The 54,619-nt window shown below is 70.0% G+C and carries 53 protein-coding genes and 1 riboswitch (2 of these 54 running past the window's edge); of the genes, 17 read left to right on the forward strand and 36 right to left on the reverse strand.

Translation table 11 applies throughout. The features are described from left to right. The 3 genes in view from ACWPN7_RS00795 to ACWPN7_RS00805 are tightly spaced (at most 5 nt apart) and all read right to left on the reverse strand, a layout consistent with a single transcriptional unit that may run on beyond the window. Nucleotides 1-738, reverse strand: partial view of a sensor histidine kinase gene (locus tag ACWPN7_RS00795; RefSeq protein ID WP_459197619.1) — the 5' portion only. Its footprint begins 624 nt before the window's first position; 738 of the gene's 1,362 nt are visible here — the first part of the coding sequence; the start codon lies at nt 736-738; its stop codon lies beyond the left edge, outside the window. Continuing rightward, nucleotides 735-1,394 (reverse strand): response regulator, encoded by a 660-nt coding sequence (locus ACWPN7_RS00800; RefSeq protein WP_145705734.1) that lies wholly within the window; start codon nt 1,392-1,394, stop codon nt 735-737. The genes ACWPN7_RS00795 and ACWPN7_RS00800 overlap by 4 nt, the downstream gene beginning before the upstream one ends. Nucleotides 1,395-1,399: 5 nt before the next feature. Continuing rightward, nucleotides 1,400-1,741, reverse strand: a complete 342-nt coding sequence (locus ACWPN7_RS00805) for a PepSY domain-containing protein (protein ID WP_145705736.1) — start codon at nt 1,739-1,741, stop codon at nt 1,400-1,402. Nucleotides 1,742-1,888: 147 nt separating this feature from the next. Between ACWPN7_RS00805 and ACWPN7_RS00810 the strand changes: the two genes are divergently transcribed. Next, nucleotides 1,889-2,095, forward strand: coding sequence for a DUF6494 family protein (locus ACWPN7_RS00810; protein ID WP_459197620.1), 207 nt, complete (start codon nt 1,889-1,891; stop codon nt 2,093-2,095). A gap of 121 nt (nt 2,096-2,216) precedes the next feature. On the opposite strand, the gene ACWPN7_RS00815 is transcribed toward ACWPN7_RS00810, so the two are convergent. From ACWPN7_RS00815 to ACWPN7_RS00890, 16 genes are all read right to left on the reverse strand, one after another. After that, on the reverse strand, nt 2,217-2,996 hold the full coding sequence (locus ACWPN7_RS00815; protein ID WP_459197621.1) for a 3-oxoacyl-ACP reductase: 780 nt from the start codon (nt 2,994-2,996) through the stop codon (nt 2,217-2,219). An 18-nt stretch (nt 2,997-3,014) separates the two neighbouring features. Further along, nucleotides 3,015-3,992, reverse strand: a complete 978-nt coding sequence (locus ACWPN7_RS00820; RefSeq protein ID WP_149651098.1) for an ABC transporter substrate-binding protein — start codon at nt 3,990-3,992, stop codon at nt 3,015-3,017. A gap of 7 nt (nt 3,993-3,999) precedes the next feature. Further along, entirely contained in the window at nt 4,000-4,746 is a 747-nt protein-coding gene (locus ACWPN7_RS00825; protein WP_456530861.1) for an ABC transporter permease, read from the reverse strand. Beyond that, nucleotides 4,746-5,519, reverse strand: coding sequence for an ABC transporter ATP-binding protein (locus ACWPN7_RS00830; RefSeq protein WP_459197622.1), 774 nt, complete (start codon nt 5,517-5,519; stop codon nt 4,746-4,748). Before ACWPN7_RS00830 ends, ACWPN7_RS00825 begins: the two co-directional genes overlap by 1 nt. An 11-nt stretch (nt 5,520-5,530) precedes the next feature. Next, the gene (locus tag ACWPN7_RS00835; protein ID WP_459197623.1) at nt 5,531-6,994 is read right to left on the reverse strand and encodes an acyl-CoA reductase; all 1,464 of its coding nucleotides are present in this window, start codon (nt 6,992-6,994) and stop codon (nt 5,531-5,533) included. After that, on the reverse strand, nt 6,979-8,070 hold the full coding sequence (locus ACWPN7_RS00840) for a LuxE/PaaK family acyltransferase (RefSeq protein ID WP_349620974.1): 1,092 nt from the start codon (nt 8,068-8,070) through the stop codon (nt 6,979-6,981). The genes ACWPN7_RS00835 and ACWPN7_RS00840 overlap by 16 nt, the downstream gene beginning before the upstream one ends. Nucleotides 8,071-8,146: 76 nt before the next feature. After that, a riboswitch (TPP riboswitch) is annotated at nt 8,147-8,276 on the reverse strand. 232 nt (nt 8,277-8,508) lie between these two features. Then, entirely contained in the window at nt 8,509-9,084 is a 576-nt protein-coding gene (locus ACWPN7_RS00845; protein WP_459197624.1) for a class I SAM-dependent methyltransferase, read from the reverse strand. 45 nt (nt 9,085-9,129) lie between these two features. After that, entirely contained in the window at nt 9,130-10,413 is a 1,284-nt protein-coding gene (locus tag ACWPN7_RS00850) for an acetylornithine deacetylase/succinyl-diaminopimelate desuccinylase family protein (protein ID WP_456526186.1), read from the reverse strand. A 74-nt stretch (nt 10,414-10,487) separates the two neighbouring features. Continuing rightward, nucleotides 10,488-11,492 (reverse strand): formate dehydrogenase subunit gamma, encoded by a 1,005-nt coding sequence (locus ACWPN7_RS00855; RefSeq protein WP_349620976.1) that lies wholly within the window; start codon nt 11,490-11,492, stop codon nt 10,488-10,490. 172 nt (nt 11,493-11,664) lie between these two features. Beyond that, nucleotides 11,665-12,300, reverse strand: a complete 636-nt coding sequence (fdh3B, locus tag ACWPN7_RS00860; RefSeq protein WP_040133893.1) for a formate dehydrogenase FDH3 subunit beta — start codon at nt 12,298-12,300, stop codon at nt 11,665-11,667. A 25-nt stretch (nt 12,301-12,325) separates the two neighbouring features. Further along, the gene (locus ACWPN7_RS00865) at nt 12,326-15,244 is read right to left on the reverse strand and encodes a formate dehydrogenase subunit alpha (RefSeq protein WP_456522826.1); all 2,919 of its coding nucleotides are present in this window, start codon (nt 15,242-15,244) and stop codon (nt 12,326-12,328) included. Nucleotides 15,245-15,272: 28 nt separating this feature from the next. Next, entirely contained in the window at nt 15,273-15,482 is a 210-nt protein-coding gene (locus ACWPN7_RS00870) for a twin-arginine translocation signal domain-containing protein (protein WP_014198021.1), read from the reverse strand. Continuing rightward, complete coding sequence (locus ACWPN7_RS00875) at nt 15,472-16,152, reverse strand: TorD/DmsD family molecular chaperone (RefSeq protein WP_459197625.1); 681 nt, start codon at nt 16,150-16,152, stop codon at nt 15,472-15,474. Before ACWPN7_RS00875 ends, ACWPN7_RS00870 begins: the two co-directional genes overlap by 11 nt. A 134-nt stretch (nt 16,153-16,286) precedes the next feature. Beyond that, nucleotides 16,287-16,865: a DUF3306 domain-containing protein gene (locus ACWPN7_RS00880; protein ID WP_459197626.1), complete on the reverse strand. Its 579-nt coding sequence runs from the start codon at nt 16,863-16,865 to the stop codon at nt 16,287-16,289. Continuing rightward, on the reverse strand, nt 16,858-17,382 hold the full coding sequence (locus ACWPN7_RS00885; RefSeq protein ID WP_200777066.1) for a DUF3305 domain-containing protein: 525 nt from the start codon (nt 17,380-17,382) through the stop codon (nt 16,858-16,860). The genes ACWPN7_RS00880 and ACWPN7_RS00885 overlap by 8 nt, the downstream gene beginning before the upstream one ends. Then, nucleotides 17,379-17,984 (reverse strand): biotin/lipoate--protein ligase family protein, encoded by a 606-nt coding sequence (locus tag ACWPN7_RS00890; protein WP_459197627.1) that lies wholly within the window; start codon nt 17,982-17,984, stop codon nt 17,379-17,381. Before ACWPN7_RS00890 ends, ACWPN7_RS00885 begins: the two co-directional genes overlap by 4 nt. A 95-nt stretch (nt 17,985-18,079) precedes the next feature. Between ACWPN7_RS00890 and ACWPN7_RS00895 the strand changes: the two genes are divergently transcribed. The 4 genes from ACWPN7_RS00895 (at nt 18,080) to nadC (ending at nt 22,149) form a co-directional block, all read left to right on the forward strand. Then, nucleotides 18,080-18,442 carry a hypothetical protein gene (locus tag ACWPN7_RS00895; RefSeq protein ID WP_200777064.1) on the forward strand — a complete coding sequence of 121 codons (363 nt, stop codon included), beginning with the start codon at nt 18,080-18,082 and terminating at the stop codon, nt 18,440-18,442. A gap of 101 nt (nt 18,443-18,543) precedes the next feature. Then, nucleotides 18,544-19,554, forward strand: coding sequence for a quinolinate synthase NadA (nadA, locus tag ACWPN7_RS00900; protein WP_103040710.1), 1,011 nt, complete (start codon nt 18,544-18,546; stop codon nt 19,552-19,554). A gap of 154 nt (nt 19,555-19,708) precedes the next feature. Continuing rightward, nucleotides 19,709-21,331, forward strand: a complete 1,623-nt coding sequence (locus tag ACWPN7_RS00905) for an L-aspartate oxidase (protein ID WP_459197628.1) — start codon at nt 19,709-19,711, stop codon at nt 21,329-21,331. After that, a complete protein-coding gene (gene nadC / locus ACWPN7_RS00910) occupies nt 21,316-22,149 on the forward strand; it encodes a carboxylating nicotinate-nucleotide diphosphorylase (protein WP_459197629.1) in 834 nt (277 codons plus the stop codon). The genes ACWPN7_RS00905 and nadC overlap by 16 nt, the downstream gene beginning before the upstream one ends. 51 nt (nt 22,150-22,200) lie before the next feature. On the opposite strand, the gene ACWPN7_RS00915 is transcribed toward nadC, so the two are convergent. The 6 genes from ACWPN7_RS00915 to uraD all read right to left on the reverse strand — a co-directional run bounded on the left by ACWPN7_RS00915 (nt 22,201) and on the right by uraD (nt 27,972). Further along, the gene (locus ACWPN7_RS00915; protein WP_174451769.1) at nt 22,201-22,368 is read right to left on the reverse strand and encodes a hypothetical protein; all 168 of its coding nucleotides are present in this window, start codon (nt 22,366-22,368) and stop codon (nt 22,201-22,203) included. After that, nucleotides 22,365-23,618: a UDP-galactopyranose mutase gene (gene glf, locus ACWPN7_RS00920; protein ID WP_459197630.1), complete on the reverse strand. Its 1,254-nt coding sequence runs from the start codon at nt 23,616-23,618 to the stop codon at nt 22,365-22,367. The genes ACWPN7_RS00915 and glf overlap by 4 nt, the downstream gene beginning before the upstream one ends. A gap of 157 nt (nt 23,619-23,775) precedes the next feature. Continuing rightward, nucleotides 23,776-24,819 carry a GMP reductase gene (locus ACWPN7_RS00925; protein WP_103041448.1) on the reverse strand — a complete coding sequence of 348 codons (1,044 nt, stop codon included), beginning with the start codon at nt 24,817-24,819 and terminating at the stop codon, nt 23,776-23,778. A 173-nt stretch (nt 24,820-24,992) separates the two neighbouring features. Beyond that, complete coding sequence (locus ACWPN7_RS00930; RefSeq protein WP_459197631.1) at nt 24,993-26,225, reverse strand: M20/M25/M40 family metallo-hydrolase; 1,233 nt, start codon at nt 26,223-26,225, stop codon at nt 24,993-24,995. Then, the gene (locus tag ACWPN7_RS00935) at nt 26,222-27,478 is read right to left on the reverse strand and encodes an allantoate amidohydrolase (RefSeq protein WP_459197632.1); all 1,257 of its coding nucleotides are present in this window, start codon (nt 27,476-27,478) and stop codon (nt 26,222-26,224) included. The genes ACWPN7_RS00930 and ACWPN7_RS00935 overlap by 4 nt, the downstream gene beginning before the upstream one ends. Beyond that, nucleotides 27,475-27,972 carry a 2-oxo-4-hydroxy-4-carboxy-5-ureidoimidazoline decarboxylase gene (uraD, locus tag ACWPN7_RS00940; RefSeq protein ID WP_040133904.1) on the reverse strand — a complete coding sequence of 166 codons (498 nt, stop codon included), beginning with the start codon at nt 27,970-27,972 and terminating at the stop codon, nt 27,475-27,477. The genes ACWPN7_RS00935 and uraD overlap by 4 nt, the downstream gene beginning before the upstream one ends. Before the next feature lie 190 nt (nt 27,973-28,162). Here uraD and uraH point away from each other — a divergent pair, with 190 nt between their 5' ends. After that, nucleotides 28,163-28,525: a hydroxyisourate hydrolase gene (gene uraH / locus ACWPN7_RS00945; RefSeq protein ID WP_114857922.1), complete on the forward strand. Its 363-nt coding sequence runs from the start codon at nt 28,163-28,165 to the stop codon at nt 28,523-28,525. Here the strand turns inward: uraH and ACWPN7_RS00950 are convergent. Next, nucleotides 28,510-29,697, reverse strand: a complete 1,188-nt coding sequence (locus tag ACWPN7_RS00950; RefSeq protein ID WP_459197633.1) for a urate hydroxylase PuuD — start codon at nt 29,695-29,697, stop codon at nt 28,510-28,512. The genes uraH and ACWPN7_RS00950 overlap by 16 nt on opposite strands. 127 nt (nt 29,698-29,824) lie before the next feature. Here ACWPN7_RS00950 and ACWPN7_RS00955 point away from each other — a divergent pair, with 127 nt between their 5' ends. The 4 genes from ACWPN7_RS00955 to ACWPN7_RS00970 all read left to right on the forward strand — a co-directional run bounded on the left by ACWPN7_RS00955 (nt 29,825) and on the right by ACWPN7_RS00970 (nt 34,293). Continuing rightward, on the forward strand, nt 29,825-30,778 hold the full coding sequence (locus ACWPN7_RS00955) for a LysR family transcriptional regulator (RefSeq protein WP_459197634.1): 954 nt from the start codon (nt 29,825-29,827) through the stop codon (nt 30,776-30,778). Nucleotides 30,779-30,865: 87 nt separating this feature from the next. Further along, entirely contained in the window at nt 30,866-31,990 is a 1,125-nt protein-coding gene (locus ACWPN7_RS00960; RefSeq protein WP_051140547.1) for a LacI family DNA-binding transcriptional regulator, read from the forward strand. A gap of 99 nt (nt 31,991-32,089) precedes the next feature. Then, a complete protein-coding gene (gene uvrC, locus ACWPN7_RS00965; RefSeq protein ID WP_459197635.1) occupies nt 32,090-33,934 on the forward strand; it encodes an excinuclease ABC subunit UvrC in 1,845 nt (614 codons plus the stop codon). Between the two features lie 128 nt (nt 33,935-34,062). Further along, the gene (locus ACWPN7_RS00970) at nt 34,063-34,293 is read left to right on the forward strand and encodes a hypothetical protein (RefSeq protein WP_236778257.1); all 231 of its coding nucleotides are present in this window, start codon (nt 34,063-34,065) and stop codon (nt 34,291-34,293) included. Nucleotides 34,294-34,394: 101 nt separating this feature from the next. On the opposite strand, the gene ACWPN7_RS00975 is transcribed toward ACWPN7_RS00970, so the two are convergent. From ACWPN7_RS00975 to ACWPN7_RS00985, 3 genes are all read right to left on the reverse strand, one after another. Further along, nucleotides 34,395-34,619, reverse strand: coding sequence for a hypothetical protein (locus tag ACWPN7_RS00975; protein WP_035677842.1), 225 nt, complete (start codon nt 34,617-34,619; stop codon nt 34,395-34,397). A gap of 47 nt (nt 34,620-34,666) precedes the next feature. Continuing rightward, the gene (locus ACWPN7_RS00980) at nt 34,667-34,942 is read right to left on the reverse strand and encodes a hypothetical protein (protein ID WP_459197636.1); all 276 of its coding nucleotides are present in this window, start codon (nt 34,940-34,942) and stop codon (nt 34,667-34,669) included. Between the two features lie 166 nt (nt 34,943-35,108). Next, nucleotides 35,109-35,660 carry a YcbK family protein gene (locus ACWPN7_RS00985; protein WP_459197637.1) on the reverse strand — a complete coding sequence of 184 codons (552 nt, stop codon included), beginning with the start codon at nt 35,658-35,660 and terminating at the stop codon, nt 35,109-35,111. A gap of 577 nt (nt 35,661-36,237) precedes the next feature. Between ACWPN7_RS00985 and ACWPN7_RS00990 the strand changes: the two genes are divergently transcribed. Further along, nucleotides 36,238-38,028 (forward strand): hypothetical protein, encoded by a 1,791-nt coding sequence (locus ACWPN7_RS00990; RefSeq protein WP_459197638.1) that lies wholly within the window; start codon nt 36,238-36,240, stop codon nt 38,026-38,028. A gap of 75 nt (nt 38,029-38,103) precedes the next feature. On the opposite strand, the gene ACWPN7_RS00995 is transcribed toward ACWPN7_RS00990, so the two are convergent. After that, the gene (locus ACWPN7_RS00995; protein ID WP_079285656.1) at nt 38,104-38,298 is read right to left on the reverse strand and encodes a hypothetical protein; all 195 of its coding nucleotides are present in this window, start codon (nt 38,296-38,298) and stop codon (nt 38,104-38,106) included. A 62-nt stretch (nt 38,299-38,360) separates the two neighbouring features. After that, nucleotides 38,361-38,546 carry a hypothetical protein gene (locus ACWPN7_RS01000; RefSeq protein ID WP_040133911.1) on the reverse strand — a complete coding sequence of 62 codons (186 nt, stop codon included), beginning with the start codon at nt 38,544-38,546 and terminating at the stop codon, nt 38,361-38,363. A gap of 402 nt (nt 38,547-38,948) precedes the next feature. On the opposite strand from ACWPN7_RS01000, the gene ACWPN7_RS01005 reads away from it, so the two are divergent. After that, nucleotides 38,949-40,940, forward strand: coding sequence for a YgiQ family radical SAM protein (locus tag ACWPN7_RS01005; protein WP_345772291.1), 1,992 nt, complete (start codon nt 38,949-38,951; stop codon nt 40,938-40,940). 158 nt (nt 40,941-41,098) lie between these two features. On the opposite strand, the gene ACWPN7_RS01010 is transcribed toward ACWPN7_RS01005, so the two are convergent. Beyond that, nucleotides 41,099-41,398 (reverse strand): hypothetical protein, encoded by a 300-nt coding sequence (locus ACWPN7_RS01010; protein ID WP_051658152.1) that lies wholly within the window; start codon nt 41,396-41,398, stop codon nt 41,099-41,101. A gap of 453 nt (nt 41,399-41,851) precedes the next feature. Here ACWPN7_RS01010 and ACWPN7_RS01015 point away from each other — a divergent pair, with 453 nt between their 5' ends. Then, nucleotides 41,852-42,643 carry a C40 family peptidase gene (locus ACWPN7_RS01015; protein WP_459197639.1) on the forward strand — a complete coding sequence of 264 codons (792 nt, stop codon included), beginning with the start codon at nt 41,852-41,854 and terminating at the stop codon, nt 42,641-42,643. On the opposite strand, the gene cobA is transcribed toward ACWPN7_RS01015, so the two are convergent. The 4 genes from cobA to nirB all read right to left on the reverse strand — a co-directional run bounded on the left by cobA (nt 42,566) and on the right by nirB (nt 49,104). Next, entirely contained in the window at nt 42,566-43,513 is a 948-nt protein-coding gene (gene cobA, locus ACWPN7_RS01020) for a uroporphyrinogen-III C-methyltransferase (protein ID WP_456152016.1), read from the reverse strand. The two genes, ACWPN7_RS01015 and cobA, sit on opposite strands and share 78 nt — an antisense overlap. Next, entirely contained in the window at nt 43,488-46,214 is a 2,727-nt protein-coding gene (locus ACWPN7_RS01025; protein ID WP_459197640.1) for a molybdopterin-dependent oxidoreductase, read from the reverse strand. The genes cobA and ACWPN7_RS01025 overlap by 26 nt, the downstream gene beginning before the upstream one ends. Nucleotides 46,215-46,275: 61 nt before the next feature. Next, entirely contained in the window at nt 46,276-46,632 is a 357-nt protein-coding gene (gene nirD, locus ACWPN7_RS01030) for a nitrite reductase small subunit NirD (protein ID WP_035677835.1), read from the reverse strand. A 6-nt stretch (nt 46,633-46,638) separates the two neighbouring features. Then, complete coding sequence (gene nirB / locus ACWPN7_RS01035; RefSeq protein WP_459197641.1) at nt 46,639-49,104, reverse strand: nitrite reductase large subunit NirB; 2,466 nt, start codon at nt 49,102-49,104, stop codon at nt 46,639-46,641. Between the two features lie 669 nt (nt 49,105-49,773). Between nirB and ACWPN7_RS01040 the strand changes: the two genes are divergently transcribed. The 4 genes from ACWPN7_RS01040 to ACWPN7_RS01055 all read left to right on the forward strand — a co-directional run. Next, complete coding sequence (locus ACWPN7_RS01040) at nt 49,774-51,162, forward strand: CmpA/NrtA family ABC transporter substrate-binding protein (protein WP_459197642.1); 1,389 nt, start codon at nt 49,774-49,776, stop codon at nt 51,160-51,162. 218 nt (nt 51,163-51,380) lie between these two features. After that, nucleotides 51,381-52,472 (forward strand): ABC transporter permease, encoded by a 1,092-nt coding sequence (locus tag ACWPN7_RS01045; RefSeq protein ID WP_040133914.1) that lies wholly within the window; start codon nt 51,381-51,383, stop codon nt 52,470-52,472. Nucleotides 52,473-52,485: 13 nt separating this feature from the next. Then, nucleotides 52,486-54,150 (forward strand): ABC transporter ATP-binding protein, encoded by a 1,665-nt coding sequence (locus ACWPN7_RS01050; RefSeq protein WP_459197643.1) that lies wholly within the window; start codon nt 52,486-52,488, stop codon nt 54,148-54,150. 47 nt (nt 54,151-54,197) lie between these two features. Then, nucleotides 54,198-54,619: the 5' portion of an ANTAR domain-containing response regulator gene (locus ACWPN7_RS01055; protein WP_040133916.1), read on the forward strand. 169 nt of this gene lie beyond the right edge of the window; the window shows 422 of its 591 coding nt (coding positions 1-422); its start codon is at nt 54,198-54,200; its stop codon lies beyond the right edge, outside the window.

Below are 54,619 nucleotides of genomic sequence, written 5' to 3' on the forward strand. Positions count from 1 at the left end.
CGCCCGGACCACCACCTCCTCCGAATGGTCGAGCAGGGCGTTCAGGTCGTCGAGCAGCGGCTGCACCTCGCGCGGGGAGTCGCCGCCGAAGCGCTTCCGGCGCCCGGCCCGCACCGCGGCCAACTCGGCGCGCAGCCGAACCAGCGGGCGCAGCCCCACCGACACCTGGACCATCGCCGCGGCGATCAGCGCCAGCGCCAGCGCCCCCAGCGACAGCCAGAGCACCCGGTTGAAGTCGGCCACCACCGCCCGCAGCTCCGCCTCGTCCTGCGCCACCGCCATGCGCAGGGGTGCGGTTCCGTTGGGAAGGGTCACGGCGCGCTCCAGCACCGACAGATGACGTCCGGCGGGTCCGACGACGCTGTGGCGGTGGATGTCGCCGTCGGCGACCTCGTCCGGCGGCAGAGCCAGCGCCTCGTCCCACAGCGAGCGGGAGCGCAGGAGCGGCGCATTCCCCGGCCCCACCTGCCAGTACAGCCCCGACAGCGGCCGGCGGAAGCGCGGGTCGCTGAGCGGCTGGCGCAGCAGCGGCGCGCCGTCCGCCCCCAGCTCGATCAGCGCGGCGAGCTGGTCCAGATGGTTGGTCAGCTCCGCCTCGAAGCGGCGGGCCACATGGTCGCGGAACAGGCCGGACAGCACCAGCCCGGCCAGCGCCAGGGCCAGCGCGATCCACACCGCCGCCCCGGCCAGCAGGCGGAAGCGCAGCGACCCGGTCAGCCGCCGCCCGCCCCCGCTCACGGCGCCTCCAGCTTGTAGCCGAGCCCGCGCACGGTCTTGATCAGGTCGGCGCCCAGCTTGCGCCGCAGGCGGCCGACGAAGACCTCGATGGTGTTGGAATCGCGGTCGAAATCCTGGGCGTAGATGTGCTCGGTCAGCTCCGTGCGGGAGACGAGCTGCCCCTTGCGATGCATCAGGTAATCGAGCACGCGGAACTCGTGCCCGGTCAGATCCACCGTCTGCCCGTCCAGCGTGACCCGGCCCGAGCGGGTGTCCAGCACCACCCCGCCGCAGGCGATCTCCGCCGAGGCGTGGCCCTTGGAGCGGCGGATCAGCGCCCGGATGCGGGCCAGCAACTCCTCCATGCTGAAGGGCTTCGCCAGATAGTCGTCGGCCCCGGCGTCGATCCCTTGGACCTTCTCCGTCCAGGCGCCGCGGGCGGTCAGGATGATGACCGGCGCCGTGATCCCCTGCGCGCGCCAGGAGCGCAGCACCGTCAGTCCGTCGACCCGCGGCAGGCCGAGGTCAAGGACGATGGCGTCGTAGGGTTCGGTCTCGCCGAGGAACTGCCCCTCCTCGCCGTCGGCGGCGCGGTCCACGGCGTAGCCCTCGCCCTCCAGCCGCTCGGCGAGCTGGCGGGCGAGCGCCGGATCATCCTCGACGACGAGCAGGCGCATGGCGCTCACCTCTTCCCATGATGGCCGCCCTCGCCTTTCCCATTGCGCCCGCGCACCCGCAGCAGGTCGCCGGTGGCGGCGTCGTATTTCAGCTTCAGGACACGGCCTTCGGCGGTGATGGTCTTGATCTCGTAGACGATCTGCCCGTCCTCATCCTCGAACTCGACGTCCAGGATGTCGCCGGGGAAATCGGCCTGCGCGCGGGCCACGATGGCCTCCAGCGGCATCGCCCGGCCCGACCGGAAGGCCTCCCGCGCCCGCTCATGGTCGCGGTCGTCGTCGGCCCCCGCCGGCAGAGTGGCGGCGAGAAGTGCTAGGGACAGCAGGACGGTGCGGACGGCGTTCATGGTCGGAACCGGCGGGCGAATGGACGTTCCCAGTTAGCACAAAGCCGGCTGAACGGCACCTGAATGGGCCGCGGGGGGCAAAGGGATATGGGACAAAGCGTTGCCGCGACGGTTGTCTTCGGGAGCGATCAGAGAGGGAGGAGCATCATGGACCACGACACCTTCAACATGGGCATCCGGAAGTACCTGAAGGTCGTCGGCGTCACCTCGCAGCGCGAGATCGAGCGCGCCGTGACCGAAGCGATGGAGGCCGGCAAGCTGAAGGGCAACGAAGCGCTCCAGGCCCGCGTCGTGCTGACCGTCGAGGGCATCGGGCTGGAGCATGAGATCAAGGGGGAGATCGCGTTGGAGTAGGCGTCGGCACCGGTTGCCCCCACCCTCCCGCTTCGCGGGTCCCTCCCTCCCCCGCTGCGCAGGGGAGGGCCAGAATCCCCCTCCCCTGCGCAGCGGGGGAGGGCTGGGGTGGGGGCAAGGGTCACCCCATCACCAACCCCCCGTCCACATACAGCACCTGCCCCGTCATGAACCGGCTCCAGCCCGACGCCAGGAACAGCACGGGACCGGTCACGTCCTCCGGCGTGGCGATGCGGCGCAGCGGGGTCTGGGCGACGATGGCGTCCTTCACGTCCTCCTTCGTCGCCCGGCTGGCGTCGGTGGGGTAGACCAGCCCCGGCGCCACGCAGTTGACGCGGATGCCCAGCGGCCCCAGCTCCGCCGCAAGATTGCGGCTGAACCCGACCAGCGCCGCCTTGGCCGTCGTGTAGTCGTGATAGGGCACGGTCGGCCGGGCGACGAGGTCGGTCGCCATGTTCACGATGCTGCCGCCGGGCCGCCGCCGCAGCACCGGCAGCACCGCCCGGCAGACGTTGTAGGTGCCGAGCAGCGCGCCATCCACCTGCCCCCGGTAGTCCGCCCAGTCGGTGTCCCAGAACAGCGTGCGCTTCTCCGGGTCGAAGGCGTAGGGGCGGAAGGCGTTGTTGACCACCACGTCGATCTTGCCGAACTCCTCCGCCGTGCGCTCCACCATGCGTGCCACCGCGTCGGCGTCGGTCACGTCGGCCTGCACCGCCCAGGCGTCGCCGCCCGCCCCGCGGCCCAAATCGCGGCAGGCCGCCGCCACCGCCTCCGCCGCATCGGCGTTTTGCAGGTAATTGACGGCAACCGCCGCCCCCTCCGCTGCGAAGGCCTTGGCGATGGCGGCGCCGATGCCGCGGCTGGCGCCGGTGACGAGGACGGTCCTGTCGCGGAAATCCATGGCGGGCTTAAGCCTTCCTTACTCGGGGATCAGGTCGGACTGGACCAGCGTGCCCATGTCGAGGTCCGTCCCGATCAGGCCCAGTTGCTTGAAGGTGTCCGCCCCCTTCTGCATCAGTTCCGGATCGAAGTGGCCGAGGCCCTTCGCCTTGGTCGTCTCCGACACGCTGGAGGCGTTGCGCAGCTTGATGATGGCGAGGTTGGTGGCCTCGTCCCGCCCGTTGATGGCGCGGGTCACGGCGAGGCGGGCGGCCTCCTCCGGCTCGGCGATCATCCAGGCGGCGCTGTCGCGGTAAGCGGCGAGGAAGCGCTTCAGCACGTCCTTCTTCGTGCGGTAGGTCTCCTCCGTCACCACGAAGATGTCGCTGGGCAGATTCAGCGTGTCCTTGACCTCGATGACGTTGATGTCCTTCAGCCCCTTCTGGAGCCCGACATGCAGGCCGGTGTCGGTCGCCGCGGTGGCGTCCACCTGCCCCTGGATCACAGGAGCGAAGTTCAGGAGGCCGGTCACCTCGATGGTCACGTCCTTCTCGCTCAGCCCCACCTGATGCAGAAGCACCTGGAGGTTCTGGCGCGTGCCGCTGGACAGGCTGTAGACGCCGATGCGCTTGCCCTTGAGGTCTTCGGGCTTGGTAATGTTGCGCTCCTTCGGCGACACCACGTTGAAGACGTTCTGCGGGTAGATGTTGTAGATGGCGATCAGCTTCTCGCCCTTGTCGAGCGCCAGATAGAAGGAGGCCGGGTCCGTAAAGGCCACATCGGCCTGCCCAGTCAGCATGTTCTGGATGGCCGAGCCGCCGCCGGTCCCCGGCACATAGCCGAGATCGATCCCCTTGGCCTTGAAGAAGCCCTTGTCCGGCTCGGCCAGCAGGTTGGTGATCTCGCTGATCGGCTGGCTCCAGCCCGCCACGGTCACCTTGTCGAGCGCCAGCGCGGGGGAGGACAACAGGAAGGCGGAAACGGCGACGGCACCCAAAGTGCGCAGGAACCCGAACATCGTGTGATTATCCTTTCCACGGACGGCGCAGCAGCCACCGTTCGAGCCCGGCGGCGGCCTGATAAACGATCATGCCCAGCACCGTGATGACGATGAACAGGGCGAACATCATGGTCGAATCCATCATCCCCTGCGCCGCGATGATCGAGGCGCCCAGCCCCTGCCGGCCCCCGATGAACTCGCCGACGACGGCGCCGACCAGCGCCAGCACCACGGCGACGCGCAGGCCCGCCAGGATCACCGGCAGGCCGGAGGGAATCTTGAGGCGCAGCAGGGTTTGCAGGCGCGTCGCCCGCAGCATCCGGAACAGCTCCCGCTTGTTGGGATCGACCTGCTGAAGGCCAGTCATGGTGTTTTCCAGCAGCGGGAAGAAGCAGATCAGCGCCGTGATGACGACGGTGGAGGTCATGCCGAAGCCGAACCAGACGATGAACAGCGGCCCCAGCGCCAGCTTCGGCACCACTTGGCTGGCCAGGATGTAGGGGTAGAACAGGCGGCGCAGCACCGGCACCTCGGCCAGCAGCACCCCGGCGAGGAAGCCCACGGTGCAGCCGGCGGCGAGGCCCATCGCCATCTCCGCCGTGGTGACCCAGAGATGCGGCAGCAGGTATCCCCCGGCCAGCCCGTCCCACAGCGTGCGCAGCACCGCCGAGGGCAGCGGCACGACCAGCGCCGACACCTTCGCCACCCGGCAATAGACCTCCCACCCCGCCAGCAGCAGGACGAGCAGCAGGGCGGAGGCGGCACGGACCATCACGACGCGCGCTCCAGCGCCACGCCGCTGTCGGTCTTGCCGTCCATGGCGTGACGAAGCTCCAGGCACAGGGCGTTGAAGCGGGGGCTGTAGCGGACGTCGCGCCCGCGCGGGCGGGCCAGCGGCACCGGCAGGGCGTGGCGCAATTGCCCACCCTCCATCACCGCCACCCGGTCGGCCAGATAGACCGCCTCCGCGATGTCGTGGGTGACGAACAGCACCGTCGTGCGGTGCCGGGCGCAGAGTTTCAGCAGGTCGTCCTGCAACTCCTCCCGCGTGATGGCGTCGAGCGCGGCGAAGGGCTCATCGAGCAGGAGCAGCGGCGGCTCGGTGACCAGCGCGCGGGCAAGCGCGACGCGGCTCTGCTGCCCGCCCGACAGTTGGCTGGGGTAGCGCCCTTCGAGCCCGGACAGTCCGACGAGCTCCAGCAGCTCCTCCGCCTTGCGGCGGTCCGCCGGCTGCGGACGACGCGTCAGCGACACCGGAAGCAGCAGGTTGTCGAGCACCGTCCGCCACTCCAGCAGCGTCGGCGCCTGGAAGACGAAACCGACCTGGGCGCCCGGCCCCTGCACCGGCTGCCCCTGGATGCGGACGGCTCCGGTCGAGGGGGCCAGCAGCCCGGCGACCAGCTTCAGCAGGGTCGTCTTGCCGCAGCCGCTGCGCCCGACCAGCGCGTGGAACTCGCCCTCCCCGATGGCCCAGTCGATGCGGTCCAGGATGGTGCCGCCGCTCGGGACGCCGTAGCCGGCCTGTTCGATGCTGACGAAGGGCATGGCCGGGCGCCTCAATCCGTGTAGGGGGCGAAGGTGTCCGCCGCCCGTTCCGCCGATCCTTCGATCTCGGTCATGGTGACGAGGTCCAGCAGGTTGAACCGCCCGTCATGGTGCCATCCCGCCTCCGGCGCGGTCATGCGGCCGAGCGCGCAGAGGCGCGTCACACCCACGGCCCCCAGCGCCCCGGCGAGCGCGAACAGCTCCTCCGGCGCGGCGGCGATGCCCACGGTCTGGAGGAAGGCGCGGTAGGGCGCCAGCCCCGGCACCGCGTCGGCCAGCCGGTCCACCGCCACCACCGTCACCGTGCGGTTCAGCCCGCAAGGACTCAGGCCGTCCGCCGCGTCGGTGTAGGCGACCGCCCAGCTTCCCGCCGGATCGCCGAGCAGGGCGCGGCTGGCGTCGGCAAAGCCCTTCGTCTCCTCCGCGTTGCGCCAGGACGCGACGCTGCCCGCCTCGCCCATCGACAGGGGACGGCGCGGGAACTTGCTGCCCAGCGCGTCCAGCTCGTGCGCCAGATAGCCGGCGAATTCGCGCGGCGACACCCGCCCGCCGCGCTCCACGAAAAAAGTCTGGGGCGAGTAGCAGCCCTGCTGGTCGTAGCGCGCCACGTCGTAGGCCGCCTGCCGCGCCACCGCCCCCGCCTTCCCGGCGTCGAGCGCGGAGCGGGCGACCATGCCGAAGCTGATCTTGTGGCCGTAGGGCAGGAAGCGCGCGGTGATCGGCACCCGCGCCCGGATGGCCTCCAGCGCGTCGTTGCCGCCATAGGCGACCACCGTGTCGGCGCGGCCCAGCCACGCGCGCTCCGCCGCTTCGTCGCCGCCCTTCCACCAGACGATGGCGATGCAGTCGGCCAGCTCCGGGTCGATCTCCGCCAGGATCTGCGCGAACCAGCCGGCGAACAGCGGCTCGGCGCTCGGCAGCTTGCCGACCGTGCCGGCCTTGACCAGCAGGCCGGAGATCAGGCTCCACAGCGGCAGGCCCGGCACGTTGCCCGCCCAGACATGCAGCAGCAGTTCCGGCCCGAAGGCGTGGGCGAAGCCGCCCTTGGGCATCGGCTGGAAATCGTCGAGCACCGCCGGGTTGGCGAAATCCTCGGTGATGAACTTCCGCAGCTCCGGCCCGCGGAAGGTTTTCAGATAGCCGGTCAGACCCAGCCGGACCATCTCGGCGTCGTAGCCGGTGACCAGCGGCAGCAGACGTTCCGCCTTCTGCCGCCAGGGATTGTCGCGGTTGAGCAGCCGGGCGACGGCGCGGTCGATGGTGGCGGCGATTTCCGCGACGGTGCGGTGTCTCAGATAGGTCCGCGCGTTCGTCCGCACCCGCGTTGCCAATTCAGCGACCTGTGCCTCGCTCAGCACCGGCACCGCCACGTCGAGCGTCTCGGCACCGCGCCGGAAGGTCAGCGTCCGCCAGTCCACCGCGTCGGCGGACAACCCCGGCAGATGCCCGGCGCGCTCCATCAAGCCAACGGCCATGGGGCCCGCGCCGCTTTGAGGAAGTCCTCGACCGCCATGGAGCAGCCCTTGGCATCCGCCCCGTCCGCCCGGCCGAGAAGCTGGAAGCCGCCGTCCACCTCCACCCCCGCATCCTCGGTCAGGATGGCCGAGGCGCAGTTGAAATGGGCCAGATCGTGATGGACCAGAACGCCGACGCTGCCGTGCGGCACCTCCTGCCCGGTCAGCGGGTTGATGACCCGGCTGCGGATCCAGTGCGGGCCGGACTTCACCGACGGGCAGGCCTCGTTGCCGTCGTCGTAGAACTGGGTGCTCAGCTCGGTCATGCCGTACATGTTGATGCACAGCCGGCGCGGCACGCCGAAGGTGGCGGACAGGCGGCCGTAGAACTCCTCCGCCGCCATCTCGCGCGACTGGCCCTTGAAGCCGCCGGTGTCGAGGATGCGGCTGCCCGCCGGCAGGGCGAAGCTCCGCCCCCGCTCGGCCAGCGCGTCCATCAGATGCACGACGCTGAAGCTCGCCCCCAGCAGGGCGTAGGGTTCACCGGTCGCCTCGGCGCGGGACAGCGCGTCGATGGCCCCGTCCACGTCCAGCCCGGCGTCGGAGACGAAATAGCGGCTCTCCGCGGTCCCGAATTCGCTTTTCGCCAGCGCCAGATAATGGGCGAGCGAGGAGTTGGGCATCGCCTGCTCGGTCGGGAACAGGATGCCCATGCGCAGCCGTTCAAAGTCACCCATGAAGCGGCGGCGGAAATTGACGGTCATCGAGCGGTCGTAGACCGCCAGCGTCGGATGGTGGCTCTTGCCGCGCACGCCCTTGGTGGTGCCGCTGGTCATGAAGACGTGCGGGCACTCCTCCGGCGGGCGTCCGCTCAGCGTCAGGTCCTTGAAGGCGCTGATCGGCACGGCGGGCACGTCGCGCCAGCTCTTCACCGTGCGCAGGGTGCGCGCCCGCTGGGTGGCGAAGCGGCGGTAGGGGGCGTTGGTCTCGAACTGGTGGGCGAAGACGGCCAGCGCCATGCGGTTGAACGCCTCTTCGTCCGCCTCTCCGGCGGCGATGAAGGCCAGCAGCTCTTCGACAAGTCGGGCTTCGGTCACGTCCGGACACACCTTTTGCAGCGCCAACAAACTGTTGCCGGGACAAGCGGTGTCTGGATGGAATGGGGGTACGCCGTGCCGCCCTTCAGTCCCGTCCCTACGCCGGTATGACCCGGATCAGGTTCGATGGGTCACCGCGTTGTCCGGATGAAAGCGCCGGACCGGCGGAGTCTCAGCCTCCTAGCGAGGCCCCCCAGGGAACACTTTGCAAGCTAAGGGACCGGCCCCCGCCCGTCAAGGAGGTCGGGTTCGAGGGTAGGGTGATCGCATTTGAAATCCCCTCTCCCCTCCGGGGAGAGGGTTAGGGTGAGGGGGTTGCGCTTGTGCCGGACGAACCGCCTTGCGCAACCCCCTCACCGGCCCTACGGGCCACCCTCTCCCCAGGGGGAGAGGGCTATGAAAGTCAAATGCGATTGCCCTGGTTCAGGGAGGTCGGGTTCAGGCGGCGGCCTTCACCACCTCCAAGACCATGGCGATCTCGTCGATGACGTTGTTCTGGCTCTCCATCGCCTCCATCACCTCCTGGTTCGTGACTTCTCCGGACGCCAGCTTGTGGTGCCAGCGCGGAGTCGGGGCGTAGGTGATCGACAGCGTACGGAAATCGACGTTCAGATGCATGGCCAGCCGGGTGTTGGGCCAGCCGCGCTCGATGAATTTCCGGTTCTCCTCCATCGAGAACAGGCTCAGCACGTTGGGCGTGATCGGGCGGACGTGGGTCGGGTCGCCGAGATAGCCCTCGCTGCGCGGGTGCGGCACCTTGATGGTGATCCGCGCGCCGTGGCGGCAGACGCGGTACAGCTCCTTCATGATGTTCAGGAAGCCCTCGGTCGTCTGGCCCATATGCTCCAGCGCGTGGATGAGCTGGACGTCGGCGACGCTGCTCTCCTCGAACGGCCAGGGCACGACCTCCAGGTCGGCCACGATGTCCGGCCCAAAGGTGCCGTACTTGTCCACGTTCACGTAACCGGCAAGCCGCGTGTCGCCGCAGCCAAGGTTGAGCTTGAGGTTCGACATCGCGCGCGCTTCCCGCCAGCCGTTGTTGTTGCCACGAACGCGACCCTACACCTCCCGCCGCAACAGCGACAGGGCGGCCATCGCCATCACCTGCGCGGAATGGACCATGTCGTCGATGTCCACATACTCGTCCGGCTGGTGGGCGAGGTCGAGGATGCCGGGGCCGTAGGCGATGCAGTCCTTCAGATGCCCGACCCGCGCGATGTGCTTCTGGTCGTAGGTGCCGGGGGACACCACCTGCGCCGCTGGGCGGCCCAGCACCGTCTCGATGGCCGCCCCCACCGCCCGCACCACCGGCGCGTCGGCGTCGGTCAAGGTGGGCAGGAAGGCCAGCACCTCGCGCAGCTCGTAGTCGAAGCCGGGGCGCTCGCGGCGCAGACCCTCCAGAATGCCGACGATCTCCGCCCGCACCTCCTCCGGGTCCTCCTCGATCAAATAGCGGCGGTCGATGACCATGCGGCAGCGGTCGGGCACCATCGGGCTGGGCAGGCCGCCATGATCCTCCGGCTGGCCGCCGTGGATGGCGTTGATGTTCAGGGTGGACTGCCGCGCCCCTTCCGGGACCACCGGCATGGTCGTGCGCTTGGCGGCCAGCCGGGGAATCAGCTCCGTCTCGATCCGGTGCAGCACGGCGCCCATGTGGCGCACCGCGCAGTTGCCGAGGAAGGGCATGGAGCCGTGGGCGACGCGGCCCTTCGTCTCGATCTCCGCCCACCAGACGCCGCGGTGGCCGATGCACACGCGGTCCACGTTCAGCGGCTCCGGAATGATGACGTGATCGACCCGCGGGCGGGAGAAGTAACCGAGCGTGGCAAGATGCCCGACCCCGCCGTAGCCGCCGGACTCCTCGTCCACCGTGCCGGAGATTTCCAGGGCACCGGGGAAGGGGATGCCCGCCTCCAATATCGCTTCAACGGCGATGATGGAGGCGGCGATCCCGCCCTTCATGTCGCAGGCGCCACGGCCGTAGACGCGCCCATCCTTCACGACGCCATCGAAGGGATCGACCGTCCAGCCTTGGCCGGCGGGCACCACGTCGATGTGGCCGTTGAAATGCACGCAGGGGCCGGGCTCGCGCCCTTCGATGCGGGCGATCACGTTGGTGCGCGGGTAGCGGTCGCTGTCGCCCGGCGCCCCATCCGCCCGCACATACTCCACGGCGAAGCCGCGCCCGGCCAGCCGCCGCCCGAGGAATTCCGCGCAGTCGGTGTAGACGTCGCCGGGCGGGTTCACGGTCGGGATGCGGATCAGGTCGCGGGTCAGCGCGACAAGCTCGTCGCGCCGCTCCGCGATGCGGCGGAACAGCGACTCCCGGTGGTCGAGCGGCATGCCTCCCCCCTACGCACACTTCGTTGCGCGGAAGGATCGGTCATGCCGGCGCGCCTGTCGAGAGGTTCCGCGCCTCACTCCGCCGCATGATGCCGCAGCCGCCCGTCCTCGTTGGTGCGGCCGTTGCGGAGCTGCTCCTCGTACCAGCGGCGGTGATGGTCCTTGGCCCAGTTCTCGTCCACCACGCCGCGGCCCATGGCGTCGAAGGCGCCCTCCATGCCGATGGTGCCGATGTAGATGTGCCCGATGATCAGCGCGATCATCAGCGCGGCCACCACCCCGTGCGCCACATGCAGGATCTGCATGCCGCCGATCCCGGTGACGGCGAAGGGCATCATCAGCAGGAAGCCGGTGAGCGACAGCGCGAAGCCGCCGAACACCACCGCCCAGAAGACGCCCTTCTGGCCGGCGTTGAAGCGCCCGGCCTCGGGATGCTCGCCGGACTTGCTCAGCACGCCGCCCAGCGTCTTCAGCCAGACCAGATCGGCCTTCTCCGGGATGTTGTCGCGCACCCACAGCACGAAGATCATCAGCAGCCCGAGGACGAAAGGCACGCTGAAGAAATTGTGCATGTACTTGCTGGCCTCGGCCAGCATCGTGAAGTTGGGGTGGCCGATCAGCGGGATCAGCAGCATGCGCCCGAAGGTCAGGATCAGCCCGGTCAGCGCCATCAGCAGGAAGCTGACCGCCGTCGTCCAGTGGGCGAAGCGGTCCATGCCGCTGAAGCGCGGCACCGGACGCCCCGACCGGCCGCCGTGGATGCGGATGGTGCCGCGGATCAGGTAGAAGATCGCCAGCACCGCGATCGGCCCCAGGATCAGCGCGCCGGCGATGATCTTCAGCCAGACCATGCGGAACTCGCGCCATTCCCGCCCTTCCGGCTGAACCAGGACGCCCAGCTTTTCGTCGGGGATGCTGACCCGCCCGGAGAGCTTGCCGTCCGGCGTCTGGTAGAGCTGCACCTCGTCCTTCGAGGTCGGCGAGTTCGGCCCCGGCGTCTGGTAGAACTGCGCCTGCACCGCCGGTGCGGCGAGCAGCAGAACGAACAGGACCAGCAGGGGGCGCAGGAGCTTCGTCATGTCGCGTCCTTCCCTAGAGAGTATGCGCTTCGCGGGGTGCTGCGTCGGGGGACGCTTGCCCCCACCCCGGCCCTCCCCCGCTGGGAGGGGGAGGGAGATATTCGCGGAGCGGCGGCAGTCCCCTCCCCCGCCCAGCGGGGGAGGGTTAGGGTGGGGGCATCACCCCACCCGCTCAGCTCCCGCCGGTGCCCTCGCGGCCCGGGCTGAAGGCGTTGCCACGGTCGTTCTCGCGGTAGGCGGTGGTCCAGCCCCAGGCGCCGGAGCCGTAACCGCGGCGCACCGTCCGCTCCTTGTAGATGTCGGCCAGAACGTCGCCGTCGCCGGCCATCAGCGCGCGGGTGGAACACATCTCCGCGCAAAGCGGCAGCTTGCCCTCGGCCAGCCGGTTGGCGCCGTATTTCTGATACTCCTCCAACGAGTTGTCCGGTTCCGGACCGCCGGCGCAGAAGGTGCATTTGTCCATCTTGCCGCGCCCGCCGAAGTTGGTCGCCTGCGGGTACTGCGGCGCGCCGAAGGGGCAGGCGTAGAAGCAGTAGCCGCAGCCGATGCACAGGTCCTTCGAGTGCAGCACCACCCCGTCCGCCGTCTGGTAGAAGCAGTCCACCGGGCAGACCGCCGCGCAGGGTGGGTCGTTGCAATGCATGCAGGCCATGGAGATCGACCGTTCGCCGGGCACGCCGTCCTTCAGCGTGATGACGCGGCGGCGGTTGATGCCCCAGGGGATGTCGTGCTCGTTCTTGCAGGCGGTGACGCAGGCGTTGCACTCGATGCAGCGTTCCGCGTCGCACAGGAATTTCATGCGGGCCATGGTCGTGTGTCCTCCTTGCGGCGCGTCAGGCCGGTTCGACGCGGCACAGCGTCACCTTGGTTTCCTGCATGAAGGTCATGGGGTCGTAGCCGTAGGTCGTCACCCCGTTGGCCGGTTCGCCCAGGACGATGGGATCGGTGCCCGGCGGGTAATTCTCCCGCAGGCTGTTGCCCTGCCAGTAGCCGGAGAAGTGGAAGGGCATGAAGACCGTGCCGGTGCCGATGCGTTCGGTCACCAGCGCGCGCATCCGCGCCTTGGAGCTGTCCTCCGGCCCGTAGACCCAGACCATGCCGCCGTCGCGGATGCCCAGGCGCTCGGCGTCCTTGGGGTTGATCTCCACGAACATCGTCTGTTGCAGCTCGGCCAGCCAGGGGTTGGAGCGGGTCTCCTCGCCGCCGCCCTCATACTCGACCAGCCGTCCGGAGGTCAGGATGAAGGGGAAGCGCTGGCGGATGTCGCTGTCCGCGATCTTGAACTGGAGCGAGCGGGCGAGCTGCGGCAGGCGGTAGTCGCGCCGGTCCTCGATCGCCGGGTACTCCTTCACCAGCTCCGGCCGCGGCGAGTAGATCGGCTCGCGGTGCAGCGGCACCGGGTCGGGCAGGTTCCAGGCGACGGCGCGGGCCTTGGCGTTGCCGTGCGGCGAGCATCCATGCTTCAGCGCGACGCGGATGATGCCCATGGACAGGTCGGTCTGCCAGCTCACCTCGTCCACCTTGTCGCCGCCGATGGCCTGGATGACGCGCATCTCCTCCGCCGTCAGGTCCTTGTCCCAGCCCAGCTTCTTCAACATCGCCATGGTGAATTCGGGATAGCCGTCCTCGATCTCCGACCCCTTGGAATAGGAGCCGTCGGCGAGCAGGCTGACGCCGTTGCGCTCCACCCCGAAGCGGGCGCGGAAGACGCCGCCGCCCTCCATCACATGCTTGGAGGTGTCGTAGAGCACGGCGCAGCCGGGGTGGCGAAGCTCCGGATGGCCCCAGCAGGGCCAGGGCAGGCCGTAATACTCGCCCTTCAGCGGGCCGCTGGTCGCCTGCATGGTGATCTTGTCGAAATCGGCCTGATGCTTCATGTGCATCTTCAGCCGCTCCGGCGACTGGCCGGTGTAGCCGGTGGACAGGCAGCCGCGGTTGATCTCGCGCAGGATGTCCTCGGGCACCGGGCGGGTCTCCTCCACCGTGATGTGCTTGAACATCTCGTCGGCGAAGCCGAACTTGCGAGCCAGCAGATAGATGATGGTGTAGTCGTCCTTGGACTCGAAGATCGGCTCCACGACCTTCTCGCCCCACTGCATCGACCGGTTGGAGCAGGTGCGCGAGCCGTCCGTCTCGAACTGGGTGCAGGCCGGCAGGATGTAGGTGCCGTTCCGGCGTTCCTTGAAGGCGGCGAAGGTGGTCGGGTGCGGGTCGGCGATGACCAGCAGGGACAGCTGCTCCAGCCCCTTCAGCATCTCCGGCATGCGGGTGACGGTGTTGCCGCCGTGCCCGAAGACGACCATCGCCTTCAGCGGCGACGGCTGCTGGATTTCCTCCGGCTTGTAGGTGACGCCGTCGAACCAGCGGGTGGTCGGGATGCCCTTGGCCTCCATCAGCTCCTTGGAGGCGAAGCGGGCCTTCATCCAGTCGTAGTCGACGTCCCAGACGCGGCAGAAATGCTTCCACGCCCCCTCGGCCAGCCCGTAGTAGGAGGGCAGCGTGGAGACGTCGAGGCCGAAGTCGGTGGCGCCCTGCACGTTGCAGTGGCCGCGGTAGATGTTGGCGCCGCCGCCGGCCACCCCGATGTTGCCGAGCGCCAGTTGCAGGATCGACAGGGCGCGGACGTTGGCGGTGCCGGTGGTCTTCTGGGTGATGCCCATGCACCAGATGACGGTGGACGGCCGGTTCTTCGCCAGCGCCTCCGCCACGCGGTAAAGCTGCTCGCCGGGCACGCCGCTGACCCGCTCCACCGTGGCGGGGTCCCACTTCTTCACCTCGGCGCGGATCTCGTCCATGCCGTAGACGCGCTGGCGGATGTATTCCTTGTCCTCCCAGCCGTTCTCGAAGATGTGCCAGAGGATGCCCCAGGTGACCGGGATGTCGGTGCCGGGGCGGATGCGCACATAGTCGGTGGCGTGGGCGGCGGTGCGGGTGAAGCGCGGGTCGATGACGATGAAGGGGGCGCGGTTGTGCTCCTTCCCACGCAGCATGTGGGGCAGCGAGACGGGGTGGGCCTCCGCCGGGTTGCCGCCGATGATCAGCAGCGCCTTGGAATTCTGGATGTCGTTGTAGCTGTTGGTCATCGCGCCGTAGCCCCAGGTGTTCGCCACCCCGGCGACCGTGGTGCTGTGGCAGATGCGCGCCTGATGATCGACGTTGTTGGTTCCCCAGAAGGCCGCCAGCTTGCGGAAGAGATAGGCGCCCTCGTTGGAGAATTTGGCGGAGCCCAGCCAGAAGGTGGCGTCCGGCCCGGACTGCTGGCGGATTTCCAGCAGCTTGTTGCCGATCTCCTCGATGGCCTGATCCCAGGAGATGCGCTGCCACTGGCCGTCCACCAGCTTCATCGGGTATTTCACCCGCCGCTCGCCCTTGGTCAGCTCGCGCACCGAGGCGCCCTTGGCGCAGTGCGCGCCCTGGCTGATCGGGCTCTCCCAGCCTGGTTCCTGGCCGGTCCAGACGCCGTTCTGCACCTCCGCGATCACCGTGCAGCCGACGGAGCAGTGGGTGCAGACGTTCTTGCGGGTGACGACCTCGACGTTGGGCAGGGTCGGCCCGGCCTCGGCCTTCCGGATCATCGCGGCGGGCAGCGCGCCCAGCGCCGCCATGCCCCCGGCGGCGAGGCCGGAGGTCTTCAGGAAGCCGCGGCGGTCGACGGTTTCTCCCAGCCCGGCGGTGCCCGCCGACAATCCGTTCAGGCGGCGGGACAGGGAGGCGCGGGTGGCGGCGGTTCCGGCGTTGCGCTTGACGAGCATGGGGCGGCCCTCTGGATCAAAGTCGCGGTCAGAGTCGGTTCAGCGCGTAGAAACGCTTCACGTGTTCGGTTTCGCGGTAGCGGGACTTCACCTGCTCCTGCCGCGATTCCATCGCTTCCGCCGGGGCGGCGCGCAGGGTGGCGGCCACGGCGGCGGCCCCAGCAGCCCCCAGTCCGAGGCCCTTCAGCAGACTGCGGCGTTCCAGCCCGGTTTTCTTCTGGCTGTCGTCACGGTGCATGGATTGTGCCCTCCCGCTGGTCGGCCCCGCGCGGCGCGCCCGGAGGGGCGGGCGCGATCATCGCGAAGGCGTTGGTCTCGATGTCCAGGAACAGCCGCCCGAAGGTGCCCAGGGGCCGGTAGAGATGCGCCGCCGACGCCTCCTCCAGATCCTGGAAGAAGCGGCCCGCCCAGGGAGCGAGGTGGCGCTCGAAGAAGCGCTTCTGGCGCGGCAGGTCCGGCTCGCCGTCCGCCGTGCCGACGGTCCCGGCGGCCAGCGCGCCCATGATCTCGGCGATGGCGGCGATGTGGTCCTCGGGCTCGCTGACGCCGGGAGCGCGCTCGATGCCCAGCGCCTGCATGTCCTCGCGCAGGCGGGCCAGCGGCCGGTCGATCAGGAAGCCGGTGCGGTAGTAGGAGGCGAAGGGAACCAGCTCGCCCCGCGTCACCCCGAGGAACAGCTCATGATACTCGCGCTCGGCCAGGTGTTCGCCGTCCGGGGCGCCGGCGAGCGTACGCGCACGTACGGCCAGATCGCTAATGGCCCGGCCCAGCGGCGAACCATCCCCGGTCAGAGCGCCGACCGTGGCCAGCAAGTCACGCGACGGCGGACGCGCCAAGAGATGGGCCAGCAGGCCGTACGCCTGCGCCCGCAGCCGATCCGCGTCGTCGATGATGGCCGTTTCCGCCATGCCCTTGCCCCGCTTCGCCTTTCCCGTGGCCGGTTAAGGTCCGGCTCATCAGGGACAACAGCGGGAATGCCCAAAGGTTGCGCAGTCCGGGCGGGGTGGTGGGGTTGCCTTCGCACCTCGGTGCTGCCCCCTCCCTAACCCTCCCCCGCTTTCGCAGGGGAGGGGACTGCCGCCACTTCGCGATCATCTCCCTCCCCTGCGCAGCGGGGGAGGGCCGGGGTGGGGGCAAGGCCCTCGCTTTCCTCAGACTTATCCATGTCAGCAACCACCACCTCTTCCGGCTTCTCCTCCTCCGGCGGCTTCTCGTCGGTGGCGATGCGGTCCAGCAGATCGGCGATGCGGTCGGTGTCGAGCAGCTTGCCGTAGCCGGGGGCGTTGCAGTCCCAGTCATACTCTGCGAAGCCGCGGAAGCCCGCGATCACCGGGTCGCTGGTCCAGGCCTTGCGCAGGGCCAGCCGTTTCAGCTCCTGCGGAACGTTGCTGGCCAGGAAGCCGGTGTAGTCGCTGTCCGCGCCCAGGCTCTCCACCGGTGGCAGGCTCTCCGGGTCGAAGGGTTCCGGCGGCGGAGCGGCGATGGCCTGCGGCTCCTCTGCCGCGTCCCGCTCCTCCGGCGCTTCGGGGGGCTCGACGGGCGCCGTGCGCGCCTCCTGCTTGCGCCGCGACCAGCGGGACAGGAAGCCTTCGGACCCGTCATCCAGGACGCGGTCATCCATGGCGCTGATCCTTTCCGGAGTGAGCAACCGGGGCACGGCGGGCCAACGCCTCCGGGTCGGCGCGGTCGCGCTGGCGCTTGTAGAAGGGCCGTTCGGTGTGGTGGCGCGCCACGAAATCGCGCATCCACGCCGCGAGGTCGGGCGGCAGCGGGATCGCTTCGATCAGATCGTCGCCCGCGTCGGAATGGGCATCGACCTCGCCGGGATCGACGGTGACGGCGAGCAGCCGCAGCCCCGGCTCCTCCGCGCAGCGGCGCAGGATGACGTAGAGCATCGGGTGGCCGCCCTTCAGATTCTCGACGTAATTCTCCGTCTCGCCGGGATGGAGCACGATCTCCGCGGCGCCCGCGTAATAGCCGGTGCGCTCGCCATCCTGCGCCAGCACGGCCCAGGGCGCGCGGTCGGGCAGCGCCGGCAGGGCGCCGGTGACGCGCCAGCGGGCGTCCACCCACGGGTTGTCGATGCGCTGGCGCTCCACCGTGATGCCGACGCCGCGCCGTTCGGCCTGTCCGGTCATGACCGCGTCCCCTCTGCCTTGCGGACCAGCCGCTGTTCCCAGACCCGCCGCACTGGCTCGAAGCCCGCGTCCATCCAGCGGTCGATCCAAGTCAGGAAATGCCGGGTGAAGCTCTCCAGCACCGCCATGGCGTCGGTGTCGCCGAAGCCCTCCTCGCGCAGCGCCGTGTGGTCGGGGTGGCGCCCCGGGTCGGGATCGTCCGGATCGCCCAGCACCTCCAGCTCCGCCCCGACCACGGCCCAGGCGGGAAGCCCGTCCTCGGCGCCGGGGCCGAGCGCGACGGTCACCCCGCCGGCCACCGCGCCGTTCAGCAGCAGGCGGCCCGCGCTGTCGAAGCGGATGCTCTGGTTCGGCGGCCCCAGCGCCTCCAGCGCGTCGGCCAGCGCGACCAGGGTGACGGCGGCGAGGCCGTCCCCCGCGTCCGGCCGGTCGGGCACCAGCACCACCGCCACGTCCAGCCGGTCGCGCCGGCCGCTGTGGACGAGCGTGCCGGGTGCCGCCCCCTCCGCGGCGAAGCGGCAGGCGGTGGCGAAGGGGCCGCCCGCCTCAGCGGGCCAGGGCTGGAAGATGGGCGGAAGGGTCGGGGCGTCGGTCGGGTCCATGCCCCTGATAACGCGCGAACGGGAGGGTTGGTGCCAACGCCTGTTGGTGAGAGGGACGGCCTTGCCACCCCTTCATCCAAAAGGAGTCCGCCGCCTTGCTCGCCGCCCTCATTTCCTCCGGTCTCGTCTCCTCCGGCCTTGTCGCCGGGCTTTTGATGACCGGCAACGTCATCGCCCAGGAAGTCAACAAGGAGTCGCTGTCCAACGACATCAAGGTGCAGCAAAGCCAGGAGCCGCCGCCCAACGAACAGGGCGTCCGCGCGCCCAAATCCAGCACCAGCGGCGAAACCCAGGGGGCGGAGCTTCAGCAGGCCCTGGCCGACGTCCGCCGGGCGCCGCCCGACCTCCAGGGCAACCCGGTGCCGCGCCCCAACCAATGGGCCAGCGAACCCGACATGGGACACGAGCCGACCCGCTCCGAGAACCCCTCCGACCTGAGCAGCCAGGAAGCCAAGTAGGACGAATCACCGACGTTCCGCACGGCGCATTCTTTTCCGCTTGATATGCTCTAATCGAGCATTTATGGTTTTGCTCATAGCGAGCATTAAAGGAATGCGCCATGCGCGATACCACCGGCCTTGCCTACACGCCCGACATCGCCGCGGCGACGCAGCCGATCTACGAGCGCATGAAGCGCGTGGTCCCCGCCGTGGAGTGGCCGTTCCACGCCCCGCTGGTCCATGAGATCAACCGCCTGAAGCGCGAGCGCAACGCGGTGATCCTCGCCCACAACTACCAGACGCCGGAGATCTTCCACGGCGTGGCCGACATCGTCGGCGACAGCCTGGCGCTCGCCGCCCGCGCGACCGAGACCGACGCCGACGTCATCGTGCTGGCCGGCGTGCATTTCATGGCGGAGACGGCGAAGCTGCTGAACCCGGCCAAGACGGTGCTGATCCCCGACACCGGGGCGGGCTGCTCGCTGGCCGAATCGATCACCGCCGCCGACGTGCGGCTGCTGCGCGAGCGCTATCCGGGCGTGCCGGTGGTCGCCTACGTCAACACCTCGGCCGACGTGAAGGCGGAGGTGGACATCTGCTGCACCTCCGGCAACGCGGTTGAGGTCGTGGAGTCGCTGGGCGCGCCGCGCGTCATCATGCTGCCCGACGAGTATCTGGCGAAATACGTCGCCACCCAGACCAGCGTCGAGATCATCGCCTGGAAGGGCCATTGCGAGGTGCACGAGCGCTTCACCGGCGACGAGATCCGCGAGTTCCGCGGGCGCTTCGACGAGCTGGTCGTCATCGCCCACCCGGAATGCCCGCCCGACGTTCTGGAGGCGGCGGATTTCGTCGGTTCCACCGCCCGCATGGTCGATTTCGTGACGGACCGCCGCCCGCCGCGGGTGCTGATGGTCACCGAATGCTCGATGAGCGACAACATCGCCGCCGCAGCACCGGAGACGGAGTTCGTGCGGCCCTGCAATCTGTGCCCGCACATGAAGAAGATCACCCTGGCGAACATCCTGGACAGCCTGCGCACGCTGGAACCGCAGGTGACCATCGCCCCGGAGGTGGCCGACCGCGCCCGCCGTTCGGTGGAACGGATGCTGGCGGTGAAGCCGCGCTGACCGCTTATTCCCTCTCCCCTCCGGGGAGAGGGTCAGGGTGAGGGGGTTGCGCTTTTGCCGGACGCACGGCCATGCACATCCCCCTCACCGGCCCTCCGGGCCACCCTCTCCCCAGAGGGGAGAGGGCTCGATTCTCCATCACGAGAACCCGCCCATGCCCACCCCTTACACGGTCCGCGATTCGGAGGTGGTCGTCATCGGCTCCGGCATGGCCGGGCTGACCGCCGCCCTGCATCTGGCGCCGCGCGCCGTCACGCTGCTGACCAAGACGCCGGACCTGCCGGGCGGCTCCAGCAACCACGCCCAGGGCGGCATCGCCGCCGCCATCGGTCCCGGCGACGGGCCGGAGGCGCACGCCGCCGACACGGTGGCTGCCGGCGCCGGTTTCGTGGACGCGGACCGCGCCCTGCTGCTGACCCGCGAGGGGGCGGAGCGGGTGCGGGCGCTGCTCCTCGCCGGGCTGACCTTCGACCGCGCCGCCGACGGCGCCCCCCTGCTGGGACGGGAAGCGGCGCACGGGGCGGCGCGCATCGTCCATGCCGGGGGCGACGCCACCGGGGCGACGCTGGTCGCGGCGCTGGCCGAGCGGGTGCGCGCCACCCCGTCGATCCGGGTGGAGAGCAACGCCTTCGCCGTCGATCTGGCGGTGCGCCACGGGCGGGTCTGCGGCGTGCTGGCCTGCCATCCTGAGGGCTGGGTGTTCCACCGCGCGCCGCGCGTGGTGCTGGCGACCGGCGGGGTCGGCGGGGCCTACGCCCGCACCACCAACCCGCCGGAGGCGACCGGCGACGGGCTGGCGCTGGCCGCGCGGGCCGGGGCGCTGCTCGCCGACGTGGAGTTCGTGCAGTTCCACCCCACGGCGCTCGCCGTGGACGCCGACCCCGCCCCCCTGTTGACCGAGGCGCTGCGCGGCGCCGGGGCGCTGCTGCTCGACCGGCGCGGGGTCCGTTTCATGGCGGCGGAACACCCGCTGGCCGAGCTGGCGCCGCGCGACGTGGTGGCCCGCGCCATCGGCGCCCGCGTCGCGGCGGGGGAGCCGGTGCTGCTGGACATGCGCCCGGCGCTGGCCGCCAAGCCGGACGGCTTTCCCACCGTGCTGGCGCTCTGCGCCGCCCACGGGCTGGACCCCTGGCGGGAACCGGTGCCGGTCGCCCCGGCGGCGCACTACCACATGGGTGGGGTGGTCACCGATCACGCCGGACGGACCAGCCTGGACGGGCTGTGGGCCTGCGGCGAGGTCGCCTGCACCGGGGTCCATGGCGCCAACCGGCTGGCCAGCAACTCCCTGCTGGAGGCGCTGGTGTTCGGCGCGCGCGTCGCCCGCGACGTGGCCGGGCGGGACCTCCCTCCCCTGCCGCCCTTCGCCCTGCCCGAAGCGCCTGCCGTCGCCGGGGAGGTCGGGGCCGGCCTGCTCGACGCCATCACCGACGAGTCCCGCCGCACGCTCTACCAGGGCGCCGGGCTGGTGCGCGACGGGGTAGGGCTGCTGGCCGCCCGGCGCAAGCTGGACCGGCTCGCCGTGGCGCTCGACGCGCTGTGCGACGGCGGCACGGCCGACCTTGCCGCCGTCCGCCGCTGGGGCGAGGCGCGCAACCGCCTCCTGGCCGGGCGCCTGATCGTCCACGCCGCCCTCGCCCGCAGCGAAAGCCGCGGGGCGCATTTCCGCACCGACTTCCCGCAGGAAGACCCGGCGGCGCAGCGCCACCGCTTCACCCTCACCGACCTGACCGGGGCCGCCGGCCCCCTGACCGGAGACGCCGCATGCTCCATCCTCTGACCTTTGAACCGATCGTCCGCGCCGCCCTGGCGGAGGACCTCGGGCGGGCCGGCGACATCACCACCGACAGCATCGTCCCGGCGGACGCCGTGGCGACGGCGCGGGTGGCCGCGCGCAGGGACGGGCGCGTCGCCGGGCTGGAGGTCGCCCTGTCCGCCTTCCGCATCCTCGACCCGGCGGCGGAGCTGCGGGTGGAGCACGGCGACGGCGCCGACGTGCCCCCCGGCGCCACCATCGCCACCGTGACGGCCCATGCCCGCGCCCTGCTGACGGCGGAGCGCACGGCGCTGAACCTGCTGGGCCGCCTGTCCGGCATCGCCACCGCCACCCGCGCGCTGGTGCGCGAGGTCGAGGGGACCCGCGCCCGCATCGTCTGCACCCGCAAGACCACCCCCGGCCTGCGCGTCCTGGAAAAGCACGCGGTGCGGCTGGGCGGCGGCTTCAACCACCGCTTCGGGCTCGACGACGCGGTTCTGGTCAAGGACAACCACATCGCCGTGGCCGGCGGCATCCGCCCGGCGGTGGAGCGCGTCCGCGCCGCCATCGGCCACATGGTGAAGGTGGAGGTCGAGGTCGACACGCTGGCCCAGCTGGAGGAGCTGCTGACCCTGCCGGTCGACGTCGTTCTGCTCGACAACATGGACCCGCCGACGCTGCGCCGCGCCGTCGCCATGGTCGACGGCCGCATGGTGACGGAGGCGTCGGGCAACGTCACCCTGTCCACCGTGCGGGCCATCGCGGAGGCGGGCGTGGACATGATCTCGGTCGGCTGGCTGACCCACAGCGCGCCGAACCTGGACGTCGGGCTGGACATGTAAGGGACTGAATGGGGAGGGGACGCGCTGTCCCCTCCTCCCGAAACGCCGTTCTCAGTGCCCCATGAAGTTCCGGTACTGCACGGTGTTGTCCTCGCTCAGCCGGACCGAGGGGGCGGCGTAGGTCTCGTCGGCGGTGCGGCCGAGCGTGCCTTCCAGGATCACGCTGGCGCCGATGGCGAGGACGACGGCGGTGGCCAGGGCCATTCCGAACGCTTTCATGAGGCTTCCCTCCTGCTGTGGACCGGAGCGGACGATAGGGCGGCCGGTTGGGTGGCGCCGATCCCGGAAATGCCGCGCGCGCCCTCCGCCACGGCGCCTTCGGCCTTGGCGATGCGGGTGTAGAGCGCCAGCGCCTGCGCCACCACCTGATCCATGTTGTAGTAGCGGTAGGTCGCCAGCCGTCCGACGAAGTGGACGTTCGGCGTGGCGTCGGCCAGCTCCTGGTACTTGCGGTAGAGGGCGGCGTTCTCCGCGCGGGGGATCGGGTAGTAGGGGTCACCCTCCGCCGACGGGTATTCGTAGGTCAGGCTGGTCCGCGGGTTGGTCTGGCCGGTCAGGTGCTTGTATTCGGTGATGCGGGTGTGCGGCACCTCCTCGCCGGGGAAGTTCACCACGGCGACGGGCTGGAACCATTCCTGATCCACCGTCTCGTGCCGGAAGGTCAGGGAACGGTAGGGCAGCTTGCCGAACCGGTACTCGAAATACTCGTCCACCGGGCCGGTGAAGATCAGGTTGCGGTAGCGCACGTCACGCACCACCTCGCGGAAGTCGACACCCAGCCGGATGGTGATGTTCGGGTGGTCGAGCATGTTCTCGAACATCCGCGTGAAGCCGTGCAGCGGCATGTTCTGGAAGCTGTCGCCGAAATAGCGGTCGTCGTCATTGGTCCGCGTCGGCACGCGCGCCGTGACCGCCTTGTCGAGGTCCGAGGGGTCGAGGCCCCATTGCTTGCGGGTGTAGCCGCGGAAGAACTTTTCGTACAGCTCCCGCCCGACCGCGCCGACCACCACGTCCTCCGAGGTGCGGACGTCGGCCACCGGTTCCGCGCGGCTTTTCAGGAACGCCGCCACGCCGGCCTCGTCGAGGTCCAAGCCATACAGTTTGTTGACTGTCGTCCGGTTGATCGGGATCGGGACGAGCTGCCCGTCCACATGGGCGAGCACCCGGTGCTCGTAGGGCCGCCACTGGGTGAAGCGGGACAGATAGTCCGCCACCGGCTGCGAATTGGTGTGGAAGATGTGCGGGCCGTAGCAATGGATCAGCACGCCCGCGTCGTCGTGATGGTCGTAGGCGTTGCCGCCGATGTGCGGGCGCCGGTCGATCAGCAGCACGCGCTTGTCCAGCCCCGCCGCCAGACGTTCCGCCAGCACGCTGCCGGCGAAACCCGCCCCGACGATCAGATAATCGAAAACCGCCGGCCCGTCCGTCCGCCCCACATAAGCCGGAGCGGCTCCATCGAAATCACGCATAAGGTCTGCCTTCCTCGTCCCGCCAAAAGGCGGACGAGCGGGGCAAGCCGTCCGGCGCCCCACCCGTCCGCACATCCTGCGAACGGTGGAAGTCGCCGGTGGTTCCGGAGGAAGACGGTCGAGAAGGAGGTACCGTTGCAGGGTACCTCCCGTGGCATCAGCCTCCGAAGACGGTGTTCAGCTGCGCGCCGACGCGGACGAAGGTGGTCCGCTTCGACACCTCCTTCAGCTTGGTGGCGCCGATGTAGGTCATCATGCTGCGCACGCCGCCCATGATCTCCTGCATCGTGCCGTCGATCGGCCCGCGGTAGGGAACCTCCACGGTCTTGCCCTCCGACGCGCGGTAGGAGGCGACGCCGCCCGCGTACTTGTGCATCGCCGTGTCGGACGACATGCCATAGAAGGTCATCGCCACCGGCACCTTGCGTCCGTCGCGCTCCTCGTAGCGGATGTCGCCCTCGCACTCGTCGTGGCCGGCCAGCATGCCGCCGAGCATCACGAAGTCCGCACCGGCGCCGTAGGCCTTGGAGATGTCGCCCGGCACCGTGCAGCCGCCGTCGCCGCAGACCTGCCCCTTCAGCCCGTGAGCGGCGTCGGCGCATTCGATGATGGCGGAAAGCTGCGGATAGCCGACGCCGGTCATCTTGCGGGTGGTGCAGACCGACCCCGGCCCGATGCCGACCTTGATGATGTCGGCCCCGGCGAGCACCAGCGCCTCGGTCATGTCGCCGGTCACCACGTTGCCGGCCATGATGACCATGTCCGGGTTCTCCTGGCGCAACCGGCTGATGACGCGCACGAAGCGTTCCGTGTAGCCGTTGGCGACGTCCAGGCAGAGCTTGCCCACCGGGGCCTTGGCCTTCACCGCCTGGAACTTGTCGTAGTCGGCTTCCGTCGTGCCCAGCGAGTAGAAGACGTTGGCCGTGTCCTCGTCGCGGAAGAAGGGGATCAGCGCGTCGGCCGGGTAGTGCTTGTGCAGCGCGGTCATCGCGCCGAAGCGTGACAGGGCGCGGGCGACGGCCATGGTGCCGACCACGTCCATGTTGGCCGCGATCAGCGGGAAGCCCGTCCATTCCAGCCCGCTGTGGACGAAGCGGAAGGTCCGCTCGATGTCCACGTCGTTGCGGCTTTCCAGGGTGCTGCGCTTCGGGCGGATCAGCACATCCTTGAAGTCCAGCTTCAGATCGTTCTCGATGATCACCGGCGGGTCGTCCTTATCCTGTAAATGCCTGCTTTCAGGCCCCCTCCCCAGCCCTCCCCCGCTTTGCGGGAGAGGGTGCCTTCCGCGAAGCGGCGGCAGTCCCCTCCACCTCGTAGAGGGGGAGGGTTAGGGAGGGGGCAACGTCAGCGCCGATGCGCCTTCGCAGAAATCGCTCACCCCTCGCCCAGCACCTCCAACAGCGACAGCGCCACAACCTCCGTCGCCTTGAACAGATCGGACAGCGGCAGGCGCTCGTCGGCGCGGTGGGCGTTGGCCTCCTCTATGGTGTGGGGGCCGGCGCCGAACAGGGCGATGGGCACGCCGGCGTCGGAGTAATGGCGCGCGTCGGTGTAGAGCGGCACGCCCTTGGTCTCCACCGGCTCGCCCATGACGCGGCTGGCGTGGGCGCAGAGAACGGCGGCCAGCCGGTCGGTGCCGGGCAGCGGAGTCAGCGGGCGCGCCAGCAGGATGCGGCGGACCTCGACGCGGGCCTTCGGGAAGGCCGTGGCCGCGTCGGCGATGAGCGCGCGCAACGTCTCCTCCACCGTCTCCGGCGCCTCCTCCGGGATCATGCGGCGGTCGAGGCGCAGGGTCACGCGGTCGGGGACGACGTTGGTGTTGATGCCGCCCTTGATGAGGCCGACCGTCAACTGCGGCGAGCCGATGCCCCCCACCGCCGACACGGTGCCGGCGTAACCCTTGCGGTGCTCGTAGAGCGCGCCGAGGATCGCCGTCGTCGCCTCCAGCGCGTCGATGCCGGTCATCGGCAGGGCGGCGTGGGCGGACTTGCCGGTGACCTCGACCTCCAGATGCAGGCAGCCGTTGTGCGCGGTGACGACGCCGTAGCTGAAGCCCGCGGCGATGGCGAAGTCCGGCTTGGTCAGCCCCTCGTCGAGCAGCCATTTCGGCCCGATCTCGCCGCCGGCCTCCTCGTCGTAGGTCAGGTGCAGCTCCACCGTGCCGCGGTCCAGCCCGGCCTTCTCAAGCGCCAGCAGCGCATAGGTGTAGGTGACGAAGTCGGACTTCGAGACGGCGACGCCGCGCCCGTACATCCAGCCGTCCACCACCTCTGCCCCGTAGGGGTCACGGGTCCAGCCCTCGCCCGGCGGCACCACGTCGCCGTGGGCGTTCAGCGCCACGGTCGGCCCGTCGCCGAAGCGGCGGCGCACGATCAGGTTGGTGGCGGAGATCATGCCGTTGGCCCGCACCAGCTCCGCCGGGACCGGGTGGCGCTCCACCGTCAGGCCCATGGCCTCCAGCAGCGCGGCGGCGCGCGCGGCGTGGGGGGCGCAGTCGCCGGCCGGGTTGTCGGAAGGCACCTTGACCAGTTCGGCCAGGAAGCGGACCTGCGCGTCGCGGGTCTGCTCCAAAAACGCGCGGATGGCCTGTTGGGCGGTGTCGGTCATGCTGTCGGGGTCTCGTGCTCGAAGTGGCGGATGATGTCCAGGAGGATCCGCACCGACAGGTCGGCGTCCTCCGCGGTGATGGATTCGGCGGGGTTGTGGCTGATGCCGCCCGCACAGCGGACGAACAGCATTCCCATCGGCAGCACGCCGGCGAAGGCCATGGCGTCGTGCCCGGCGCCGCTGGGCAGCGCCAGGGGACGGACACCGGCGCGGGTCACCGCCGCCTCGATCTGCCGCCGGATGCCGGGGGAGCAGGGAGCGGCGGCGGCGTCATGGGTGGTCTCCACCGACAGCTCGACGCCGCGGCGGGCGGCGATGCCCTCGAAGTCGGCGAGGATGGCCGCGCAGGCGTCCCGCCGCACGCCGTCCTCCGGCGCGCGGACGTCGAGGGTGAAGACGACCTCGCCGGGGATGACGTTGACGGCGCCCGGCTTCGCCTCGATCCGCCCCACCGTCGCCACCAATCCGGCTTCGGGGGCCCCGGCGTCCGAGGCCGCGGCCACCCGCTCCGCCGCCAGGGTCATCTCGGCGGCGGCGGCCAGCGCGTCGCGGCGCAGCGCCATGGGCACCGTGCCGGCGTGGCCGGCCATGCCGCGCAGCCGGACGGCGAAGCGCGTGGCGCCGTTGATGGCCGTGACGATGCCGACCGGCAACCCTTCCGCCTCCAGCACCGGCCCCTGCTCGATGTGGACCTCCAGGAAGGCCAGCGCCTCCCCCGGCTTGCGGGCCGCCGTGGCGATGGCCTCGGGGTCGCCGCCGAAGGCGCGCAGCGCGTCGGCCATGCGCACGCCGTCGCGGTCGCGCGTCTCCAGCGCCGCCCGGTCGAAGCGGCCGGCCACGGCGCGGCTGCCGGTCAGGGTCACGGGGAAGCGCACCCCCTCCTCGTCGCCGAAACCCAGCACCTCGATGGCGAAGGGCAGGCGCTCGCCGCGCCGGTCCAGCTCCGCCACCGCGGCGACGGCGGCGAGCACGCCCAGATTCCCGTCATACCGGCCGGCGTTGCGCACCGTGTCGATGTGGGAGCCGATCAGCAGGGCCGGCGCGCCCGGCACGGTCCCCTCGTAGCGGCCGACCACCGTGCCCGCCGGGTCGAGCCGGGCGTTCATCCCGGCCTTGCCCATCAGCTCCATCAGCCAATCCGCGGCGGCGCGGTGCTGGGTCGTCAGGAACAGGCGGGTCAGCAGCCCCGGCTCCTCCGTGAAGCCGGCGAAGGCGTCGAGCCGCGCCATCAGGTCCGCGCCGAAGCCGGTCATGACTGGATGTCCTTGGGAAGCAGGTCCTTCAGGCGCAGCCAAGTGATGCGCTCGACCTGGGCCAGCGCCGTGGCGAACTCCTCCTCCGGGCCGTTGGACAGGCGGGTCTCGAACGCTTCCAGGATGTCGGCGCGGCTGCGGCCCTTGACCGCCAGGATGAAGGGGAAGCCGAAGCGCGCCTTGTAGGCGTCGTTCAGTTCGGTGAAGCGGGCGAACTCCTCGGGCGTGCAGCGGTCCAGCCCGGCGCTGGCCTGCTCCGCCGTGCTGTCGGCGGTCAGCTCGCCGCGCAGCGCCAGCCGGCCCGCCAGATCGGGGTGGGCGTTCAGCAGCGCCAGCTTCCGGTCATGGTCGGCGGCGCGCAGGACGGCGACCATCGCGGCGTGCAGCCCGTCCGCGTCGTCCGGCGCATTTCCGGCATCCCAGGCGCCTTCGGCGACCCAGGGCGAATGTTCGAACACGCCGCCGAATCGGGCGACGAAACTTGCACGGTCCATCTCGCTCGGTCGCATCCCGGCCTTCCCTGATCGGTCCCCTGCCCCGCAGCATAACCGCAATCGCCGAGGTCCGCTTTTTCGATCCGTTTGAAAGTCTTTTTGCGCAAGCCCCGTTCGGACCGCGCGGCGGTGCGGCATGGGGTGCGGTATAAGGTCACTTCGCGGCATTCCACGGCGAGGAGAGAGACCCATGTCCGGAAGCGGGCGCCTGACCACCCATGTTCTCGACACGACGCACGGACGGCCCGGCGCCGGGATCGCCGTCACCCTCTACCGCATCGACGGGGAGCGGCGGGAGCGGCTGACGCAGACCCGCACCAACGCCGACGGGCGCTGCGACGCGCCGCTCCTCGCCGGGGCCGACCTGACGCCGGGCGTCTATGAGCTGGTGTTCGAGGCCGGCGCCTATTTCCGCGCCTCCGGCCTGGAGATCGTGGAACCCGCCTTCCTCGACGTGGTGCCGATCCGCTTCGGCGTCGCCAACGCGGACCAGCATTACCATGTGCCGCTGCTCGTCTCCCCCTACAGCTACTCGACCTACCGGGGAAGCTGATCGGTCCAGGCGGCGAGCAGGCGGCGTTCCTCCGGCGTGATCCCGGTGACGTTGCCGGGGGGCATCGCGTCGGACAGCGCCGCCCAGACGCGGATCTGGGGCGCGTGGCGGCCGATCGCCTCGGCGCTGTCCAGCATGACGCCGCGCGGCGCCACGCCGATCCCCTCCCACACCGGCTGCACCGCGTGGCACATGGAGCAGCGGGACAGCACCACCTCCTCCACCTGCGCGAATTCCACCCTGGCCGGTGCTGCGGCGCTCTCGGTCCGCGTGCCGGCGGCGCTCAGGCCCACGATGACGGCGACGCCCGCGGCGGCCACCGCCCAGGTCCACCAGGGCGTCGGCTTGCCGGCGTGCCGGCTGTTGAAGAAGTGGCGGATCACCGCCCCCACCACCAGCACCACCGCCACGATCACCCAGCTGTAGCGCGTGCCGAAGGCCAGCGGGTAGTGGTTGGAGATCATCAGGAAGACGACCGGCAGCGTCAGGTAGTTGTTGTGCAGCGAGCGCTGCTTGGCCTGCTTGCCCAGCGCCGGGTCGGGCACTTGGCCGGCCTTCATGGCGGCCACCGCCTTGGTCTGGTTGGGGATGATGATGCGGAAGACGTTGGCCGACATCATCGTGCCGATCAGCGCGCCCACATGCAGCATCGCCGCCCGCCCGCTGAAAACATGGCTGAGTCCCCAGGCGACCAGCACCAGGAAGACGAAGCCCGCCGCCGCCAGCTTCACGTCGTCCTTGCCCAACGGCGACTTGCACAGCCGGTCATAGACGTGCCAGCCCAGCCCAAGGGCGCCCAGGCTGAGCAGCACCCCGCCCCACCAGGGAATGTCCAGCACCGCCGGGTCGATCATGTAGAGTGCGGCGCCGTGGTAGTAGAGCACCGACAGCAGCGCAAAGCCGCTGAGCCAGGTGGCGTAGGCTTCCCATTTGAACCAGGTCAGCTTCTCCGGCAGCTCCGGCGGGGCGACCGTGTATTTCATCATGTTGTAGAAGCCGCCGCCGTGGACCTGCCACGCCTCCCCCGCCACGCCAGGGGGCAGGCCGTCGCGCCGCCGCAGGGACAGGTCGAGGTGGATGAAATAGAAGCTCGACCCGATCCAGGCGATGGCCGTGATGACGTGCAGCCAGCGCACCAGAACGTTGACCCACTCCCAGACGATCGGCTCCATGCGTCGCGGCCTCTTCCGTTCGGTGATCCTCACCCTGAACTCTACGGTTGCCGCAGCGCAGCGGGGAAGCGGATGCGTGCGCCAGCACTTTCAAAAAAAACGGAAAGGTGGGAGGATTCCCCATTGTGTGGGGAAAGGGCCGGGCGTGGCGCTGCTGGAGAACATGCGGGTGTTCGTGCGGGTGGTGGAGTTGGGCAGCCTGTCCGCCGCCGGACGCAGCCTGCGCCTGTCGCCCGCCGTGGTCAGCCACCGGCTGCAAAGCCTGGAGGAGCATCTGAACGCCCGCCTGCTCAACCGGACCACCCGGCAGGTTCAGTTCACCGAGGCCGGCAAGGTCTTCTTCGAGCATTGCCTGGAGGTGCTGGAGGCGGCCGAGCGGGCGGAGAGCAGCGTCGGCGCCATCGGCGGGGCGCCGGTGGGCAGCCTGCGGGTGACGGCGCCGCTGGGCTTCGGGCGGCGCATCCTGGCTCCGATGGTGCCGCGCTTCCACGCCGCCTACCCCCAGGTGGACCTGCGATTGCGTCTGTCCGACCATCTGCTCGACCTGCTGCGCGAGGCGACGGACGTCGCCATCCGCATGGCGCCGCTGAAGGATTCCAGCTTCGTCGCGCGCAAGATCGCCGACCTGCCCCGCGTGCTTTGCGCCGCGCCGTCCTATCTGGAGCGGCGGGGCGTGCCGGCCCGGCCCGAGGATCTGCTGTCCCACCATTGCCTGCTGCTGCGCTTTCCCGGATCGCAGCAGTTCCAGTGGACGCTGACCACGCCGCAAGGCCCGATGACCCTGCCGGTGTCCGGCCAGTTCGACGCCGACGACGGCGACGTGCTGACCGGCTGGGCGCTGGCCGGGGAGGGCATCGTGCTGAAGCCGCTGTGGGAGGTCGCCAACCATCTGCGCCGCGGGGAGCTGCGGGTCGTCCTGCCGCACTGCCCGCCGGAGCCGGTGACGCTCGCCGTGCTCTACCCCCACCGCAACCTGCTGCCCGCGAAGATCCGCGTCTTCATCGACTTCTTCGCGGAGCAGGCCCGCGCCGCCCTGGCGGATTTGGAAATGACCGGAGCGGAACCGAATGCCGCGCCCTGACCGTTCCCGCATTTCCCCCGCTTTTCCAACGGCGTGCTATGATGCCGCCTCGCCGCGCGGCGGGGTTCGCCGCAGGGAAGGACGAGAATGACCGCACAGCCGCCCGCCAAGCCGTTTCCGCCGAAACCCGCCAAACCCATCCGCAAGAAGACCCGCCGCGCCACCGAGCGGCTGACCATGACGGACGTGGCCAACGCCGCCGGCGTGTCGCCCAGCACCGTCTCGCTCTATCTGCGCAAGCCGGAGGCGGTGTCGGAGGAGCTGGCGACCCGTGTGCGGACGGTGATCGACCAGCTCGGCTACGTGCCTAACCTCGTGGCGGGCAGCCTCGCCGCGGCGAAGAGCCGGACGGTGGGGGTGATCCTGCCCTCCATCACCAACTCCTTCTTCGCAGAAACCTACAACACGCTGCAAAGCGCCTTCCAGACCGCCCATTACCAGACACTGCTCGGCGTCAGCGAGTTTGATCCGGAGCGGGAGGAGGAGCTGATCCGCGCCTTCCTCGCCTGGTCGCCCGCCGCGGTGGTGGTCACCGGCCTGCACCACACCGAGCGGACGCGCGCCATGCTGCGCTCCTCCGGCGTGCCGGTGGTGGAGATGTGGGACATCCCCTCCGCCCAGACCCCGGCGGTGGACATGACGGTCGGCTTCTCCCATTTCGAGGTCGGGCGCCGGCAGGCCAGCCACCTCTACGACCAGGGCAGCCGCAAGGTCGCCTACATCGGCGCCGCCGTGCATCAGGACATGCGCGTGCGCAGCCGCACCGACGGCTATGAGGACGAGGTGCGCCGCCGCGGCCTGCACGAGCCGATCGCCTTCACCGCCCCCGACACCGCCTCGACCCCCGTCGGCATCTGGCTGATCGACGAGGTGTTCGCTCTGCATCCGGACATCGACGGGGTGGTCTGCTCCAACGACGCCATGGCGCTGGGCGTGCTGTTCGAGGCGAACCGGCGCGGGCTGAGCGTGCCCGACGATCTGGCGGTGATCGGCTTCGGCGACCTGACTTTCAGCGCCGCCTGCCTGCCGCCACTGTCCACCGTCCGCCCGCCGCAGCGCGAGATCGGGGAACTGGCCGCCGGCCAGATCCTGGCCCGGCTGAACGGCACCACGGTGGCCCAGCCGCACCACGGGCTGGATTGCGAGCTGGTCGTCCGCGACAGCACCCGTCCCGACGCCGATGCGGGCGTGGAACGGCAAAAGGCGGGGTGAGTCCTGGTCTGAAGGACAGGGCCGACGATTGTCCCTTGTCCATGGTTCGTTCCCCTGCTTCCTTCCGCTCCATCGTGATCAGCACACCGGAACAGGGCTATGGATGGAGCCGCGGTGATTCGCGCCACCCTGCCGACGCTGCCGGACACGCCCGGCGTCTATCGGATGATCGGGGCGGACGGTCGCATCCTGTATGTCGGCAAGGCGAAGAACTTGAAACGCCGGGTGGCCAGCTACACCCGGACGGACGGGCTGCCCAACCGCACCCGCCGCATGGTGACGCTGACCCGCTCCATGGAGTTCGTCACCACCCACACCGAGGCGGAGGCCCTCCTGCTGGAGGCGAACCTGATCCGCCGCCTGCTGCCGCCCTTCAACGTGCTGGTGAAGGATGACCGCTCCTTCTCCTACATCGCTCTGGGCGAGGGGCACGAATTTCCGCGCCTGATGCACCATCGCGGCAGCGCCGACCGGCATGGGAAGAAGCGCGACCTGTTCGGCCCCTACGCCTCCCCTGCCCTGGTCGGCATGACCATCGGGGCGTTGCAGCGCGCCTTCCTGCTGCGCAACTGCGACGACGCCACCTTCACCGCGCGCACGCGGCCCTGCCTCCAGCACCAGATCAAGCGCTGCTCCGCCCCCTGCGTCGGCCGCGTCTCGGCGGAGGAGTACGCCGCGCAGATGCAGGGCGTGCGCGACGTGCTGACCGGGCGCAGCGCCGCCGTCCAGGCGGAGTTCGCCCGCCACATGATGGACTGCTCCGACCGGCTGGCCTACGAGGACGCCGCCCGCTGGCGCGACCGCATCCGCGCCCTGACCGCCCTGCAGAGCCGCCAGGACATCAATCTGGAAGGCGTGCTGGAGGACGCCGACGTGCTGGCGGTCCACGCCGAGGGCGGAACCGCCTGCGTCCAGGCCTTCTTCTTCCGCGGCGGGCGCAACCAGGGCACCCGCGCCTTCTTCCCTCGGCACGATGGCGACGAGGAGCCGGCCGCGATCCTCGCCGCCTTCGCCGCACAGCTCTACGAAGGGACGCCGCCACCCCGCCACCTGCTGCTCAGCCACGCCATCCCGGAGCGCACCCTGCTGGCCGAGGCGCTGACCCTGGCCGCCGGACGGCGGGTGGAGGTGGAGTTTCCCCAGCGCGGCCCCAAGCGCCGCGTCGTCGAGCACGCGCTGACCAACGCGCGCGAGGCGCACGGGCGGCGCATGGCCGAACGCTCCGCCCAGGGCAAGCTGCTGGCCGGGGTGGCCCGCGTCTTCGGTCTTCCGAAAACACCGGCCCGTATCGAAATCTACGACAACTCGCACATCCAGGGGGCCTTCCCGGTCGGCGCCATGGTGGTCGCCGGGCCGGAGGGCATCCAGCGCAACGCGGGGCGCCGCTTCCACATCAAGGACCCCGTGGCGGCCGGCGACGATTACGCCATGCTGCGCGAAGTGCTGACCCGCCGCTTCGGGCGCGCCCTGCGCGAGGACCCGCAGCGCAGCGGTGGCCAATGGCCCGATCTGGTGCTGATCGACGGCGGCCTCGGCCAGCTGAACACCGCCCGCGCGGTCCTGGACGGGCTGGGCATCGCGGGTGTGCCGCTGGCCGCCATCGCCAAGGGCCCGGACCGCGACGCCGGGCGCGAGCGCTTCTTCCTGCCGGACCGCGAGCCCTTCCAGCTGGAGCCCAACGACCTGGTGCTCTACTTCCTGCAACGGCTGCGCGACGAGGCCCACCGGACGGCCATCGACGCCCACCGCACCCGCCGCCTGAAGGCGATGGACCACACCCGCATCGACGGCATCCCCGGCGTCGGCCCGTCCCGCAAGAAGGCCCTGCTTCACCATTTCGGCAGTTCCACCGCGGTGGCCTCGGCCGGGCTGAAGGATCTGGAGGCCACCCCCGGCATCAGCGCGGCGCTGGCCCGGCGGGTGTTCGAGCATTTTCATGGGTAGGGCAACCGCGGCCGAATTATTCCAGAGACACCGATGCAGCCGCCGCTCACCAGTCCTGCGTTTGCGCGGATTTTGGTTAGTGCTTCCTTAACCCGACGGGATCATGGTCCGCGCACCGCAAACAGAGCATGCACGCAGGGCGCCTGACCATGGGCCAGAAGACCATCAAGTTCTCCGATAAGAACGGCTACCGCGACGTCGAACTCGACAGCCTGCCGCGCAACGTGCGCGCCGCCGTCACCGACATGGCCGCCAAGAACCCCGTCGCCAGCATCATCGTCGACCAGACGGGCATGCTGTACCGAATTCACCTGACCGAACCGGCGAACGTCTATCTGGACGTGCTCTCGGTCGCCTGAACCGCGGCACTCCATAGGTTCAGGAACAACGGCGGCGCACCCGGTGCGCCGCCGTTTCCATTTCAGCGTGCCGTTATGAGTATGCCGTCACGAGCGTTCCGTCACTCCGGCAGGACGGACACCGTGCGGTCCAGGGCATCGCGCGGAACCGTCGAGCCGAAACCGGACAGGATCGCGCGGGCGTGCCCCGGTGCCAGACCGGTCATCCGGGCCAGATCGCCGGCGTCCAGCCCCTGCTGTTCGGCGGCGTGGCGGATACGGGTGATGGCGTCGCGTTTCTCCGAGCGGTCCATGGCGCTGCTCCGTTTTCGGACGTGATGGGTCATGCGGTGCTCCTGTGCCGGCGGGCAGGGAGAGGCGGGTTTGCGGCTCCTCAGTGCGGGCGGCCTTCCAGGCGGCGCAGCGCGCGGTCGAGCGTGCTCACGGGCATCATGAAAACGGTGCCGCCCAGAACCGCCCGGACGTCCTCGATGTCCAGGCCGGTGGCGGCGGCCACGCCACGCTCGTCCAGGCCGCGGTCTTCGGCAATCACGGCGATCCAGCCCGCCAGCGTGCGGGCCTGGGCCATCCGGGCCGGGTCCGTCAACGGGTGACGGCGCGCCGATAGGCTGCGGCCTCGGGGGTCCGCAAGGTTGGTTGGGGTTAGCATGGGCTCCTCCCAAAGAGCATTGGCCTAATCATATGGCCTTCTTTTTCGGGCTATGGTGCGCTTCCTCCGTCCTGCGCACAATCCATCCATCGGCGTAATGCCCTTCGCCCGATGCCCCCTGGCAAAAGGTTCTGCGACGAAAAGTCCCAACTCGGCGCCGCCACGTTCAGGCCCCCATCCAGCGCCGCGTCGGCCCGGTGTCCACATGGACGAAGTTCCGCTTGGCGTAGCAGCCCGCCCCGCCGTCGCCGAAGGACAGGGCGCAACGGTAGAGGTCCACCGCGCGCCGCCCCTGCAGGCGCAGATCGACCGCCCGCCCTTGCAGATGCAGGCTGCCCGTCGCCGCCCCCTTGACGCGGCGGTTGGTTTCCTGGGAACGGAAAGCCGACAGCACTTCGAACGGATGCTGGCTGTCCAGCTTCTCCTGCATCTCCGACAGACGGTTCAGCAGGGCGAGATCGATGCGGTGGCAATCGTCGCTGCGATGATCGCGCAGCACCCAGTCGATGCGGGCCATTGCCTCCGCGACCGGACGCCCCTCCGCCCAATAGACGCCGTCGAAGCCCTCCCCCGTCAGGCAGTTGTAGATCCGCAGCGTGCGCTCCGGCGCCGGTTCCCACGCCGCGGCGCTGCGGCTGTTGCAGACGCCGACCGCCACGGCGGCCCCCAGCCCGAAGATGCCGCGGCGCGTCAGCGCGGACGCGGCGGGCTGATCCATCGGGGATTTATGGGGAGATGTTTGAAGGTGCGGTGTCGGATAGCGGCGCGACGGAACGTTCAGAGACGACAAAAAAGACGACGACAAAAACGACATGGAACCACCGGTGCGTTGCGTTACCGAAGCCGAGAACAGGGAAAACCGGAAAATGTCGGCACGCCCTGATGACGGCGGGGCCGACGGCGGGGGATGCGCGTCGGTGAGCCGGGCGTGCCGCGGGGACGGGAGAAGCCTTCAGCCAGTGCTCGGGCTCTCCCGTGTCGAGTCCCCTGTCCGGCGGCGGGTAACCCGGACAACGGCCCGACCGTTCCGCCGCGGCGGGTAGCATACGGTAGTTTACGCCCCGTTCGGCGGGGGTGGCTCCCGCCGCCTTCGGTCCGGCGCCCCCAGCCTTTGGATGACCGCCCTATCCCAACGATCAGAGAAACGGGCGGACTTCGGGAATAGGGCCCGTCCTAAAAGCACAGGGCCAATGGACATCAGTTTTTTCGGATGGAAGAATGCCGGCAACACATCGACCCACCCCTTTTGAGAAGGATCGTCCGTCGTCTTTCTCAACGTTCGGGAGACGTCACGAATGACCGAGGAAACTCCGCCCGCGCAGGGGTGGGCATTGGATGATCGTGCCGTCAGGACCCAGCTTGAGCGGATTTTGGCGAGCGACCATTTCGACGCATCGGACCGCAACCGCCGCTTCCTGCGCTATGTGGTCGAGGAGTGCCTGGACGGGCGGGCGCAGCAGATCAAGGCCTACTGCATCGCCGTCAGCGTCTTCAACCGGGAGCCGAGCTTCGACCCGCAATCCGATCCCATCGTGCGGTTGGAAGCCGGGCGGCTGCGCCGCAGCCTGGAGCATTACTATCTGACCGCAGGCCGCGAGGACCCGATCCGCATCGTCGTTCCGAAGGGCGGCTACGCCCCCCGCTTCGAGCGGCTGAACGACGATCCGCCCCCTGCCCTGCCCGACCCTCGTGCCGTTCCGACGGCGGACACAATGCGCAGGCCCGTCTCCCTGCGCATCGCCGGGTTGGCCGCCGTCGTGCTGATCGCGGTCGGGTTGGCCGGCCTGCTGGTCGGTCGGACGCTCGCCACGCCCGCCGACGTGGAAGAGGCATTGGCGCTCGGCCCGCATCCGATCATGGCCGGCGCGGAGCCGACGGGGTCAGGGCCGGCCACGCCATCCGCAGCGGCCGATGCATCGATGACCATCGTCGTCGGCCCCTTCCGGACCAGCGGCCAGTCGGTGGAGGACGGTGCCCTCGCCGCCATGCTCACCGACGAGATCGCCAGCGGCCTCGCCAACCGCACCGATCTCCCGGTGCGGATCGATCCGCCGGCGACCGCCGCCCTGCCCCACCAGGGGCTTCGCCTGTCCGGAAGCCTCCAGGGGCATGATGCGGCGGTGCGTCTGGTCGTGCACCTGACCGACATCGCCACCGGGACGGTGCTGTGGTCCAGCAGCCTGGACCGTCCGGCGGGGCCGCTGGGCACGCCCACGCCGCAATCCCTGGCAGACGGCATCATCGAGCCGCTCACCGCTGCGCAAGGCCCTCTCCTGCCGGCGGGCACCGCGCGTCTGCGCGCCAAACCGACCACCAGCCTGTCGCCGCGCGAATGCGCCTTCCTCGCCACCGGACGGCATGAAGTTCCGCCGGCCGAGCGAGCCGCTCTGAACGGTTGCCTGACCTCCGCGGCCAACGCGCTGACGACCAGCGCCGGCGAGTCCGCCCGCCTCTGGTCGGCGCTGTCCCTGCTGCAATCCGACGCCTATCGGGCGGAACGGAACGACGACGCCCTGAACGATGCCTTGGCCGCCGCCCTGCGTGCCACCGAACTGGAGCCGACGTCGCTGCGCCCGTTGACGGCGCTCTACACCGCCTATTGCCTAAGCGGGCAGTACGCCGCCTGCTTTGCCACCGGGCAGCGCGCCTTGCAGGCGTCTCCCGGGAACGCCCATGTGCTGGGTGACCTCGGTCTCTGGCATGTCGAGGCTGGACAATCCGCGAAGGGCCTGCCCTTGCTGGAGCAGGCGATGGAGCGCGACCCGGCGCAGCGGGAACGGCTTCTGCCCGCCTACAGCCTTGCCCTGCAGCGCCATGGGCACCCGGACAGCACGAAGCTGGAGTTCGAGGTGACCGCCGCCGCCCCGGCCCAGGCCGCTCTGGCGGTCGCCTTCGTGCAGATGGGCCGGATGGACGAGGCCAAGGCGGCGGCGACGCGGGCCCTGGCGGCGGACCCCGATTTCGCCCGCCGCGCCGCGCGGGAGCAGCGCATCCAGCCCCTGCCCCCAACGCTGGACGCGGCCATCCGCAGCAGCTATGCCATGGTCGGATTGGCCGCGCCCGCGGGCGAGAGCGTCACCCGGTAGCTCTGATACCCCGTCGCTCTCATACGACGTCGTATGATGAAACCGACGACGCCGACGACCGCCGACGACGACGCGTCAGCCGGTGCCCGGCTGGACGGACCCGTCATCCTCTTCCGCCCGCCGCCGCAGCTCGTCGGACGTGGTTCCGGCGGGAACGGCGTCCTGGAGCGTCCCATCACCGGGCGTTTTGGTCTTGTCCTCCAGCGGGGAGTCCTTCCCTGCCTCGCCCCCCGCCTGGGAAGGGCTGTCGGGCGTCTTCTCTTCAGCCATGGCGAACCTCCGCTTTGTTGTGGTTCCAGCGAACAACGTCCGCAGCGCCTGCGGGGTCCCCGTCACGGCCGGGGTGCGCTGTCCGGAGAGTCGTCCGTGCCCGGCGCCTTATCCTTTCTGGTGTCGGCGCCCGGTCCTTCGATGTTCTGGAAGCCCATCTTCTCCTCGTCGATGGCGGGGTCGGCGCGGGTGTTCTTGATGTCGAGCGGTTCGTCGCGCTGGTCGCCGTATCGCTTGTCGGTGCTCATGGTCCACTCCTGTCCATGGGAAAGGCTTGCGTCTCAGCCCTTCCCAACAGGGTGCCGGGACACCTGTTGCAACAGGCCCCTTGCCGAGAGCGGCCCGGCTGCACACATCACGGCGTCATAATCGCGTATAAAGTTGACCCCGACGGTCAGGCAATCCTTGACCGCGCCGCGGCACTTCCGTAGGGACTCGCGCGGTGGACCATGCCGGACATTGCCGGTATGAAACCGGCACCCGACCATCAAGCACCCCGCCCCGGCCGCGCGTCCCGCGCACCGGCGGCCCGAACGGAGAGCGTCATGCTCAACGAAGCCACGCCCACCGTCGCCGTTCCGGCGGCGCGGGACATCTTCTCCCTCCCCCGGCACCGGACGGAGGCCCGGCGGCCGGCGCCCTTCCTGCCGATGACCCGGGCGGAGATGGACCGGCTGGGCTGGGATAGCTGCGACATCGTGGTGGTGACCGGCGACGCCTATGTCGACCACCCCAGCTTCGGCATGGCGATCATCGGGCGGCTGCTGGAAGCGCAGGGCTTCCGCGTCGGCATCATCGCCCAGCCGGACTGGAGCAGCGCGGAGCCGTTCAAGGCGCTGGGCAAGCCGAACCTGTTCTTCGGGGTGACCGGCGGCAACATGGACTCGATGGTGAACCACTACACCTCGGACCGCCGCCTGCGTCACAACGACAGCTACACCCCCAACGACGAGGGCGGCAAACGGCCCGACCGTGCGGTGATCGTCTACAGCCAGCGCTGCCGCGAAGCCTACAAGGACGTGCCCATCGTGCTGGGCGGCATCGAGGCGAGCCTCCGCCGCATCGCCCAGTACGACCATTGGAGCGAGAAGGTCCGCCGCTCCGTCCTGGTGGACTCCAAGGCGGACATCCTGTGCTACGGCAACGCGGAGCGCGCGATCATCGACGTCGCCCACCGCATCGCCGCCGGGGAGAAGGCGCGGGAGATCGACGACGTCCGCGGCACCTCCATCGTCCGCAGCCGCGTGCCGGACGGCTGGACCGTCATCGACAGCAGCAGCATCGACGAACTGACCCCCGCCGCCCCGCGCGCCGCCGGGGCCGACCGCACCGTGGTCCGCCTGCCCTCCTTCGAGCAGGTCAGTGCCGACAAGGTGCTCTACGCCCACGCCTCGCGCGTGCTGCACCAGGAGAGCAACCCCGGCAATGCCCGCGCGCTGGTGCAGCGGCACGGCGACCGCGAGGTCTGGCTGACCACCCCGCCGATCCCGCTGACCACGGCGGAGATGGACGGGGTCTATGGCCTGCCCTACGCCCGCGCGCCCCACCCGGCCTACGGCGACGCGCGCATCCCGGCCTGGGAGATGATCCGCTTCTCGGTGAACATCATGCGCGGCTGCTTCGGCGGCTGTTCCTTCTGCTCGATCACCGAGCATGAGGGACGCATCATCCAGAGCCGGTCGGAGGGCTCGATCCTCAAGGAGATCGAGGAGATCCGCGACAAGGTGAAGGGCTTCACCGGGGTCATCTCCGACATGGGCGGGCCGACCGCCAACATGTACCGCATGGCCTGCAAGGACCCGGAGATCGAGAAGGTCTGCCGTCGCCCGTCCTGCGTCTTCCCGGACATCTGCAAGAACCTGAACACCGATCACAGCGACCTGATCCAGCTCTACCGCAAGGCCCGCGCCATCCCCGGCGTGAAGAAGATCAACATCGCCTCGGGCCTGCGCTACGACCTCGCCGTCCGCAGCCCGGAGTATGTGAAGGAGCTGGTGACCCACCATGTCGGCGGCTACCTGAAGATCGCGCCGGAGCACACCGAGCCCGGCCCGCTGTCCAAGATGATGAAGCCGGGCATCGGCACCTACGACCGCTTCAAGGAGATGTTCGAGAAGGCGGCCAAGGCGGCGGGGAAGAAGCTCTACCTGATCCCCTACTTCATCGCCGCCCACCCCGGCACCAGCGACGAGGACATGATGAACCTCGCCTTGTGGCTGAAGCGGAACGGCTTCAAGGCCGATCAGGTGCAGACCTACCTGCCCTCCCCCATGGCGCTCGCCACGGCGATGTACCACAGCGACCGCAACCCGCTGCGCCCGATCCGTCGCGAGGGCTCGGAGACGGTGTTCTCGGCCAAGGGACTGAAGCAGCGCCGCCTGCACAAGGCCTTCCTGCGCTACCACGACCCGGAGAACTGGCCGGTGCTGCGCGACGCGCTGAAGGCCATGGGCCGCAGCGATCTGATCGGGCCGGGCGAGCACCAGCTCGTGCCGGCCTGGCAGACGACAGGGGGCGTGGGCAAGGCGGACAAACCCGGAGCGGACAGGCCGAAGCCGGGCAAGACCTTCTACACCCAGCAGGCCGGCAAGGGCCGCCGGACGCCGGCCAAGGCCGGCAAGCCGACAGGACGGGCGAGGTAGCTTTTCGCACCCTCTCCCGCCCCGGGAGAGGGAAGGGGCCCACGCGCCAGCGTGGGAAGGGTGAGGGTGCCGGCAAGGACCAGCGCCCCATTCTCGGCCTTACCCTCACCCGGCGCCTTCGGCGCCACCCTCTCCCGGGGCGGGAGAGGGAATGAGGCTCAGCAGTCGTTGAGCGCCCGGATGCGCTCGATCAGCGCCAACCCGTCCCGCTCGGCCAGCGCGACCTCGGCGGCGCCGTCGCAGTTGCGGCCGTTCACATAGACGTAATGGTAGCGCACCCGCACGGCATTCCGGCCGATGGGCTCCGCGGCCAGCAGACGGACGGGAACGCTCATGTTGCCGTAAAAACGGTTCATGGACGCGATGTCGTAGGCCCCGCTGCCCCGCTTCTCGGGAATGACGTAGGTGTTGGCCCGCGCGGCGTCCGCCTGCCCCAAGGCGTCATAGAAGGCGCGCACCGCCGCGACCCCGTCGGTCGGTTGGGGGCGCGGCGTGGGCGGATGGATTTGGGCCGGGTCAGCGCTCGCGGCTGGCTGCGGGATGGGCGCAGGGTTGGCTGCGGGCTGACCCGGCCGGACCACCGTGGCCGCCGGGAACGGCTGCGGTGGAACGGGGACCGGCGGGGCAGGGGGCTGCTCCACCGCCGGAGGAGGAGCCGGAGAGGGAATGGGCTGCGGCACGAGCCGTAGGGGACCCTGGGTGGCCGCCTGGGGAGCCATCTGCGCGGCGGCCGCACCGGCCAGCAGACATGCCCCTGTCGCCGCCGCGAGTCCCAGGCGCCTCACACGGTTGCCCATCGCACTCTCCTGTCGAAAAGCGTCAAATCCATAGCAAATCCCCGTCTCCCGGAGGATTGTCCGGAACGGTCCTCTGGCTTGCATTCCGGCGGGGCGGGCTCTAGCGTGACCGGCATGACCGATGCACTGACCACCCCGATCCGCCGGCTCGCCGCCCCACTGGCCGTCCTGCTGGAACAGCCGAGGCACGGCGTCCCGCAAACCAGCGAGATGCTGTTCGGTGAAACATGTACGCCGCTCGACCGGGATGGCGACTGGGTGAAGGTGGAAAAGCGCACCGACGGCCATGTCGGCTGGCTTCCCCCCGGCACGGACCTGACGGAGCCGGTCGCCCCGACCCACCGCGTGTCCGGGCGCGTGGCGAACCTGCACCCGGCGCCCACCCACAAGGCGGTGCCGATGGCGGCGCTGAGCTTCGGCAGCCTCGTCACGGTGGCGGAGCAAGCCGACACTCAGTGTCCAGGGGGCTGGGTCCGGCTCGACAACGGGCTGTGGACCTTCGGCAAATTGCTGGAGCCGGTGGCCGTGCCGCTGGATCGCGTTCCGGTGGAGACGGCGCTGCGCTTCCTGGAGACGCCCTATGTCTGGGGCGGGCGGAGCGCCTTCGGCATCGACTGCTCCGGCCTCGTCCAAGTGGCGCTGCGCGCGGCGGGGATCACCACCCACCACAGCAGCGGGATGCAGCGCAACGACGACCGGCTGGGGCCGATGGTCTCAACGGACGGGCAGGGGGTCGACTACCGCCGTGGCGATATCGTGTTCTTCCCCGGCCATGTCGGCATCATGCTGGACGGCGCCACGCTGCTGCACGCCACCGTCTTCACCATGTCAGTCGTGACCGAACCTCTGGCCGACGTGGCCGCCCGCGCCGAGGGCATCACCGGCGTGCGCCGCCCCGTCTTCTAGCACCCGGCTCTCCAGCGCCCAGCCGATCAAAAGCAGCGTCGGACCGTCGCCCGCCGCTACGCCCCGCTCGGCCATGGCGCCCAGCGTCGTGCGGTGGTGGCGCTCGTCAGGACGGCAGCCGTTCTCCACCGCCAGCACCGGCGTGTCGGGGGAGAGGCCGCCGGCGGTCAGGCCGCGTCCGACGCGCCGGGCGGCCTCTCGGCCCATGTAGATCGCCAGCGTGCCCTTGGGGTCGGCCAGTCGCGCCCAGTCCGGCTCGGTCGCGTCACCCTCGCGGGCATGGGCGGTGACGAAGGTGACGGCGCGCGACACGCCGCGCTTGGTCAGCGACAGCCCGGCGCTGGAGGCGCAGCCAAGCGCCGCGGTGATGCCGGGGATCACCGACACGCTGATTCCGACACGCTCCAGATGCTCGATCTCCTCGCCGGCCCGGCCGAAGATCATCGGATCACCGCCCTTCAGCCGGACGGTGCGCCGCCCGCTGCGGGCCTGCGCCGCAATCAGATCGTTGATGGCTTCCTGGGAGTGGGAGTGCTGGCCCGACCGCTTGCCGACGCAGATCAGTTCCGCCCCCGGCTGCGCCAGGGCGAGGATGCCCGGCCCGACGAGGTGGTCGTAGAGGATCACCTCGGCCTGCGAAATGGCCCGCGCCGCCGCGACGGTCAGCAGGTCGGGGTCGCCCGGCCCGGCGCCGACCAGCGTGACGTGGGGCGTCCGCCCAGGGACTTCCGGGATGGCGCGGGCGACGCGGCGGGCCGTGCGCGGACGCAATGTGGAGCCCAGCGCGGCGCGCAAGGCGACGATGAAGTTGAAACGCTTCCCGCCGGGCGGAGAGAGAAGGCCGTCAAGCCACATGGCTGCGCTGGGCATCGGCAAGGATCTCCTTGAGTTCGGGGATGCAGGAGCCGCAGTTGGTCCCGGCCCGCAGGGCCGCTCCGACCTCCTGGACCGTGGTCAGGCCTTGGCTCTGGATGGCGGCGATCAGGCGGTTGACGCCGACGCCGAAGCAGGAACAGACCGTCCGCCCCTCATCCGCCGTGGGAACCGGCGACCGGCCGGAGAGCAGGGCACGGCGGGCGGAAGCGTCCAGCGCCTCCGCCGACAGCAGGTCGACCAGCCAGCCACGGCTGGGCAGGGCGCCGGAACTGGAGAGGAACAGACAGGCCTCCAGCCGGTCGTGGGTCACCCAGGCGCGGCGCAGCACGCCGCGGGCCGTGTCGCTGTAATCGACCGTCGCCCCGGCGAAGCCGAACGCCAGCGCCTCCGGAGCGGGCAGGGCGCCCTCGCCGGCCAACTCGATCAGGTGGCCGCCGGGGACGGCGCGGCGGGACCAATAGCCGCCGTGGGCGGGCTCCAAGGGCTCGCGGGCGATCAGGAAGCCGGTCCAGGCGGCGGGGTAGGGGACGACCGTCACCGGCATCCGCTTCAGGTCCGGCTGGCCGGATACGGGGTCCACGGCCAGATCGTCCACCAGCCGCCCGACGACGCAGGAGGCGGCAAAGCGGTCGGTCCAGTGCATGGGCAGGAAGGCTTCCCCCACCCGCTGCGCCTCGGTCACGCGCAGCCGGGCCAGCGCCATGCCGACGGGGGTTGAGAGGCTGACCAGAGCGCCGTCGGTCAAGCCGCGCGCCGCCGCGTCCTGCGGGTGGAGATCCAGGCAGGGTTCCGGCGCGTGGGCGGAGAGGCGCGGCGACAGGCCGGTGCGCGTCATGGTGTGCCACTGGTCGCGCAGGCGGCCGGTGTTCAACATCAGCGAACCCGGCTCGACCAAGCGGGGCAGGGGGCGGGAGGTGACCGGGACGAAGCGCGCCCGCCCGTCATCGGTGAAGAAGCGCCCATCGGCGAAGAGACGGCGCGTCGGAGCCTCGCCAACCCGTCGCGGCCAGGGGGCGGGGGCGAGCGTTTCAAATTCAGCGTTGGACAGCCCGGCGAGGCCGCCGATGTCGAAGGCGCGGGTGCCGTCGTTCTCGAAGGCGGAGAGGGCGGCGTGCTCGCGAAACAGGTCGGCGGGCGTCTCGAAGGGGAAGGCCGCGGCGAAGCCCATCGCACGGGCGACCTGGGTGACGATCCACCAGTCGGGCCGCGCCTCGCCCGCCAGGGGACGGAAGGCCCGCTGGCGGGAGATGGTGCGGTCGGAGTTGGTGACGGTGCCGTCCTTCTCGCTCCAGCCCGCGGCGGGCAGGCGGATGTGGGCCAGCCGCGCCGTGTCGGTGTCGGCGATGCAATCGGAGACGATGACGGTTTCGCAGTTTGCCAGCGCGCGGCGGACGCGGGCGGCGTCGGGCATGCTGACCGCCGGGTTGGTCGCCATCACCCAGACGGCGCGCACCGTGCCCGCCTCCACCGCGCGGAACAGGTCCACCGCCTTCAAGCCGGGCTTGTCCGCCACCCGCGGCGCGTTCCAGAAGCGGCGCAGCCGGTCCACCGACTCCGGCTCGAACCCCATATGGGCGGCGAGCTGGTTGGCAAGCCCGCCGACCTCGCGCCCGCCCATGGCGTTGGGCTGGCCGGTGACCGAGAAAGGCCCCATGCCCGGCGCGCCGATCCGCCCGGTCAGGAAATGGACGTTCAGGATGGCGTTCACCGTGTCCGTCCCCTGGGAGGACTGGTTCACCCCCTGGGAGTAGACGGTGACGGTGCGGCGGACCGTTGCGACTTCAGCGTAGAAGGCCTCGATCTCGGCCAGCGGCAGACCGCAGCGGGCGGCGACATGGGCGGGGGAGGGGGCGTCGGCGCGAGCGGCCTCCAGCGTTTTCGCCAGACCGGCGGTGTGCTGCGCGACGAAACGGGCGTCGATCAGGCCCTGGTCGGCGAGATGGTTGTCAGCCAGATAAACAAGCAGCCCGTTGAACAGCAGGGCGTCGGTGCCGGGGCGGATGGGCAGGTGCCGGTCGGCGCCGTCCACCGTGGCGGTGCGGCGCGGGTCGATGGCTATGATGCGGGTGCCGCGCGTGCGCTTGGCCGCCAGCAGCCGCTGGTTCAGGATCGGGTGGCACCAGGCGAGGTTGGAGCCGACCAGCACGACCAGATCGGCTTCGTCCAGGTCCTCGTAGGTCACCGGCACCGCGTCGGCCCCGAAGCCGCGCTTGTGGCCCGCCACGCTGGAGGCCATGCAGAGGCGTGAGTTGGTGTCGATGTTGGCGGTGCCGAGAAAGCCCTTCGCCAGCTTGTTGACGGCGTAATAGTCCTCGGTCAGCAACTGGCCAGAGACGTAGAAGGCCACCGAGTCCGGGCCGTGCTTGGCGATGGTGTCGGACAGGCGCGCTGCGACGGCGGCGATGGCCTCGTCCCAGGCGACGCGCCGCCCGTCCACCTCCGGATGGAGCAGCCGTTCGGCGAGGCCCAGCGTGTCGGGCAGGTTGGTGCCCTTGGAGCAGAGCTTGCCGCGGTTGGCCGGGTGGTCGGGGTCGCCGGAGACGGTGACGGTGCCGTCCCTGGAGACGGAGGCCAGAACGCCGCAGCCGACACCGCAGTAAGGGCAGGTGGTGCGGACCGCTTCCTTTGCAAATTCCCTCTCCCCTCTGGGGAGAGGGGAGGGTGAGGGGGTTGTGCGTGGCGGTGCGTCCGGCACAAGCGCAACCCCCTCACCCCGACCCTCTCCCCAGAGGGGAGAGGGGGGATAGGGCCCTTCCTCACCCATGGCCGCACCCTCCGCGGCCCGGACGGAAGGCCGCCAGCCCGAGCTGCACCGCGCCGTCGACAACCCGCACCGGGCAATGGCCGGCGCAGCCCTCGTCCGGGCCGACCGCCTCGCCGCTGGCGAGGTCGATCACCCAGCTGTGCAGCGGGCAGGTCACCCGCGCCCCGTGGACGATGCCCTGCGACAGCGGGCCGCCGGCGTGCGGGCAGCGGTCCTCCAGCGCGTAGACCTCGTCCGCCACGGTGCGGAACAGGGCGATGTCGCCGAAGTCGGTCCGCACCACGCGGGACCCCTGGCGGGGAATGTCCTCGACCGAGCCGACGGTGATCCAGGAAATGCTCTGATCCATCTGTCGTTACCCCACCTGAGCGAGCGGCGCGAATTCGTGACGGTCCACCGACCCGCTGGCCCGCTCGGCCCAGGGATCGTCCTGCGAAAAGCTTTGGGAGAAGAGGAAGCGGGCGTTGAGCGCCGCGCGGCCCTCGGCATCATCGACCAGCCGGCGCTTGATGTGGTCCAGCCCGACGCGCTCGACCCACGGGGCAGTGCGCTCCAGATAGCGGGCCTCCTCGCGGTAGAGCTGCATGTAGGCGCCGGTGTATTCCAGCACCTCCGCCTCGGTCTCCACCTTCACCAGCAGGTCGCAGGCCCGGACATGCATGCCGCCGTTGCCGCCGACATGCAGCTCATAGCCGCTGTCCACGCAGACGACGCCCAGGTCCTTGATGGTCGCCTCCGCGCAATTGCGCGGGCAACCGGAAACGGCCAGCTTCACCTTGTGCGGGGTCCAGGTGCCCCAGGTCATCCGCTCCAGCTTGACGCCGAGGCCGGTGCTGTCCTGCGTGCCGAAGCGGCACCATTCCGACCCGACGCAGGTCTTCACGGTGCGCAGCCCCTTGGCGTAGGCGTGGCCGGACACCATGCCGGCGGCGTTCAGGTCCGCCCACACCGCGGGCAGGTCCTCCTTCTTCACGCCGAACAGGTCGATGCGCTGGCCGCCCGTCACCTTCACCGTCGGGATGGCGAACTTGTCCACCACGTCGGCGATGGCGCGCAGCTCCTTGGCGCTGGTCAGCCCGCCCCACATGCGCGGGACGACGGAGTAGGTGCCGTCCTTCTGGATGTTGGCGTGGACGCGCTCGTTGATGTAGCGGGACCGGCTGTCGTCCTTGTACTCGCCCGGCCATTCGCAGAGCAGGTAATAGTTCAGCGCCGGGCGGCAATGGTGGCAGCCGTCGGGCGTGCGCCATTCCAGCCGCTGCATCACGTCGGGAATGGATTTCAATTCCAGCGCGGTGATGGCCCGGCGCACCTCGTCGTGGGTGCGGTCGGTGCATTTGCACATCGGCTTGGCCTTCGCCTCGCCCGCGTAGCCGTCGCCCAGCGTCAGGGCCAGGAGCTGCTCCACCTGACCGGTGCAGCTTCCGCAGGAGGCCGAGGCTTTGGTATGAGCCCGCACCTCGTCCAGGCTGGACAGGCCCTTTTCGGTGATCGCCGTGACGATGGTGCCCTTGCACACGCCGTTGCAGCCGCAGATCTCCGCACTGTCGGGGAGCGCCGCAACGGCGGCCTTAGGGTTTGCGGCGCCCTCCGCCCCGAACCCCTGGCCGAAGATCAGGGTGTCGCGGACCGGCGCCACCTCGGTCCCGTCCTTCAGCATCTGGAAGTACCAGCCGCCGTCCTTGGTGTCGCCGTAGAGCACGGCGCCGAGGATGCGGTTCTCCTTGACCACGACGCGCTTGTAGACGCCGCGGGCGGCGTCGCGGAACACGATGTCCTCGCAGTCCTTGCCGCCGGTGAAGTCGCCCGCCGAGAAGACGTCCACCCCCGTCACCTTCAGCTTGGTCGAGGTGACGGAGCCGGTGTAGGCGGCCTCCGCACTGCCGGCCAGCCGGGCGGCGGCGACCTTGGCCATCTCGAACAGCGGGGCGACGAGGCCGTAGGTCTGGCCGCGATGCTCCACGCATTCGCCGACCGACAGGATCGCCGGGTCGGAGGTGGTCATGGCGTCGTCCACCTGGATGCCGCGCCCGCAGGCCAGCCCCGCCGCCTTGCCCAGCGTCGTGTTCGGGCGAATGCCCACGGCCATGACCACCAGTTCGGCGGGAAGCTCCTGCCCGTTTTTCAGGCGAACCGCGGAAACTTTCTCGTTGCCCACAATTTCGGCAGTGTCGGCGCCGGTCAGCACGGTGATGCCGCGGCGCTCCAGCTCGTGCCGCAGCAGCGCCCCGGCGGAGCGATCGAGTTGCCGTTCCATCAGCGTGTCCATCAGGTGCAGGACGGTGACGTCCATGCCCTTGACCTTCAAGCCGTTGGCCGCCTCCAGCCCGAGCAGGCCGCCGCCGATGACCACGGCGCGTCCGCCCCGGGCCGCCGCCGCCAGCATCGTGTCGACATCGGCGAGGTCGCGGAAGCCGACGACGCCGGGCAGGGTGGAGCCGGGCACCGGGATGATGACGGGGGTGGAGCCGGTGGCGATCAGCAGCCTGTCGTAGGGCACGGTCAGGCCGGAGATGGCCGTGACGGTGCGGTTCGCGCGGTCGATCACCTCCACCCGGTCGCCGGTCAACAGCGTGATTCCGTTGGCCTCGTACCAGTCGCGCCCGTTCAGCACGATCTGCTCGAAGGTCTTCTCCCCGGCCAGCACGGGGGAGAGCATGATGCGGTTGTAGTTGGGGTGCGGCTCGGCGCCGAAGACGGTGATGTCGTAACGGTCCGGCGCCTTGGCCAGCAGCTCCTCCAGCGTGCGGATGCCGGCCATGCCGTTGCCGACGACGACCAGCCGTTCGCGCGGAGTGGATGGAGTGGTGTGCGTGCTCATGCTGTGTGCCCTCTTGCGAGGCCGCGAGGCCGAAAAGAAAAAGGCGCCCGAAGCCCTGGGGACTCCCGCGGGATTCCCAGGGTTTCGGACGCCGTTGTCCGGGTGGTTCGCCGTCGAACCGGCCATGGCGCCGTTGCCCTGGCCCTGATCTGCCCATCCTTCTAGCAAGCCGCGTGCCAACACCGGCACCAAGGTATGAGAAAGGGACCGGAACGGCGGATTTCCGCCGTTTGCGCGGCCCCGCCACCGTCGACGCGGGACGGGAACGCCGGGACCGGAACACGCGCTTTTGGCTCGCTTCGATCAAAAAGCGGTCCGAAAGCCGACAATTTGTGCAATGCGTCACCACCAAGGTACTAGCACAAAGAATAGGCAACTCGCGTCAAAGCCGCAGAAACAAAGACCTTTGGCTCTGTTTGGGCGTCCATTCAGCCTTTGGCATGGTCCTTGCGAGAGGAGCGGCGGGACGCGCCAACGGCGGTGCGTCCATCCCATACGCCCAAGGTTGGGCCCCTCGGCACCGTCGCTGACCCGGTTCGACAGCCCTTCATGGCTGGAGAGCCCTCAACGGCGCGTCGCCGGTGGGGCGTTGGATCGAGGTCGGGCATGCCGCGGGGGTCCGGAACGAGAGATGGAGCGACCAACGTGACGCGAGACGTGACCCGAGACGTGATCCGACTTCCCGCCTCCCCCCGCACCGCCCTGCTGTCCGCCGCCGCCACGCTGGCGTTGATGCTCGAGTCCGCCCAGGCCGCTCCGCTCGACGTGGAGAAGGACCAGCTCAAGCTGGGCTTCATCAAGCTGACCGACATGGCCCCGCTCGCCATCGCCGCAGAGAAGGGCTTCTTCGAGGACGAGGGCCTGTCGGTGACGCTGGAACCGCAGGCCAACTGGAAGGTGCTGCTCGACCGCGTCATCTCCGGGGAGCTGGACGGCGCCCACATGCTGGCCGGCCAGCCGCTGGGGGCCACCATCGGCTTCGGCACCCAGGCCAACGTGGTGACCGCCTTCTCGATGGACCTGAACGGCAACGGCATCACCCTGTCGAACGAGGTGTGGGAGCGGATGAAGCCCAACCTGCCCAAGGGGCCGGACGGCAAGCCGCTGCACCCGATCAAGGCCGACGCGCTGAAGCCGGTCATCGCCCAGTACCGGGCGGAGGGCAAGCCCTTCACCATGGGCATGGTCTTCCCCGTCTCCACCCACAATTACGAGCTTCGCTACTGGCTGGCCGCCGGCGGCATCAACCCCGGCTACTACGCGCCCAACGACGTGTCGGGGCAGATCCAGGCCGACGCCCTGCTGTCGGTCACCCCGCCGCCGCAGATGCCGGCAACCCTGGAGGCCGGGACCATCTTCGGCTACAGCGTCGGCGAGCCGTGGAACCAGCAGGCGGTGATGAAGGGCATCGGCGTGCCGGTCATCACCGACACCGAGATCTGGAGGAACAACCCGGAGAAGGTCTTCGGCGTCACCGAGGGCTGGGCCGCCAAGAATCCCAAGACCCATCTGGCGCTGGTCAAGGCGCTGATCCGCGCCGCCATGTGGCTGGACGAGAACGACAACGCCAACCGCGCCGAAGCGGTGAAGATCCTGGCGAAATCGGAGTATGTGGGGGCCGACGCCAAGGTCATCGCCAATTCGATGACCGGCACCTTCGAGTATGAGAAGGGCGACAAGCGGGCGGTTCCCGACTTCAACGTCTTCTTCCGCTACAACGCCACCTATCCCTTCTACTCCGACGCCGTCTGGTACCTGACGCAGATGCGCCGCTGGGGCCAGATCGCCGAGGCCAAGCCGGACAGCTGGTACGACGAGACCGCCCGCAAGGTCTACAAGCCGGAGATCTACCTGAAGGCCGCGCGGCTGCTGGTGGAGGAGGGCAAGGCCAAGGAGGCCGACTTCCCCTGGGCCAGCGACGGCTACAAGCCGCTGGACAACGGATTCATCGACGGCATCGCCTACGACGGCCGCAAGCCCAACGAGTACCTGACGAAGCTGCCCATCGGCCTGAAGGGCGGGCAGGCGCTGCAGGGTGGGCAACTGGTCGGCGGTTGAGACTGCGGACTTCCGATACTCGCGCCGTGGTCGCGACGGGCCCCCACCCTAACCCTCCCCCGCTCTCGGCGGACCAAAGGTCCGCCTGCCGCGTCAGCGCAAACCTCTGGTTTGCGCGAGAGCTGACGCAGGGGAGGGGACAGACACCCTCTCCCGCCCAGCGGGGGAGGGCCGGGGTGGGGGCCGCGGCGCCCCGCGCCAAACAGAAAGATCACCCCATGACCAGCGTGACCGAAGCCTCCACCCTCTCCTCCGCCGAGGCGATGCGCGCCCGGCGCAAGGCCCGTCTCGCCCACGCGCTCAACCGCACCGCCGCCACCCTGCAGATCGTCGGACTCGGCTGGCTCAGCCCGCTGCTCCGCATGGCCGCAGGCGACAGCCCGCGCCAGCAGGGGCGGGAGCTGTGGCAGCAGATGGGCGTGCCGCTGACCGCCCTGATGCTGTTCCTCGCCGCCTGGGCGTGGCTGGCGCCGCAGGTGAACACCAGCCTGGGCGCCATCCCCGGCCCGGCCCAGGTGTGGGAGCAGGTGGGCGTCCTCCACGCCGACCATCAGGCCGAACGCGCCAAGGAGGCCGCCTTCTACGACCGGCAGGCCAAGCGCAACGCCGAGCTGTTGGCGAAGGACCCGGCGGCCGAGGTGAAGACCCGGCCCTACGCCGGCAAGCCGACCTATCTCGACCAGATCGTCACCAGCCTGAAGACGGTCTTCACCGGCTTCCTGCTCGGTGCGCTGATCGCGGTGCCGTTGGGCGTGGCCTGCGGCCTGTCCCGCACGGTCAACGCGGCGATGAACCCGCTGATCCAGATCTTCAAGCCGGTGTCGCCGCTGGCCTGGCTGCCGCTGGTCACCATGGTGGTCAGCGCCACGGTGTCGAGCGACAACCCGACCTTCGAGAAGTCCTTCCTGACCTCCGCCGTCACGGTGACGCTCTGCTCGCTGTGGCCGACGCTGATCAACACGGCGGTCGGCGTGTCGTCCATCGACAAGGACCTGATGAATGTGGGCAAGGTGCTGCAGCTCTCCGGCCCGACGATGGTGCGCCGGCTCGTGCTGCCCTCGGCGCTGCCCTACATCTTCACCGGCCTGCGGCTGTCGCTGGGCGTGGGCTGGATGGTGCTGATCGCGGCGGAGATGCTGGCCCAGAATCCCGGCCTCGGAAAGTTCGTGTGGGACGAGTTCCAGAACGGCTCCTCCAACTCGCTCGCCCGCATCATGGTGGCGGTCTTCACCATCGGTCTGATCGGCTTCCTGCTCGACCGCGTCATGCTGGCCTTCCAGGCCGCCGTTTCCCACACAGGCACCCGCTGAGGAGTCCCCGAGCATGGCCATCCTTGAGCTGAAGACCGTCGCGAAGTCCTACGGCGGGACCGAGGTGCTGCGCGGCATCGACCTGTCCATCGCAGAGGGGGAGTTCGTCGCCATCGTCGGCTTCTCCGGCGCCGGCAAGACCACGCTGGTCAACCTGATGGGCGGGCTGGCGGCACCCGACGCGGGGGAGGTGCTGTTCCGCGGCACGCCGGTGCGCGGGCCGGGGGCGGAGCGCGGCGTCGTGTTCCAGAACTACTCGCTGATGCCCTGGCTCAGCGTGAAGGACAACGTGGCGCTGGCCGTGGACGCCGTGCACAAGGGCAAACCGTCGCCGGAGCGCGGCGTGCTCACCCGCCGGGCGGTGGAGACGGTGGGTCTGGGCCACGCCACCGACCGCCGCCCCAAGGAGCTGTCGGGCGGCATGCGCCAGCGCGTCGGCTTCGCCCGCGCGCTCGCCATGAGCCCGGAGGTGCTGCTGCTCGACGAGCCGCTGTCGGCGCTGGACGCGCTGACCCGCGCCAAGCTCCAGGACGAGATCGAGGCGATCTGGCGCAAGGACCGCAAGACCGTCGTCCTCATCACCAACGACGTGGACGAGGCCATCCTGCTGGCCGACCGCATCGTCCCGCTGACGCCCGGTCCGGGGGCGACGCTCGGCCCGGCCTTCGCGGTGGACCTGCCGCGTCCGCGCGACCGCACCGCCGTGAACCACGATCCGGACTTCAAGCGTCTGCGCGCCGAGGTCACGGCGTGGCTGATGGAGGCCGGGGCCAGCCGCGCCGCCGCCGCGGTTGACGAGACTCTTCCCACGCCGAAGGCGACGCCGATCACCGCCGCCCCGCCGCCAAAATCCTATTTGGCCAGCCAGCCCGGCGGCCTGTCCGACGACCGCTACGTTGAGTTCAGCCGGGTCACCAAGACCTACCCGACGCCAAAGGGGCCGCTGACCGTCGTGGACGGCTTCGACCTGAAGATGCGCAAGGGGGAGTTCATCTCCCTGATCGGCCATTCGGGCTGCGGCAAGTCCACCGTGCTGTCGATGGTCGCCGGGCTGGCCGACGTCTCCAGTGGCGGCATCGTTCTGGACGGCAAGGAGGTCGTCGGCGCCGGTCCTGACCGCGCGGTGGTCTTCCAGGCGCCCAGCCTGTTCCCCTGGCTGACCGCGCTGGAGAACGTCATGCTGGGGGTCGACCGCGTCTACCCGCAGGCCGGCCGGGGGGAGCGCGACGACATCGCCCGTTACTACCTGTCGCGCGTCGGGCTGGGCGACGCCATGCACAAGACCGCGGCGGAGCTGTCCAACGGCATGAAGCAGCGCGTCGGCATCGCGCGGGCCTTCGCCCTGTCGCCGAAGCTGCTGCTGCTGGACGAGCCCTTCGGCATGCTGGACAGCCTGACCCGCTGGGAGCTTCAGGAGGTGCTGATGGAGGTGTGGGCGCGCACCCAGGTCACCGCCATCTGCGTCACCCACGACGTCGACGAGGCGATCCTGCTGGCCGACCGTGTGGTGATGATGTCCAACGGGCCGAACGCCCGCATCGGCCACATCCTGGAGGTGGACATCCCCCACCCCCGGACCCGGCAGGCCCTGCTGGAGCACCCCCGTTACTACGCCTACCGGGAGGAGTTGCTGAACTTCCTGGAAGGCGGGCACCACGGGACGGTGAAAGCGGCGTGACGTGGGTGGCGTGACGTGGGCTGCGTGACGGGGAGGGCGGAGCGGCCATGGCGAACAAACCCCTGACCATTCTGGTGGTCGGCCCCGACGCCGACGCCACGCGGCCGGTGGAGACCGGCTTGGCCGCGGCGGCGGGCCGCGACCGGATCGCCCTGCTCCATGGCGTCGCCGATCTGCCCGCCCGCGTCGCCGCGCTGGCGCCGGACGCCGTCGTCGCTGTTTTGGAAACATCGGATGCCGCGACGCTGGACGGCGTCTTCCAACTGGCCCGGTCCGCCGCCTGCGCCGTCGTCCTGTTCGCCGACCGGGCGCCGCCGGGGGCCGCGGCGCGGGCGGCGGAGGCCGGTGTGGCCGCCTTCGTCCTCGACGGGCTGCACCCCGCCCGCGTGCGGCCGATCCTGGAAACCGCGCTCGCCAGATTCGCTGCATTTGAAACGCTGAAACGCGAACGCGACGAGGCGCGCTCGCA

The sequence above is a fragment of the Azospirillum sp. UENF 312511 genome (assembly GCF_058780635.1).

Coding starts and splice junctions, on each gene's coding strand:
- ACWPN7_RS00800 (WP_145705734.1), bottom strand. CDS start 1,394: ATGCGCCTGCTCGTCGTCGAGGATGATCCGGCGCTCGCCCGCCAGCTC.
- ACWPN7_RS00805 (WP_145705736.1), bottom strand. CDS start 1,741: ATGAACGCCGTCCGCACCGTCCTGCTGTCCCTAGCACTTCTCGCCGCC.
- ACWPN7_RS00810 (WP_459197620.1), top strand. CDS start 1,889: ATGGACCACGACACCTTCAACATGGGCATCCGGAAGTACCTGAAGGTC.
- ACWPN7_RS00815 (WP_459197621.1), bottom strand. CDS start 2,996: ATGGATTTCCGCGACAGGACCGTCCTCGTCACCGGCGCCAGCCGCGGC.
- ACWPN7_RS00820 (WP_149651098.1), bottom strand. CDS start 3,992: ATGTTCGGGTTCCTGCGCACTTTGGGTGCCGTCGCCGTTTCCGCCTTC.
- ACWPN7_RS00825 (WP_456530861.1), bottom strand. CDS start 4,746: ATGGTCCGTGCCGCCTCCGCCCTGCTGCTCGTCCTGCTGCTGGCGGGG.
- ACWPN7_RS00830 (WP_459197622.1), bottom strand. CDS start 5,519: ATGCCCTTCGTCAGCATCGAACAGGCCGGCTACGGCGTCCCGAGCGGC.
- ACWPN7_RS00835 (WP_459197623.1), bottom strand. CDS start 6,994: ATGGCCGTTGGCTTGATGGAGCGCGCCGGGCATCTGCCGGGGTTGTCC.
- ACWPN7_RS00845 (WP_459197624.1), bottom strand. CDS start 9,084: ATGTCGAACCTCAAGCTCAACCTTGGCTGCGGCGACACGCGGCTTGCC.
- ACWPN7_RS00850 (WP_456526186.1), bottom strand. CDS start 10,413: ATGCCGCTCGACCACCGGGAGTCGCTGTTCCGCCGCATCGCGGAGCGG.
- ACWPN7_RS00855 (WP_349620976.1), bottom strand. CDS start 11,492: ATGACGAAGCTCCTGCGCCCCCTGCTGGTCCTGTTCGTTCTGCTGCTC.
- fdh3B (WP_040133893.1), bottom strand. CDS start 12,300: ATGGCCCGCATGAAATTCCTGTGCGACGCGGAACGCTGCATCGAGTGC.
- ACWPN7_RS00865 (WP_456522826.1), bottom strand. CDS start 15,244: ATGCTCGTCAAGCGCAACGCCGGAACCGCCGCCACCCGCGCCTCCCTG.
- ACWPN7_RS00870 (WP_014198021.1), bottom strand. CDS start 15,482: ATGCACCGTGACGACAGCCAGAAGAAAACCGGGCTGGAACGCCGCAGT.
- ACWPN7_RS00875 (WP_459197625.1), bottom strand. CDS start 16,152: ATGGCGGAAACGGCCATCATCGACGACGCGGATCGGCTGCGGGCGCAG.
- ACWPN7_RS00880 (WP_459197626.1), bottom strand. CDS start 16,865: ATGGATGACCGCGTCCTGGATGACGGGTCCGAAGGCTTCCTGTCCCGC.
- ACWPN7_RS00885 (WP_200777066.1), bottom strand. CDS start 17,382: ATGACCGGACAGGCCGAACGGCGCGGCGTCGGCATCACGGTGGAGCGC.
- ACWPN7_RS00890 (WP_459197627.1), bottom strand. CDS start 17,984: ATGGACCCGACCGACGCCCCGACCCTTCCGCCCATCTTCCAGCCCTGG.
- nadA (WP_103040710.1), top strand. CDS start 18,544: ATGCGCGATACCACCGGCCTTGCCTACACGCCCGACATCGCCGCGGCG.
- ACWPN7_RS00905 (WP_459197628.1), top strand. CDS start 19,709: ATGCCCACCCCTTACACGGTCCGCGATTCGGAGGTGGTCGTCATCGGC.
- nadC (WP_459197629.1), top strand. CDS start 21,316: ATGCTCCATCCTCTGACCTTTGAACCGATCGTCCGCGCCGCCCTGGCG.
- ACWPN7_RS00915 (WP_174451769.1), bottom strand. CDS start 22,368: ATGAAAGCGTTCGGAATGGCCCTGGCCACCGCCGTCGTCCTCGCCATC.
- glf (WP_459197630.1), bottom strand. CDS start 23,618: ATGCGTGATTTCGATGGAGCCGCTCCGGCTTATGTGGGGCGGACGGAC.
- ACWPN7_RS00930 (WP_459197631.1), bottom strand. CDS start 26,225: ATGACCGACACCGCCCAACAGGCCATCCGCGCGTTTTTGGAGCAGACC.
- ACWPN7_RS00935 (WP_459197632.1), bottom strand. CDS start 27,478: ATGACCGGCTTCGGCGCGGACCTGATGGCGCGGCTCGACGCCTTCGCC.
- uraD (WP_040133904.1), bottom strand. CDS start 27,972: ATGGACCGTGCAAGTTTCGTCGCCCGATTCGGCGGCGTGTTCGAACAT.
- uraH (WP_114857922.1), top strand. CDS start 28,163: ATGTCCGGAAGCGGGCGCCTGACCACCCATGTTCTCGACACGACGCAC.
- ACWPN7_RS00950 (WP_459197633.1), bottom strand. CDS start 29,697: ATGGAGCCGATCGTCTGGGAGTGGGTCAACGTTCTGGTGCGCTGGCTG.
- ACWPN7_RS00960 (WP_051140547.1), top strand. CDS start 30,866: ATGACCGCACAGCCGCCCGCCAAGCCGTTTCCGCCGAAACCCGCCAAA.
- uvrC (WP_459197635.1), top strand. CDS start 32,090: ATGGATGGAGCCGCGGTGATTCGCGCCACCCTGCCGACGCTGCCGGAC.
- ACWPN7_RS00970 (WP_236778257.1), top strand. CDS start 34,063: ATGCACGCAGGGCGCCTGACCATGGGCCAGAAGACCATCAAGTTCTCC.
- ACWPN7_RS00975 (WP_035677842.1), bottom strand. CDS start 34,619: ATGACCCATCACGTCCGAAAACGGAGCAGCGCCATGGACCGCTCGGAG.
- ACWPN7_RS00980 (WP_459197636.1), bottom strand. CDS start 34,942: ATGCTAACCCCAACCAACCTTGCGGACCCCCGAGGCCGCAGCCTATCG.
- ACWPN7_RS00985 (WP_459197637.1), bottom strand. CDS start 35,660: ATGGATCAGCCCGCCGCGTCCGCGCTGACGCGCCGCGGCATCTTCGGG.
- ACWPN7_RS00990 (WP_459197638.1), top strand. CDS start 36,238: ATGACCGAGGAAACTCCGCCCGCGCAGGGGTGGGCATTGGATGATCGT.
- ACWPN7_RS00995 (WP_079285656.1), bottom strand. CDS start 38,298: ATGGCTGAAGAGAAGACGCCCGACAGCCCTTCCCAGGCGGGGGGCGAG.
- ACWPN7_RS01000 (WP_040133911.1), bottom strand. CDS start 38,546: ATGAGCACCGACAAGCGATACGGCGACCAGCGCGACGAACCGCTCGAC.
- ACWPN7_RS01005 (WP_345772291.1), top strand. CDS start 38,949: ATGACCCGGGCGGAGATGGACCGGCTGGGCTGGGATAGCTGCGACATC.
- ACWPN7_RS01015 (WP_459197639.1), top strand. CDS start 41,852: ATGACCGATGCACTGACCACCCCGATCCGCCGGCTCGCCGCCCCACTG.
- cobA (WP_456152016.1), bottom strand. CDS start 43,513: ATGCCCAGCGCAGCCATGTGGCTTGACGGCCTTCTCTCTCCGCCCGGC.
- nirD (WP_035677835.1), bottom strand. CDS start 46,632: ATGGATCAGAGCATTTCCTGGATCACCGTCGGCTCGGTCGAGGACATT.
- nirB (WP_459197641.1), bottom strand. CDS start 49,104: ATGAGCACGCACACCACTCCATCCACTCCGCGCGAACGGCTGGTCGTC.
- ACWPN7_RS01045 (WP_040133914.1), top strand. CDS start 51,381: ATGACCAGCGTGACCGAAGCCTCCACCCTCTCCTCCGCCGAGGCGATG.
- ACWPN7_RS01050 (WP_459197643.1), top strand. CDS start 52,486: ATGGCCATCCTTGAGCTGAAGACCGTCGCGAAGTCCTACGGCGGGACC.